Source organism: Leifsonia sp. 2TAF2 (assembly GCF_052115085.1).
Classification (GTDB): Bacteria; Actinomycetota; Actinomycetes; order Actinomycetales; family Microbacteriaceae; genus Leifsonia.
Genome location: NZ_JBFRFY010000001.1, coordinates 1,235,405 through 1,293,075, shown reverse-complemented (window position 1 = coordinate 1,293,075; position 57,671 = coordinate 1,235,405). Strand labels below are relative to the sequence as shown.

Annotated in this window: 46 protein-coding genes and 2 riboswitches (1 of these 48 cut by a window edge); of the genes, 24 read left to right on the top strand and 22 right to left on the bottom strand. The window is 69.8% G+C overall.

Going from position 1 to position 57,671, the window contains the following annotated elements:
* The 3 genes in view from AB4Z18_RS06185 to AB4Z18_RS06175 are tightly spaced (each overlapping or abutting the next) and all read right to left on the bottom strand, a layout consistent with a single transcriptional unit that may run on beyond the window.
* Positions 1–200 carry the beginning of an acyl-CoA dehydrogenase family protein gene (locus tag AB4Z18_RS06185; RefSeq protein WP_441781813.1) on the bottom strand. 1,033 nt of this gene lie to the left of the window's left edge, so the window shows 200 of its 1,233 coding nt (coding positions 1–200); the start codon lies at positions 198–200; its stop codon lies off the left edge, out of view.
* Positions 197–2,383, bottom strand: a complete 2,187-nt coding sequence (locus AB4Z18_RS06180) for an ATP-binding protein (RefSeq protein ID WP_441781812.1) — start codon at positions 2,381–2,383, stop codon at positions 197–199. The genes AB4Z18_RS06185 and AB4Z18_RS06180 overlap by 4 nt, the downstream gene beginning before the upstream one ends.
* Positions 2,380–3,987 (bottom strand): carboxyl transferase domain-containing protein, encoded by a 1,608-nt coding sequence (locus AB4Z18_RS06175; RefSeq protein ID WP_441781811.1) that lies wholly within the window; start codon positions 3,985–3,987, stop codon positions 2,380–2,382. Before AB4Z18_RS06175 ends, AB4Z18_RS06180 begins: the two co-directional genes overlap by 4 nt.
* A 120-nt stretch (positions 3,988–4,107) precedes the next feature.
* Here AB4Z18_RS06175 and AB4Z18_RS06170 point away from each other — a divergent pair, with 120 nt between their 5' ends.
* On the top strand, positions 4,108–4,731 hold the full coding sequence (locus tag AB4Z18_RS06170; protein WP_441781810.1) for an SACE_7040 family transcriptional regulator: 624 nt from the start codon (positions 4,108–4,110) through the stop codon (positions 4,729–4,731).
* Between the two features lie 76 nt (positions 4,732–4,807).
* Positions 4,808–7,414, top strand: coding sequence for a penicillin acylase family protein (locus AB4Z18_RS06165; RefSeq protein WP_441781809.1), 2,607 nt, complete (start codon positions 4,808–4,810; stop codon positions 7,412–7,414).
* 18 nt (positions 7,415–7,432) lie between these two features.
* On the opposite strand, the gene AB4Z18_RS06160 is transcribed toward AB4Z18_RS06165, so the two are convergent.
* From AB4Z18_RS06160 to AB4Z18_RS06145, 4 genes are all read right to left on the bottom strand, one after another.
* Positions 7,433–8,689: a citrate synthase gene (locus tag AB4Z18_RS06160; protein WP_441782983.1), complete on the bottom strand. Its 1,257-nt coding sequence runs from the start codon at positions 8,687–8,689 to the stop codon at positions 7,433–7,435.
* A gap of 247 nt (positions 8,690–8,936) precedes the next feature.
* The gene (gene dapC, locus AB4Z18_RS06155; RefSeq protein ID WP_441781808.1) at positions 8,937–10,055 is read right to left on the bottom strand and encodes a succinyldiaminopimelate transaminase; all 1,119 of its coding nucleotides are present in this window, start codon (positions 10,053–10,055) and stop codon (positions 8,937–8,939) included.
* Positions 10,056–10,073: 18 nt separating this feature from the next.
* The gene (gene fdxA / locus AB4Z18_RS06150; protein ID WP_441781807.1) at positions 10,074–10,394 is read right to left on the bottom strand and encodes a ferredoxin; all 321 of its coding nucleotides are present in this window, start codon (positions 10,392–10,394) and stop codon (positions 10,074–10,076) included.
* Between the two features lie 34 nt (positions 10,395–10,428).
* Entirely contained in the window at positions 10,429–10,809 is a 381-nt protein-coding gene (locus AB4Z18_RS06145; RefSeq protein ID WP_441781806.1) for a hypothetical protein, read from the bottom strand.
* A gap of 100 nt (positions 10,810–10,909) precedes the next feature.
* On the opposite strand from AB4Z18_RS06145, the gene efeU reads away from it, so the two are divergent.
* The 3 genes from efeU to efeB are packed head-to-tail and all read left to right on the top strand — an operon-like array spanning position 10,910 to position 14,435.
* Complete coding sequence (gene efeU / locus AB4Z18_RS06140; protein ID WP_441781805.1) at positions 10,910–11,782, top strand: iron uptake transporter permease EfeU; 873 nt, start codon at positions 10,910–10,912, stop codon at positions 11,780–11,782.
* 38 nt (positions 11,783–11,820) lie between these two features.
* Complete coding sequence (gene efeO, locus AB4Z18_RS06135) at positions 11,821–13,038, top strand: iron uptake system protein EfeO (protein WP_441781804.1); 1,218 nt, start codon at positions 11,821–11,823, stop codon at positions 13,036–13,038.
* 14 nt (positions 13,039–13,052) lie between these two features.
* Positions 13,053–14,435, top strand: a complete 1,383-nt coding sequence (gene efeB, locus AB4Z18_RS06130) for an iron uptake transporter deferrochelatase/peroxidase subunit (protein WP_441781803.1) — start codon at positions 13,053–13,055, stop codon at positions 14,433–14,435.
* 52 nt (positions 14,436–14,487) lie between these two features.
* On the opposite strand, the gene AB4Z18_RS06125 is transcribed toward efeB, so the two are convergent.
* From AB4Z18_RS06125 to AB4Z18_RS06115, 3 genes are all read right to left on the bottom strand, one after another.
* Complete coding sequence (locus AB4Z18_RS06125; RefSeq protein WP_441781802.1) at positions 14,488–14,955, bottom strand: hypothetical protein; 468 nt, start codon at positions 14,953–14,955, stop codon at positions 14,488–14,490.
* Between the two features lie 158 nt (positions 14,956–15,113).
* Positions 15,114–17,039, bottom strand: coding sequence for a translational GTPase TypA (gene typA, locus AB4Z18_RS06120; protein ID WP_441781801.1), 1,926 nt, complete (start codon positions 17,037–17,039; stop codon positions 15,114–15,116).
* Positions 17,040–17,134: 95 nt separating this feature from the next.
* The gene (locus tag AB4Z18_RS06115; protein ID WP_441781800.1) at positions 17,135–18,994 is read right to left on the bottom strand and encodes an ABC transporter ATP-binding protein; all 1,860 of its coding nucleotides are present in this window, start codon (positions 18,992–18,994) and stop codon (positions 17,135–17,137) included.
* A 68-nt stretch (positions 18,995–19,062) separates the two neighbouring features.
* On the opposite strand from AB4Z18_RS06115, the gene AB4Z18_RS06110 reads away from it, so the two are divergent.
* Positions 19,063–19,689 (top strand): PH domain-containing protein, encoded by a 627-nt coding sequence (locus AB4Z18_RS06110; protein ID WP_441781799.1) that lies wholly within the window; start codon positions 19,063–19,065, stop codon positions 19,687–19,689.
* 32 nt (positions 19,690–19,721) lie between these two features.
* Here AB4Z18_RS06110 and AB4Z18_RS06105 read toward each other — a convergent pair whose 3' ends face one another.
* From AB4Z18_RS06105 to AB4Z18_RS06095, 3 genes are all read right to left on the bottom strand, one after another.
* Positions 19,722–20,732, bottom strand: coding sequence for an ABC transporter permease (locus AB4Z18_RS06105; RefSeq protein ID WP_441781798.1), 1,011 nt, complete (start codon positions 20,730–20,732; stop codon positions 19,722–19,724).
* Entirely contained in the window at positions 20,732–22,264 is a 1,533-nt protein-coding gene (locus tag AB4Z18_RS06100) for an ABC transporter permease (RefSeq protein WP_441781797.1), read from the bottom strand. Before AB4Z18_RS06100 ends, AB4Z18_RS06105 begins: the two co-directional genes overlap by 1 nt.
* 196 nt (positions 22,265–22,460) lie before the next feature.
* Positions 22,461–24,251, bottom strand: a complete 1,791-nt coding sequence (locus AB4Z18_RS06095; RefSeq protein WP_441781796.1) for an ABC transporter family substrate-binding protein — start codon at positions 24,249–24,251, stop codon at positions 22,461–22,463.
* 231 nt (positions 24,252–24,482) lie between these two features.
* Here AB4Z18_RS06095 and AB4Z18_RS06090 point away from each other — a divergent pair, with 231 nt between their 5' ends.
* Positions 24,483–25,277, top strand: coding sequence for a CPBP family intramembrane glutamic endopeptidase (locus tag AB4Z18_RS06090; RefSeq protein WP_441781795.1), 795 nt, complete (start codon positions 24,483–24,485; stop codon positions 25,275–25,277).
* A gap of 115 nt (positions 25,278–25,392) precedes the next feature.
* Here AB4Z18_RS06090 and gcvP read toward each other — a convergent pair whose 3' ends face one another.
* Genes gcvP through gcvT form a run of 3 tightly spaced genes read right to left on the bottom strand, consistent with a single transcriptional unit; the run spans position 25,393 to position 29,925 of the window.
* Entirely contained in the window at positions 25,393–28,308 is a 2,916-nt protein-coding gene (gene gcvP / locus AB4Z18_RS06085) for an aminomethyl-transferring glycine dehydrogenase (protein WP_441781794.1), read from the bottom strand.
* A 16-nt stretch (positions 28,309–28,324) separates the two neighbouring features.
* Positions 28,325–28,699 carry a glycine cleavage system protein GcvH gene (gene gcvH, locus AB4Z18_RS06080; protein ID WP_441781793.1) on the bottom strand — a complete coding sequence of 125 codons (375 nt, stop codon included), beginning with the start codon at positions 28,697–28,699 and terminating at the stop codon, positions 28,325–28,327.
* A 2-nt stretch (positions 28,700–28,701) separates the two neighbouring features.
* Positions 28,702–29,925 carry a glycine cleavage system aminomethyltransferase GcvT gene (gene gcvT, locus AB4Z18_RS06075; RefSeq protein ID WP_441781792.1) on the bottom strand — a complete coding sequence of 408 codons (1,224 nt, stop codon included), beginning with the start codon at positions 29,923–29,925 and terminating at the stop codon, positions 28,702–28,704.
* Positions 29,926–29,990: 65 nt separating this feature from the next.
* Positions 29,991–30,091, bottom strand: a riboswitch (glycine riboswitch).
* A 1-nt stretch (position 30,092) separates the two neighbouring features.
* Positions 30,093–30,190: riboswitch (glycine riboswitch) on the bottom strand.
* Between the two features lie 234 nt (positions 30,191–30,424).
* Between gcvT and AB4Z18_RS06070 the strand changes: the two genes are divergently transcribed.
* The 12 genes from AB4Z18_RS06070 to AB4Z18_RS06015 all read left to right on the top strand — a co-directional run bounded on the left by AB4Z18_RS06070 (position 30,425) and on the right by AB4Z18_RS06015 (position 42,468).
* Positions 30,425–31,162, top strand: coding sequence for an NUDIX hydrolase (locus tag AB4Z18_RS06070; protein ID WP_441781791.1), 738 nt, complete (start codon positions 30,425–30,427; stop codon positions 31,160–31,162).
* On the top strand, positions 31,159–32,469 hold the full coding sequence (gene nadA / locus AB4Z18_RS06065) for a quinolinate synthase NadA (protein ID WP_441781790.1): 1,311 nt from the start codon (positions 31,159–31,161) through the stop codon (positions 32,467–32,469). The genes AB4Z18_RS06070 and nadA overlap by 4 nt, the downstream gene beginning before the upstream one ends.
* A gap of 1 nt (position 32,470) precedes the next feature.
* The gene (nadB, locus tag AB4Z18_RS06060) at positions 32,471–34,039 is read left to right on the top strand and encodes an L-aspartate oxidase (protein WP_441781789.1); all 1,569 of its coding nucleotides are present in this window, start codon (positions 32,471–32,473) and stop codon (positions 34,037–34,039) included.
* On the top strand, positions 34,033–34,887 hold the full coding sequence (gene nadC, locus AB4Z18_RS06055) for a carboxylating nicotinate-nucleotide diphosphorylase (RefSeq protein WP_441781788.1): 855 nt from the start codon (positions 34,033–34,035) through the stop codon (positions 34,885–34,887). The genes nadB and nadC overlap by 7 nt, the downstream gene beginning before the upstream one ends.
* Complete coding sequence (locus tag AB4Z18_RS06050) at positions 34,884–36,026, top strand: cysteine desulfurase family protein (RefSeq protein ID WP_441781787.1); 1,143 nt, start codon at positions 34,884–34,886, stop codon at positions 36,024–36,026. Before nadC ends, AB4Z18_RS06050 begins: the two co-directional genes overlap by 4 nt.
* A gap of 169 nt (positions 36,027–36,195) precedes the next feature.
* Positions 36,196–36,864: a hypothetical protein gene (locus AB4Z18_RS06045; protein WP_441781786.1), complete on the top strand. Its 669-nt coding sequence runs from the start codon at positions 36,196–36,198 to the stop codon at positions 36,862–36,864.
* Between the two features lie 81 nt (positions 36,865–36,945).
* Complete coding sequence (locus tag AB4Z18_RS06040) at positions 36,946–37,734, top strand: DUF2382 domain-containing protein (RefSeq protein ID WP_441781785.1); 789 nt, start codon at positions 36,946–36,948, stop codon at positions 37,732–37,734.
* Between the two features lie 375 nt (positions 37,735–38,109).
* Positions 38,110–39,591 carry an MDR family MFS transporter gene (locus AB4Z18_RS06035; protein ID WP_441782982.1) on the top strand — a complete coding sequence of 494 codons (1,482 nt, stop codon included), beginning with the start codon at positions 38,110–38,112 and terminating at the stop codon, positions 39,589–39,591.
* Between the two features lie 70 nt (positions 39,592–39,661).
* Positions 39,662–40,093, top strand: coding sequence for an iron chaperone (locus tag AB4Z18_RS06030; RefSeq protein ID WP_441781784.1), 432 nt, complete (start codon positions 39,662–39,664; stop codon positions 40,091–40,093).
* Complete coding sequence (locus AB4Z18_RS06025; protein WP_441781783.1) at positions 40,090–41,124, top strand: ADP-ribosylglycohydrolase family protein; 1,035 nt, start codon at positions 40,090–40,092, stop codon at positions 41,122–41,124. Before AB4Z18_RS06030 ends, AB4Z18_RS06025 begins: the two co-directional genes overlap by 4 nt.
* Complete coding sequence (locus AB4Z18_RS06020; RefSeq protein WP_441781782.1) at positions 41,117–42,046, top strand: PfkB family carbohydrate kinase; 930 nt, start codon at positions 41,117–41,119, stop codon at positions 42,044–42,046. Before AB4Z18_RS06025 ends, AB4Z18_RS06020 begins: the two co-directional genes overlap by 8 nt.
* 62 nt (positions 42,047–42,108) lie before the next feature.
* A complete protein-coding gene (locus tag AB4Z18_RS06015; protein ID WP_441781781.1) occupies positions 42,109–42,468 on the top strand; it encodes a DUF488 domain-containing protein in 360 nt (119 codons plus the stop codon).
* Between the two features lie 91 nt (positions 42,469–42,559).
* Here the strand turns inward: AB4Z18_RS06015 and AB4Z18_RS06010 are convergent, their stop codons facing one another.
* From AB4Z18_RS06010 to AB4Z18_RS05990, 5 genes are all read right to left on the bottom strand, one after another.
* Positions 42,560–44,488, bottom strand: coding sequence for a cellulase family glycosylhydrolase (locus AB4Z18_RS06010; protein WP_441781780.1), 1,929 nt, complete (start codon positions 44,486–44,488; stop codon positions 42,560–42,562).
* Positions 44,489–44,549: 61 nt separating this feature from the next.
* The gene (locus AB4Z18_RS06005; protein ID WP_441781779.1) at positions 44,550–45,389 is read right to left on the bottom strand and encodes a carbohydrate ABC transporter permease; all 840 of its coding nucleotides are present in this window, start codon (positions 45,387–45,389) and stop codon (positions 44,550–44,552) included.
* Positions 45,382–46,365, bottom strand: a complete 984-nt coding sequence (locus AB4Z18_RS06000) for a carbohydrate ABC transporter permease (RefSeq protein ID WP_441781778.1) — start codon at positions 46,363–46,365, stop codon at positions 45,382–45,384. The genes AB4Z18_RS06005 and AB4Z18_RS06000 overlap by 8 nt, the downstream gene beginning before the upstream one ends.
* 92 nt (positions 46,366–46,457) lie before the next feature.
* Positions 46,458–47,762, bottom strand: a complete 1,305-nt coding sequence (locus AB4Z18_RS05995) for an ABC transporter substrate-binding protein (RefSeq protein WP_441781777.1) — start codon at positions 47,760–47,762, stop codon at positions 46,458–46,460.
* Between the two features lie 279 nt (positions 47,763–48,041).
* Positions 48,042–49,073: a LacI family DNA-binding transcriptional regulator gene (locus tag AB4Z18_RS05990; protein WP_441781776.1), complete on the bottom strand. Its 1,032-nt coding sequence runs from the start codon at positions 49,071–49,073 to the stop codon at positions 48,042–48,044.
* 155 nt (positions 49,074–49,228) lie between these two features.
* On the opposite strand from AB4Z18_RS05990, the gene AB4Z18_RS05985 reads away from it, so the two are divergent.
* Positions 49,229–50,644: an NAD(P)/FAD-dependent oxidoreductase gene (locus tag AB4Z18_RS05985; RefSeq protein WP_441781775.1), complete on the top strand. Its 1,416-nt coding sequence runs from the start codon at positions 49,229–49,231 to the stop codon at positions 50,642–50,644.
* Between the two features lie 93 nt (positions 50,645–50,737).
* Here the strand turns inward: AB4Z18_RS05985 and AB4Z18_RS05980 are convergent, their stop codons facing one another.
* Positions 50,738–52,345, bottom strand: a complete 1,608-nt coding sequence (locus AB4Z18_RS05980; RefSeq protein WP_441781774.1) for a PucR family transcriptional regulator — start codon at positions 52,343–52,345, stop codon at positions 50,738–50,740.
* Positions 52,346–52,496: 151 nt separating this feature from the next.
* Here AB4Z18_RS05980 and AB4Z18_RS05975 point away from each other — a divergent pair, with 151 nt between their 5' ends.
* Genes AB4Z18_RS05975 through AB4Z18_RS05960 form a run of 4 tightly spaced genes read left to right on the top strand, consistent with a single transcriptional unit; the run spans position 52,497 to position 57,652 of the window.
* Positions 52,497–53,993 carry a CoA-acylating methylmalonate-semialdehyde dehydrogenase gene (locus AB4Z18_RS05975; RefSeq protein ID WP_441781773.1) on the top strand — a complete coding sequence of 499 codons (1,497 nt, stop codon included), beginning with the start codon at positions 52,497–52,499 and terminating at the stop codon, positions 53,991–53,993.
* Positions 53,994–54,038: 45 nt separating this feature from the next.
* Positions 54,039–55,454, top strand: coding sequence for an aspartate aminotransferase family protein (locus tag AB4Z18_RS05970; RefSeq protein ID WP_441781772.1), 1,416 nt, complete (start codon positions 54,039–54,041; stop codon positions 55,452–55,454).
* A gap of 25 nt (positions 55,455–55,479) precedes the next feature.
* Positions 55,480–56,670: an NYN domain-containing protein gene (locus tag AB4Z18_RS05965; RefSeq protein ID WP_441781771.1), complete on the top strand. Its 1,191-nt coding sequence runs from the start codon at positions 55,480–55,482 to the stop codon at positions 56,668–56,670.
* Between the two features lie 46 nt (positions 56,671–56,716).
* On the top strand, positions 56,717–57,652 hold the full coding sequence (locus AB4Z18_RS05960) for an NADP-dependent oxidoreductase (RefSeq protein ID WP_441781770.1): 936 nt from the start codon (positions 56,717–56,719) through the stop codon (positions 57,650–57,652).
* The last annotated feature ends 19 nt before the right edge of the window (positions 57,653–57,671 follow it).

The following is a 57,671-nucleotide window of genomic DNA, read 5'->3' as shown; positions in this document are numbered from 1 at the left end:
ATCTCGGCGATGATGTCGTACGGGAGGCTGCGCTTGGTGTCGTACTCGTAGGCGGCGGGCGCGACGACGGTGTCGGCGAAGTCGCGCACCTCGTCGCGCAGGCGGCGCTGCTCGTCGGTGAGCTGGAAGCCAGCGATGTCGGTGTCGGCGGCGGCAGCGCGTCCGCCGGTCGTGCCGGGTCGGGTCATCTGCATGGTCATGCGGGTCCTGTCTCTTGTGGTGACTTTTCTCTTGCGGCGGCCGGTTGTGCCGGCGTCGCGTCCGCCTGCAGGGGCGGCACTTCGGTGGTGGAGGGGATAGATGCGTCCTCGTCCGCGTCGACACGGGCGACGAGCTGGTCGAGCCGGACGAGGTCGCCCGGTGCGACGTGCACGGACACCGTTCCGGCGACGGGCGCCACGAGCCGGTGCTCCATCTTCATCGCCTCGACGACGACGACGGTGTCGCCCGCCTCGACGCGGGCTCCTGCCTCGACGGGCACGGCGACGACGGTCCCCGGCATGGGCGAGCGGAGCTCGGGATGGGCGGCGAGTGTCCCGCGGTCGACGGCCGCGAGCCGTTCGGCGAGCCGGGTGGCGCGGTCGCGCAGGCGGAGCGGTCGCGACCGGCCGTTGCGGGCGAGCCAGACGGTCGAGCCCTCACGGGCGACGTCGTAGCGGATCGTCTCGCCGTCGAGGTCGAGCAGGGCGACCGCGGGCTCGCCGGCGGCGTCCGGCTCGCGCAGACTAAGGGAAGCGTGACGCGCCTCGGCGCCCTCAATTGCGGGCTCCCGAACGACGCGGACGACCGCATCCTCAGTACTCCCGTCGACCGTTACGGTCACACCGTCGACGTCGTAGCGCACCGGACGCGCCCGGTCGAGCCGCCATCCCGTCGGCGCCGCCCACAGCGCACCGACGGCGGGCGTCTCGGCCCACCGGTCGTGGTGCGCCAGCAGCGCCGCCGCGACCAGCTCCTGCTCCGTGACGGGCACGGGCTCGAGGTCCGAGAAGCGCCGGTCGATGAGGGTCGTGTCCATTCGCCCGGCGATCACGTCGTCGTCGGAGACGAGGCCCACGAGCCAGGCGATGTTGGAGACGGCACCGAGGATGCTCGTGCCGCTGAGGGCGCCGCGCAGACGTGCGAGCGCCTCCTGCCGGTCCTCGCCCCAGGCGATCACTTTCGCGAGCATCGGGTCGTAGTCGGTGACGATCGGGATGCCCGCCGCGATGCCGTTGTCGACCCGTACGCCCTCGCCGCGCGGCTCTCGCAGCGCGAGGACGTGCCCAGCGGCCGGAAGGAACCCGCGCTCCGGGTCCTCGGCGTAGACGCGCGCTTCGACGGCGTGGCCTTGCAACGTCAGGTCGGTCTGCGCGAAGGGGAGCCGCTCCCCCGCGGCGATGCGCAGCTGCTGCTCGACGAGGTCGACGCCGCGCACGCCACGCACCGCGGTGACCAGCTCCGTGACAGGATGCTCCACCTGCAGCCGCGTGTTCATCTCCATGAAGAAGAACTCGTCCGGCGCGTCCGCCGACACCAGGAACTCCACTGTCCCGGCCCCGACGTAGCCCACGCTGGCAGCGACGCGGCAGGCCGCTTCGCCGATGCGCTCGCGCGTCACGGCATCCAGCAGCGGCGACGGCGCCTCCTCGACCACCTTCTGGTGGCGGCGCTGCAGCGAGCACTCCCGCTCCCCCAGGTGGACGATGCCGCCGTGGCGGTCGGCCAGCACCTGCACTTCGATGTGGCGAGGGGATGTGACCAGGCGCTCCAGGAACAGCGTGTCGTCTCCGAAGGCCGCGGCGGCCACGCGCCGGGCGGCGCGCAGCGCCTCCGGCAGGTCCGCGGCCACGTGCACCGACTGCATCCCCTTGCCGCCGCCGCCCGCCGAGGGCTTCACCAGCACCGGGAAGCCGATGCGCTCGGCGGCCGCGACGAGGTCGTCGTCGCTCAGCCCCGGCTCGGCGATGCCCGGGATGGTGGGGACGTCGTGCTCGGCGACCGCGTGCTTCGCGGTGATCTTGTCGCCCATCACCTCGAGCGCGTGCACGCCCGGGCCGACGAAGACGATGCCGGCCCGTTCGCACGCCTCGGCGAGCGCCGGATTCTCGGACAGGAACCCGTAGCCCGGGTGCACGGCCTCCGCGCCGGTGCGGCGGGCCACATCCAGAATCGCGTCGACGTTCAGATAGCTCTCGCGCGCGGAGGCGGGGCCGAGCCGGACCGCGACGTCGGCGAGCGCGACGTGCGGCGCGTCCCGGTCGGCGTCACTGTAGACGGCCACCGAGCGGATGCCGAGGCGCTGCAGCGTGCGGATGACGCGGCAGGCGATCTCGCCGCGGTTGGCGACGAGCACGGTGCGGAAGGGGGCTGGGGTAACGGGGGCCGAGGTCACGGCGATCACATCCGGAAGAGGCCGAAGGCCGTGTCGGGGAGCGGAGAACGGGAGACGACGTCGAGCGCGAGCCCGAGCACCGTGCGGGTGTCCGCGGGGTCGATCACGCCGTCGTCCCACAGCCGCGCTGTGGAGTAGTACGGGTTGCCCTGTTCTTCGTACTGCGCCGTGATCGGCGCCCGGAACGCGTCCTCGTCGGAGGCGGACCACTCCTCGCCGCGCGCCTCCAGCTGGTCACGCTTGACGGTCGCGAGCACACTGGATGCCTGCTGGCCGCCCATCACCGAGATGCGGGCGGCGGGCCACATCCACAGGAACCGCGGTGAGTACGCACGGCCGCACATCGAGTAATTGCCCGCGCCGAACGAGCCGCCGATCACGACCGTGAGCTTGGGCACCCGGGTCGTCGCGACGGCGGTGACCATCTTGGCGCCGTTCTTGGCGATACCGCCCGCTTCGTAGTCGCGCCCGACCATGAAGCCGGAGATGTTCTGCAGGAAGAGCAGCGGGATGCCGCGCTGGTCGCACAGCTCGATGAAGTGCGCGCCCTTCAGCGCCGACTCGCTGAACAGCACGCCGTTGTTGGCGACGATGCCGACGGGGTGCCCGTGGATGTGGGCGAAACCGGTCACCAGCGTCGTCCCGTACTCGGGCTTGAACTCGTGGAAACCGCTGCCGTCGACGATCCGAGCGATGACCTCGTGCACGTCGTACGGCGCCTGCACGTCCACGGGGACGACCCCGTACAGCTCTTCAGGGTCGGCTACCGGTGCCACCGTCTCGGCGACGGTCCAGGCGGGCTCGGCGGGCGCAGGGAGCGTCGCGACGATGTCGCGGACGATGGCGAGCGCGTGCTCGTCGTCCTCCGCCAAGTGGTCGACGACGCCGGAGGTGCGGGCGTGGAGGTCGCCGCCTCCGAGCTCCTCCGCGGTGACGATCTCGCCGATCGCGGCCTTCACGAGAGGCGGTCCGCCGAGGAAGATCGTGCCCTGGTTGCGCACGATCACGGTCTCGTCGCTCATCGCGGGCACGTACGCGCCGCCCGCGGTGCACGAGCCGAGCACGGCGGCGATCTGCGGAATCTTCGCGGCCGACAGCCGGGCCTGGTTGTAGAAGATGCGGCCGAAGTGGTCGCGATCCGGGAACACCTCGTCCTGCATCGGCAGGAAGGCGCCGCCCGAGTCGACCAGGTAGATGCACGGGAGGCGGTTCTCGAGCGCCACCTCCTGCGCGCGGAGGTGCTTCTTCACCGTCATCGGGTAGTACGTGCCGCCTTTGACGGTCGCGTCGTTGCAGACCACCATGACGTGGCGCCCCGCGACCATCCCGATGCCGGCGATGACCCCGGCGGCCGGGCTCTCGTCGTCGTACATCCCGGTCGCTGCCAGCGGGGCGAGTTCGAGGAACGGGCTGCCCTCGTCGAGCAGCGCGTCGATGCGGTCGCGCGGGAGGAGCTTGCCGCGCGCGACATGCCGCTCGCGAGCACGCTCCGGACCGCCCGCGGCCGCCACGGCGAGCCGTCGCCGCAGGTCGGCGACGAGCTCGCGCTGGGCGGCGTCGTTCTGCTCGAACCGGGCGTCCGTGGCGGACGCCTCGCTGGTCAGGGTCGGCATGCTGCTCCGTGTGTCGTCGTCGACATTCGGTTAGTGGTCACTAACTCGATTTTTAGGTTAGTGTTCACTAACCGAAAAGTCCAGCACCGCCGGAAACCGGCCGACACCCCATCGAGGACGATGACTCAGCTCGACCCAGCCGCTCCGCTCGAGCGCCCGACGCAGCGCAGTCAGGCGAAAGCCGACCGTCGCGCCGCCCTGCTCGAAGCGGCCGCCGGGCTGTTCGCCGAGCGCGGCTTCAACGGTGTCTCGATCGAAGACCTGGGAGCTGCGGTCGGCGTCAGCGGGCCGGCGGTCTACCGGCACTTCGCCTCCAAGCAGGCCGTGCTCGAAGCGCTCCTCGTCGGGGTCAGCGAGCGCCTCCTCGCCGGCGGCGAGTCCGTGGAGCGGACGGCGGTTGACGCCGACGCGGCCCTGCAGTCCCTGATCGGCTTCCACATCGACTTCGCACTCGGCGAGCCGGATACCATCCGCGTCCAGGACCGCGACCTCGACTCCCTCACCGACAGCGCCCGCCGCCAGGTGCGCCGGCTGCAGCGGCGCTACGTGGAGGTGTGGATGCGCGAGCTCGGAGCACTGCATCCCCGGCTCGCCGACGACGAACTCCGCGTGCGGGTGCAGGGAACGTTCGGCCTCCTGAACTCCACGCCGTACACCGCCCGCGTCGGCACGCACCAGGTCGCGTCCGACGCGGTGCGTCCGGTGCTCGAGCGGATGGCCTGGGCCGCGCTCACCGCGCCCTGAACAGCACCCGCACCGTCGTCGGGCCCATGGGATAGTGTCCAGAAGACGGCGTACCCCGACCCGGCGAAGGAGTGACGTGGGCGACGACACCCCCCGACTCAGACGGCACCATCGGGTCCTGCGGGTGATCGGCGGAGTGGTCGCCGTTCTTCTCGTGCTCGTCGTCGTCGCGGGCGGCATCGGCGTCTGGACCGTCACGCGCTCCTTTCCGCAGACCTCCGGCTCGGTCGACGTCCCCGGCCTCACGCAGCCGGTCACGGTGTACCGCGACGACGCGGGCGTCCCCCAGCTGTACGCCTCCACCGCCGACGACCTGTTCCGGGCGCAGGGATACGTGCACGCGCAGGACCGCTTCTGGGAGATGGACTTCCGCCGTCATGTCACGTCCGGCCGGCTCTCCGAAATGTTCGGCGCGAGCCAGGTTCCGACGGACACCTTCATCCGCACCCTCGGCTGGCGCCGCGTCGCCGAGCAGGAGGTGAAGCTGCTCGATCCGACGTCCCTGCGGTACTACCAGGACTACGCCGACGGCGTGAACGCGTACCTGAAACAGCACTCCGGCGCCGAGCTGTCGCTCGAATATGCGGTGCTCGGGCTGCAGAATCCGTCGTACAAGCCGCAGCCGTGGACCCCCGCCGACTCGGTCGCCTGGCTGAAGGCGATGGCGTGGGACCTCCGGTCCAACCTCGAAGAGGAGGTCGATCGCGCGCTGCTGGCCACCAAGCTGAAGCCGGAGCAGGTGGCCGAGCTGCACCCCGGCTACTCGTACACGACCCACCCGACGATCACCGACCTCGGTGGTGGGAGCCCGCGGACGGTGACGCCGGATGCGCAGCCGGGCGCGGTCGCGTCCTCGGGCAGCGGGGAGGACAGCGCCTCGGCCGCCGTCGACCCCGCGCAGTATGCCTCCGGGCTCGAGCAACTCGCCGCCAGCGTCGAAGCACTCCCCCAGCTGATGGGGCCCGCGGGCGACGGCATCGGCTCCAACTCGTGGGTCGTCGGCGGAGCGCACACCGCGAGCGGCAAACCGTTGCTGGCGAACGACCCGCACCTCGGCGCCGCCCTGCCCTCTGTCTGGTACCAAATGGGACTGCACTGCACGACCGTCGGCCCGAAGTGTCCGTTCGACGTCGCCGGGTTCAGCTTCTCCGGCTTCCCGGGCATCGTCATCGGGCACAACGACCGCATCTCCTGGGGTTTCACCAACCTCGGGCCCGACGTCGCCGACCTGTTCGTCGAGAAGGTCACCGGCAACACCTACGAGTACGACGGCAAGCAGGTGCCGCTTCAGAAGCGCACCGAGCGTATCCACGTCGCCGGCGGTGCGGATGTGACCATCACCGTCCGCTCGACGCTGCACGGCCCCATCGTGACGGACATCGGCGACGCCTACGCGAGGATCGCGAAAGACCAGGCCGGGAAGCTCGGCATCCCCGCGCAGAAGTTCCAGATCTCGCTCGCGTGGACGGCCCTGACACCGGGCACGACCGCGAACGCCATCTTCGCCTTCGACGCCGCACGCGACTGGACCGCCTTCCGCGCGGCCGCCCAGCAGTTCCAGGTGCCGTCGCAGAACCTCGTCTACGCCGACGTGGATGGGCACATCGGCTATCAGGCGCCCGGCCTCATCCCGACGCGGACCGGAGGCGACGGCACGATCCCGATGCCCGGCTGGAGCAGTCAGTACGCCTGGACCGGGACCATCCCCTTCGACCAGCTTCCGTCGGTGTTCGACCCGCCCGCCGGCTATATCGTCACGGCCAACAATGCGGCGGTCGGGCCCGGGTTCCCGCAGCTCATCACCGCGGACTGGGACCTCGGCTACCGCGCGAACCAGATCGAGGCGCGGCTCAGCGGTCTGTTCGGCGCCGGGAAGAAGGTGACCGCGAAGGACATGTCGGCCATCCAATCGGACACCTACGACGCCAACGCCGCCGCCCTCGTCCCGGTGCTGCAGGCGGTGGCCGACAAGCCGGACGCGTCCGCCGACCTGCAGCGGGCCGCTCGGCTCCTCGAGAACTGGGACTACCGCGACGACGCCGACAGCGCCGCCGCTGCGTACTTCGCCGTGTTCTGGAAGGAGCTCCTGCACGACATGTTCGGCCGCAAGCTCCCCGTCGCGACGGCGCCGACGGGCGGCGACCGCTGGTTCTCCGTCGTGGGCTCACTGCTCTCGCAGCCCGACTCCTCGTGGTGGGCGGACTCGGACCTGGGCACCTCGGACCGCGACTCGATGCTCGCCTACGCGGCCGACCGGGCCTGGGGTAGCGCGCGGAAACTGCTCGGCGACGATACCTCGTCGTGGCGCTGGGACCGCATCCACACGCTGACGCTGAAGAACGCCAGCCTCGGGGAGTCGGGTGTCGCGCCGATCGAGTGGCTGTTCAACCGGGGACCCTGGCACGTCGGCGGGGGCTCCGCCGTCGTAGATGCCACCGGATGGGACGCCTCGGTCGGCTACGCGGTCTCGCGCCTGCCGTCGATGCGGATGGTCGTCGACCTCAGCCGCTTCGATGCGAGCACCTGGGTGAACCTCACCGGCGCGTCCGGCCACGCGTTCGACGCTCACTACACCGACCAGACGGACCTCTGGGCCACCGGGAAGACCCGCCCGTGGCCCTTCACCGCCGCGGCCGTGCGCCACGCCGCGATCCAGACGCTCACCCTGCGCCCGCCCCGCTGACGTCGTCAGCGACGCGGGTCAGCGACCGAGGTCGCGCTCCGGCGAGCCCACATACAGCTGCTGCGGGCGCCCGATCTTGGTCTGCGGGTCGAGGTTCATCTCGCGCCAGTGGGCGATCCATCCCGGGAGCCGGCCGATCGCGAAGAGCACCGTGAACATCCGCGTCGGGAAGCCCATGGCCTTGTAGATCACGCCCGTGTAGAAGTCGACGTTCGGGTAGAGCTTGCGGTCGACGAAGTACTGGTCCGCGAGCGCGACCTCCTCCAGCTCCTTGGCGATGTCGAGCAGCGGATCGTGAACGCCGAGTGCCTCGAGCACCTCGTCGGCCGACTGCTTCACGAGCTTGGCGCGCGGGTCGAAGTTCTTGTAGACCCGGTGGCCGAAGCCCATGAGCTTGACGCCCGACTCCTTGTTCTTCACCCGCTCCACGAACTTCTGGACGCTCTCGCCCGAGTCGCGGATGCCGGCGAGCATCTGGAGCACCGCTTCGTTCGCGCCGCCGTGCAGCGGGCCGTAGAGCGCGTTGATGCCGGCCGAGACGGAGGCGAACAGGTTCGCCTGGGTCGAACCGACGAGGCGAACCGTGGAGGTGGAGGCGTTCTGCTCGTGGTCCTCGTGGAGGATCAGCAGACGCTCCAGCGCCCGCGAGAGCACCGGATTCACCTCGTACGGCTCGGCGAGCGTGCCGAAGTTGAGGCGCAGGAAGTTGTCCACGAAGCTCAGCGAGTTGTCCGGGTAGAGGAACGCCTGGCCGAGGCTCTTCTTGTGCGCGTAGGCCGCGATGACGGGGAGCTTGGCGAGCAGCCGGATGGTGGAGAGCTCCACCTGCTCCGGGTCGCTGACGCTGAGCGAGTCCTGGTAGAACGTCGACAGCGCGGAGACGGCGCTCGACAGCACCGACATCGGGTGCGCGTCGTGCGGGAGCGCGTCGAAGAAGCGTCGCAGATCCTCGTGGAGGAGCGTGTGACGGCGGATGCGCTCGTCGAACTCCGAGAGTTCGGACGGAGACGGCAGCTCGCCGTGGATCAGCAGCCAGGCGACCTCGAGGAAGGTGGAGTTCTCGGCCAGCTGCTCGATCGGGTACCCGCGGTAGCGCAGGATGCCCTGCTCGCCGTCGATGTAGGTGATCGACGAGCGCGTGGCCGCGGTGTTGACGAAGCCGTAGTCGAGGCTGGTGAGCCCGGTCTGCTTGGTCAGCGAGGAGAAGTCGATGCTCGACGCGCCGTCGACGCTCGGGCGGATCGGGAACTCGGCGACGCCGCCCGGGTAGCTCAGCGAGGCCGTCGCGAGCTCGGCCTCCGCCGATCCCGCCTCGGCAGAACCGTCCGCCTCGTTCGGGGCCTTCTCGGTGCCAGTGCTTTCGGTGCCGAGTCCGCTCACAACGCCTCCTGGTGGGGATAGTCGGGGTCTTGCGCGCCGGTTGTGGCAGCGCTGCACAGTGCCGTGCGCTCACGGGCCTGCCGATACAGCCTAACGAACGTCGGCGACAACTGTGGCATCGGTCAAAGCGAGCGCGATGACGTTAGAGGGACTCTCCAAAGGCGCGCAGCCGCTCGGCCGCAGCGGCGACCCGCTCGTCGGTCGCCGTGAGCGAAAGCCGGACGTGCTGCGGGAAGAACTCCCCGTAGAAGTGGCCGGGACCGGCCAGGATCCCGAGATCGGCGAGGCGTCCGATGCTCTCCCAGGCGTCGCGTCCCTCCGTCGCCCACAGGTACAGCCCGCCCTCGCTCCGGTCGATCCGGAACCCGGCTGCCTCAAGCGCCGGCTTCAGCAGCTCGCGCCGGGCGCGGTACCGCGCCTTCTGCGCCTCCACGTGCTCCTCGTCGCCCAGCGCGGCCACCATCGCCGCCTGCAGCGGCGCCGGGAGCATGAGGCCCGCGTGCTTGCGGACGTTCACCAGCCGGTCGATGATCGACCGGCACCCGGCGACGAACGCCGCACGGTAGCCGGCAAGGTTCGACTGCTTGCTGAGCGAGTACACGGCGAGGACATTCTCGCGGTTCTGCCCGATCACCCGGGGGTCGAGGATGCTCGGGACGCGGTGGGCATCCCAGGGCGCCTCCCAGCCGAGTTCGGCGTAGCACTCGTCGCTCGCGATGTACGCGCCGAGCTCCCTGGCCCGCGCGACGGCGGCCCGCAGTTCGGCGACCGAGAGGATGCGGCCATCCGGATTTCCTGGAGAGTTCAGCCAGACCAGGCGCGTGCCCTCGGGCCACTCGGCCGGGTCGTCGCTCGCTAGAGCGGTCGCGCCTGCGATCGAGGCGCCGATGGCGTAGGTCGGGTATGCCGCGCGCGGGTGGACGACGATGTCGCCCTCCCCGAGGCCCAGCATGAAGGGAAGCAGCGCCACCAGCTCCTTCGAGCCGATGGTCGGCAGCACGTTGTCGACGGTCAGCCCGCGCACGCCGCGACGACGCTCGAACCAATCGACGATCGCCTCGCGAAGGGCGGGCGTCCCGACGGTCTGCGGGTAGGCGTGCGCATCCGTCGCCTCGGCGAGCGCCTCACGGATGAGGTCCGGCGTCGGGTCGACCGGCGATCCGATCGACAGGTCCACCAGGCCGCCAGGGTGAGACCGCGCGCGCTCGGCGTACGGCACCATCTGGTCCCAGGGGTAGTCCGGGAGCTGCTGCAGCGCCACCTCAGTGGGCCGTCACGCTCAGTGGGCCTGCGGGGGCAGGGCGGCGATCAGCGGGTGATCCTTCTGGATCACACCGACCTTCGCGGCACCGCCCGGCGATCCGATGTCGTCGAAGAACTCCACATTGGCGCGGTAGTAGTCCTTCCACTCCTCGGGCAGGTCGTCCTCGTAGTAGATCGCCTCGACCGGGCAGACCGGCTCGCAGGCGCCGCAGTCGACGCACTCGTCGGGGTGGATGTACAGCGACCGTTCGCCCTCGTAGATGCAGTCGACGGGGCACTCGTCGATACAGGCCCTGTCCTTCACATCGACGCACGGGAGAGCGATGACATAGGTCACAGTGGTTCGGATCCCTTCACGAGGAGCTGTGCTTCTAGCTTAGGCCGTTCGCTGCGGGACGGCGGACGCGGACGTCCGGCCACGCGACGACGACAGCGGCGATCAGGATCGGCCCGATCAGCCACACCTGCCCCGCAAGATTGTTCGGGATGAGCACAGAGCCTCCCCCGCTCTCCTGCGTGAACAGCAGGATGACGACGATCGCGCCGAGCGCAGCGAGGAGGGCCGGCAAGCGGCTGTGGCCGAGGAGCCGGAGCCCGACCAGCAGGGACGTGAACGCCAGCAGCGACCCGATGAGCCCGAGCGGGATGGGGATGCCCCAGGTCACCGAGATCTGGTGGGCGATCGTTCCGATCGCTCCGAACACCGCTCCGGCCAGCACGAGGAGGATGGCGCTGACGATCCGGCTGAACATCCTCGCATCCTAGCTGGACACTCTCAGAAGGGTGATCTACAGTCGAGTGGGTAAGGTTAGCCTTACCAACCACATCCCTCGATCGACGACAAGGTCCCCCGTGCTCGCGAACTACCTGATCGGCCTCCGCGAAGGCCTCGAGATGGCGCTCATCGTCACCATCCTGGTCGCCTACGTCGTGAAGCTCGGCCGGACCGAAGTGCTCTCGAAGCTGTGGATCGGCGTCGGGATCGCCCTCATCGTCCCGCTCGCCATCGGCGCGGTCCTCACCTGGGGACCGATGGGGATGAGCTTCCAGGCGCAAGAGATCCTCGGTGGTTCGCTGTCCATCGTCGCCGTCGGTTTCGTCACGTGGATGGTGTTCTGGATGGGCAAGACCGCCCGGTCCATGAAGTCCACCCTGCACGGCCGGCTCGACTCGGCGCTCGTCGGCGCCGGCTGGGGCGTGGTGCTCCTCGCCATGCTGAGCGTCGGCCGCGAAGGCATCGAGACCTCCCTCTTCGTCTGGGCGACCGTCGCGAGCACCGGAGACAGCTGGGAGCCCGCCGTAGGTGCGCTCCTCGGGCTCGCCACCGCCGCAGTGCTCGGGTTCCTGCTCTACCGCGGCATGGTGAAGATCAACCTCGGCGCGTTCTTCACCTGGACCGGCGCGTTCCTCATCCTCGTCGCCGCCGGTGTCCTCGCGTACGGAATCGGCGACCTGCAGGAGGCCGGGCTGATCCCCGGCGGCGGCGTCCACGCCTACGACATCAGCGGCGCCATCCCCTCCTCCAGCTGGTACGGCACCCTGGCGGCCGGCATCGTCAACTTCAACCCGTCGCCGACCTGGCTCCAGGTCGGGGCGTGGGTCGCCTACCTCGCCGTCGTCGGCTACTTCTACGTGCGCCAGCACCGGGCGTCCGCCCGGCCGGCCCCGAGTGCGCCAGCACCCACGTCCGCGCCGGCGTCGCAGCACGCGCCCATCGCCTCCTGAACCTCACGCAGCACCCGAACAGAAAGCGCAGTACACCCATGCCTCGACTCCGCCCGGTGGCCGCCCGCGCCGCACGCCCGGTCCGCCGCCGCCTGGTCGCCGTGGCCGGTTCCCTTGCCGGGACCGCTGCCCTCGCTGCCGCTCTGACCGGCTGCGTGCCGAACCAGGCCACGGCCTCCGACGAGGCGATCGCGGTCACGCTGACCGACAGCAAGTGCACAGTCGCGACCAGCACGGCGAAGGCCGGCCCGATCACCTTCCAGGTGACGAACAGCGGGACCGACGTCAACGAGTTCGAGCTCCTCGCGACCGACAAGCTGCGCATCGTCGGTGAGAAGGAGAACATCGGCCCCGGCACCACGGTCAACTACGTGGTGCAGCTCGCCGAGGGCGACTACTTCTCGGCGTGCCGGAAGGGGATGGTCGGCCAGCCCACCCACGTCGCCGCCTTCACGGTGACCCCCGGGTCGGGCAAGACGGTCACGCAGAGCGAGAGCAAGCAGGTCGCGCAGGCCGTCAGCAACTACGTCGGGTACGTGAAGGACCAGTCGGGTGCGCTCCTGACCGCCACCAAGACGTTCGCGGCCGCCTACGCCGGAGGTGACGACGCCGCGGCTCGCGCGCAGTACGCCTCCGCCCGATCCTTCTACGAGCGGATCGAACCGACGGCCGAGCAGTTCGGCGACCTTGACCCGGCCCTCGACCTCCGCGAGGCCGACCTGGCGGAAGGCCAGGAGTGGACCGGCTGGCACCGCATCGAGAAGGACCTCTGGGCGCCCGCCGGCTACACCCCCGCCGACGCGGCCACCCGCACGCAGCTCGCCGACAAGCTCGTCGCCGACACCCAGCGCCTGTACGACCTCGTGCACGCCAAGGACTTCACCCTCACCATCGACCAGATCTCCAACGGCGCCATCGGCCTGATGGAGGAGGTGGCTGGTTCCAAGATCACGGGTGAGGAGGAGGCCTTCTCGCACACGGACCTGCAGGACTTCCAGGCGAACCTTGAGGGCGCCAAGGTCGCGTACGGCGTCGTCCGCGACACCGCCTCGCAGAAGGGCAGCAGCGGCAAGGATGTCGTCGCCAAGCTCGATGCCGAATTCAAGACGGTCGCCACCACGCTGGCTCACTACAAGTCCGGCGACGGCTTCGTCAGCTACACCGAGCTCACCACCGACCAGGTCAAGCAGCTGTCCGATCAGGTGAACGCGCTCAGTGAGCCGCTCAGCCGGCTGACCTCGATCATCGTCAAGTAAGGGCGAACCCGAGAGTGAGCCGCAGGCAGCGTCCCGACGCCGAACGCCCGGAGAACGAGGAGGTCGCCGGGCGCTCCGGCGTCTCTGAGGGTTCTGAGGGCTCTAGGGTCTCTGGCGGCTCTGGGAGCACCGAGCGCCCCGGGCTATCGCGGCGCGGGATGCTCGGCCTTGCCGGAGCGACCGTCGGAGCCGGTCTGGTCGGGGCCGCTGCGGGCGTCGGTGTCGACCGTGCCGTGCTCGGTGCGACCGCTTCGACCGCATCCACCTACCCGTTCTACGGCGCGCACCAGGCCGGCATCACGACGCCGGCCCAGGACCGCCTCCACTTCGCCACGTTCGACACGTCCCCGGGCCTCGACCGGGACGGCCTCATCGAGTTGCTGCAGGACTGGACGAAGGCCGCGGCCCGGATGACGCAGGGGCGTCCGGCGGGCAAGTACGGCCCTGCCTCCGGCCCGACCGACGCTCCCCCGGACGACACCGGCGAGGCCCTCGACCTCCCGCCCGGCGGGCTGACGCTCACCTTCGGCTTCGGCGCCACGCTGTTCCGGTCGGCGACGGGCGAGGACCGGTTCGGGATCGCGTCCCACCGCCCGGCCGCGCTGGTCGACCTCCCGCGGTTCCCCGGCGACGCGCTGCTTGCGCCCATCACCGGCGGCGACCTGTGCGTGCAGGCGTGCAGCGACGACCCCCAGGTGGCCGTGCATGCCATCCGGAACCTGTCGCGCATCGCCTTCGGCCGCGCCGCCATCCGCTGGTCGCAGCTCGGCTTCGGCCGAACCTCCTCCACCTCGCGCGCGCAGGTCACCCCGCGCAACCTTTTCGGCTTCAAGGACGGCACGGCCAATATCAAGTCGGAGGACCAGTCGGTCGTCGACGATTACGTGTGGGCGGCACACGGAGACGGCGCCGCGTGGATGGACGGCGGCTCATACCTGGTCGCCCGCAAGATCCGCATGGTGATCGAGACGTGGGACCGGCAGCAGCTCGGCGAGCAGGAGCGCATCATCGGTCGGGACAAGGGCGAAGGGGCGCCACTGTCCGGCGGCACCGAGTTCACCGAGCCCAACTTCCTCGCACTGGCAAAAGACGGCGGCACCAAGATCGACCCGGACTCGCACGTCCGGCTCGCGCATCCCACCGCCAACGCCGGAGCGCAGCTGCTGCGCCGCGGCTACAACTTCGTGGACGGCAACGACGAGCTGGGGCGACTCAACGCCGGGCTGTTCTTCATCGCTTTCCAGCGCGACCCGCGGAAGCAGTTCATCCCGATCCAGCAGCGGCTGGCGGCGAACGATCTGATGAACGAGTACGTCCGCCACGTCGGCTCGGGCGTGTTCGCGGTGCCGCCCGGGGCGAGGGAAGGCTCGTACGTGGGGGCGGGACTGTTCGCGTAGGGTCCTGTACTCAGGAGCCTGTATTCAGGAGCCTGTTTTCAGGAGCCTGTATTCAGGAGCTTGGCGTCGGCGTCGCGCTGGGGGCCATCCCCTTCGATACCGAGTAGTTGGCGACCCAGCCGTTGCTGCCCGCGTCGGTGACGACCACGAGCACTCCGTACGTGCCGTTGGTGAACGTGCCCGTGCCACCGCCCTTCGGGCCTTGGGCACCGAACTCGCCGCTGAAGCCCGCGTCGGTCAACTGCTTCTCGATCGCGGTGTACGCGTCAGCGCCATCGACCTTGACCGTGACGTTCCACACCTTGTCGTCCCCTGAGCCGAGGCCCGCGCCGAGCACGACGTCGCCGCTCGCGAGAGGGACCTCTTTGGGGAAGTCCGACGGCACCGAGGTGCCGCCGATGTCGACGTTGCCGCCGGACACGTCCTTCACGACGCCCTGGAAGCTGCAAGCGGTCAGCGCGGGTGCCGCGCCGAGCAGCAACACGGCGACGAGCGGGACGGCGAGGATGCGGCGGTTCATGTCCCCATTCTCGTGGACCGACCCGAGCGGGAGGGTGCACGATGTCGTGCGCATCGAAGGAGAATCGGGCCGAAATCTCCTACACATGGCAGTACGGAAGGAGATTCGGACGGGAAACGTCCGAATCTCCTTCCGTACGAGGGAAGCAGCCCCGCGGGTCAGACCGCCGCGGCGTCCTGACGCTTCAGGCGGGCGGCGGCACGACCGCGCGCGGTCGCATCCAGCTCGACCTTGCGGATGCGCACGGCCTCAGGCGTGACCTCGACGCATTCGTCGTCGCGCGCGAACTCCAGCGACTCCTCGAGAGTGAGCTGACGCGACGGCGTCATCGACTCGAAGTTGTCGGCGGTCGACTGACGCATATTGGTCAGCTTCTTCTCCTTGGTGATGTTCACGTCCATGTCGTCGGCGCGCGAGTTCTCGCCGATGACCATGCCCTCGTACACCTCCTCGGTGGGGTTCACGAAGAACGTCATGCGCTCCTGCAGGGCGATGATGGCGAACGGGGTGACGACGCCGGCGCGGTCGGCGACGATCGAGCCGTTGCTGCGGGTCACGATGTGGCCGGCCCACTCGTCGTAGCCGTGCGAGATCGCGTTCGCGATGCCGGTACCGCGCGTGGTGGTGAGGAACTCGGTGCGGAAGCCGATCAGGCCGCGCGACGGGACGATGAACTCCATGCGGACCCAGCCGGTGCCGTGGTTCGCCATGTTCTCCATGCGGCCCTTGCGGGCGGCGAGCAGCTGGGTGATCGCGCCGAGGTACTCCTCGGGGGCGTCGATCGTCAGGTGCTCGTACGGCTCGTGGGTCTTGCCGTCGATCTTCTTGGTGACCACCTGAGGCTTGCCGACGGTGAGCTCGTAGCCCTCGCGGCGCATCTGCTCGACGAGGATGGCCAGCGCCAGCTCGCCGCGGCCCTGCACCTCCCACGCGTCCGGGCGGCCGATGTCGAGCACGCGCAGCGACACGTTACCGACCAGCTCGCGGTCGAGGCGGTCCTTGACCATGCGCGCGGTGAGCTTGTGGCCCTTCACCTTGCCGACGAGCGGCGACGTGTTGGTACCGATCGTCATGGAGATGGCGGGCTCGTCGACGTGGATCGCGGGCAGCGGACGCACGTCCTCCGGGTCGGCGAGGGTGTCGCCGATCATGATGTCGGCGAAGCCGGCGACGGCGACGATGTCACCGGGACCACCGGACTCGGCCGGGTAACGGTCGAGCGCCTTCGTCATCAGCAGTTCGGTGACGCGCACGTTGTGCACGTCGCCGTCGTGACGCACCCAGGCGACCGTCTGGCCCTTGCGGAGGGTGCCGTTGAAGATGCGGAGGAGCGCCAGACGCCCGAGGAAGGGCGAGGCGTCGAGGTTGGTGACGTGCGCCTGCAGGGGCGCCTCCGGGTCGTAGCTCGGCGCCGGGATGTGCTCGAGGATGGCCTCGAACAGCGGCTCGAGGTCGTCGTTGTCGGGCAGCTCGCCGTTGGCCGGCTTGTTGCGGCTCGCAGCTCCGGCGCGACCCGAGGCGTAGACCACGGGCACGTCGAGGATGGCGTCGAGGTCGAGATCCGGAACGTCGTCGGAGAGGTCGCTCGCGAGACCGAGCAGGAGGTCCTGGCTCTCGCCGACGACCTCGTCGATGCGCGCGTCGCCACGGTCGGTCTTGTTGACCGCGAGGATCACGGGGAGCTTCGCCTCGAGCGCCTTGCGCAGCACGAAGCGGGTCTGCGGCAGGGGGCCCTCGGACGCATCCACCAGCAGGACGACGCCGTCGACCATCGAGAGGCCGCGCTCGACCTCGCCGCCGAAGTCGGCGTGGCCCGGGGTGTCGATCACGTTGATCGTGATCGGACCGTTCGGGGCATGCTTGCCCTTGTACGAGATCGCCGTGTTCTTGGCGAGGATCGTGATGCCCTTCTCACGCTCCAGCTCGTTGGAGTCCATGGCGCGGTCTTCGACGTGGGCGTGGGCATCGAACGAGTTCGTCTGCTTCAGCATGGCATCGACCAGCGTGGTCTTGCCGTGGTCGACGTGGGCGACGATCGCGACATTGCGCAGATCGTCGCGGCGGGCGACGGCGTTCTCGGACATGCGTGAAGACTCGACTCTCGTCAGAAGGAAGAAGGGGAACGGTCCATTCTATCCTGGATCCGCTCCCCTTCTCCTGTGTCCGCTGTCAGCGAGCGCTACAGCCCCTGTGCGACAGGCGGCTCGGGGGTCTGCGGCTCAGGGACGACGGTCGGCGGCGCGGACTCGTCCGAGCCCGCCGCGAGCAGCTCCAGGCGCAGTGCGCGACGCGCGCGCTGCTGCTCCGGATCAGGGAGCGGCACCGCGGCGAGGAGGCGCTGGGTGTAGGCCTCCTTCGGGTAGCGGAGGATCTCGTCGCGGGTTCCCACCTCGACCAGCCGGCCGTGGTGCATCACCGCGATGCGGTCGGCGAGCACGTCGATGACGGCGAGGTCGTGGGTGATGAACAGGCAGGCGAAGTTCATCTCCTTCTGCAGCGTCTGCATCAGCTGCAGCACGCGGGCCTGGACCGACACATCCAGTGCGCTCGTCGGCTCGTCGGCGATGAGCACCTGCGGCTTCAGCGACAGCGCACGGGCGATTCCGACGCGCTGCTTCTGACCGCCCGAGAGCTCGTGCGGGAACCGGCTGCGGTAGGCGCGCGGCAGCTCGACGCTGTCGAGCAGGCGGTCGACCTCCTTCGACAACTCCGCACCCTTGAGGTTCTTCGCGAGGCGAAGCGGCTCGGCGATGGAGTCGGAGATCTGGAGGCGCGGGTTCAGCGACGACGACGGGTCCTGGAAGACGATGCCGACGTTGCGGTGCAGCTGGCGGATCTCGTCCCGGCTCGGCTTGCTGATGTCCTGACCGGCGACGACCAGCTTGCCCGAGTGGATGGGCAGCAGCGCGATGGCGGCGCGGCCGAGCGTGGTCTTGCCGGAGCCCGACTCGCCCACGAGTCCGACGACCTCGCCCTCGTGGATCTTCAGGTCGATGTCGCTGGCGGCGCGGAAGGCGGGCACGCGGCCGTGCTTCGGGTACTCGATGGCGACGTTCTGGAAGTCGACGACCACCTGCCGCTTGTCCATCTCGGATCTCTCGTGCTCGGCCTGGGCCGCGCGCTCGTTGGCGCGGATGCGCTCGGTGAAGGACTCATCCGGGTGCTCGGTGCCCGCGGCGAGGGCGGCCGTGGTGTCGATCTCCTCGTCCTCGCGCTGGCCGAGGTGCGGCACGGCGTCGAGCAGGGCGATCGTGTACGGGTGCTGCGGGTTGGCGAACACGTCCGCCACCGTGCCCGCCTCGACGATGTCGCCCTTACGCATGACGACGATGTTGTCGGCGAGGTCCGCGACGACACCCATGTCGTGCGTGATCAGCAGGATGGCGCTGTCCAGCCGGTCGCGGAGGCTGCGCAGCAGCTCCAGGATCTCGGCCTGCACGGTCACGTCGAGCGCCGTGGTCGGCTCGTCGGCGATCAGGAGCTTCGGGTCGCACGAGATGGACTGCGCGATCATGGCGCGCTGCCGCTGGCCACCGGAGAGCTGGTGCGGGTAGGAGTTGAACGCCTTCTTCGGGTCCGGCAGCTCCACCATGGCGAGCAGCTCGAGCGCGCGCTCCTTGGCCTCGTGGGGCGACATCCCGAAGTGGATGCGCAGGGTCTCCACGATCTGGAAGCCCACCGTGTACACCGGGTTCAGAGCCGTCATCGGCTCCTGGAAGATCACGGCGACCTGGCGGCCCCGCACCCGGCGCATCTGCGGCTGGCTGAGGCCGGTCAGCTCGCGGCCGTCCAGCTTGATCGAGCCGCGCACGCGGGAGTTCTGCGGCAGGAGGTCGAGGATCGCCATCGAGCTCGCACTCTTGCCGGAGCCGGATTCGCCGACGATGGCGAGGACCTCGCCCGCCTTGATCTGGTAGTCGAGCTTCTTGGCGGCCGGCACCCACTCGCCGTCCACACCGAAGTCGACGGAGAGGCCGTTCACCTCGAGGACGGGGCCGCCGGTCGCAGGCGTCGTCCGAGCCGGGTTGGTCTCGGTCATGATTCGTGGTTCCTTTCGGGGGCGCGCTCTGCGTCGGAGGAGAACGAGCGGAATGAGAGCATGGACCCATGCCCTACGTCTCCCCCGCCGAGCGCGAGGTTTTCGTGTCCCGGTTCAACCGGGTCCTTGCCGTGCTGATCTGGGCGGCTGCTGTCGCCCTGACCGTCGGCCTGCTGGTGAGCGTCCACGACGCCCGACTGCTGTACATCGTGCCGGGCGCGCTGTTCGCCTTCGTCGCCTGGGCGATGCTGTGGCGACCGCAGCTGACGGTCGCCGACGACGGCATCACCGTCGTCAACGTGACCCGCACCATCCACATCCCGTGGGAGGCGCTGATCGCCGTCGACACCAAGTTCGCGCTGACGCTGTACACGCCCGGCCACCGTTTCCCGGTGTGGGCTGCGCCCGCCCCGGGCACCGGCAGCACGCTCCGCGCCACTCGCAATGAGACGCGGGGACGCCTCGGCCGGCCGCGCGTCGAGGACAGCGTGCGCCGCCCCGGCGACCTGCTCGGCACCGAGTCCGGTGCGGCGGCCGAGGTGGTCCGCCGCCGCTGGACGATGCTGCAGGACTCGGGCGCGATCGACGCCGGCCGAGCCGACGAGACGCCGGTCGCCGTGCGCTGGCACATCGCGGCGCTGGTGGCGCTGGTGGTGCTGCTCGCGGCCACCGTCGCCGCGCTGCTCCTGGCCTGACAGGCCCGGGAGCAGCGCGGCGGAGGCGGTCATCACAGCACGTCCTCCGCGAGGGCCGCTCCGGTCCGCGGGCTGCGGTCGTCGCCTTCGCCGTCCTCCGGCTCCTGCTCGCGCATCTTGCGCAGGTTGAACCGGCGGTGGCGCGGGTCGAACGCGTCACGCAGGCCGTCACCGACGAAGTTGACGAGCAGCGCCAGGGTGACGATGAACGCGCCGGGCCACCAGAACAGCCATGGCCGGGTCTGGAACGCCGACTGGTTGGAGCTGATCAGGAGGCCGAGCGAGACGTCCGGCGGCCGGATGCCGTAGCCGAGGTACGACAACGCCGTCTCGAGCAGGATGGCGGAGGCCATGATCAGGGTCGAGGCCACGATCACGACGCCGATCGCGTTCGGCAGGATGTGCTTGAAGATGATTCGGCTGTCCGAGGCGCCGGCGACCCGCGCCGCCTCCACGAACTCCCGCTCGCGCAGCGACAGGAACTCGCCGCGGACCAGTCGGGCGATGCCCATCCACGAGAAGAACCCGAGCATCAGGGCCAGGAAGAAGGCGCCGAGCCCGCCGAACGCGTGCCCGACGACCGAGCCGATCACCAGCGCCGGGATGACGATGAACACGTCGGTGATGCGCATCAGGATGGCGTCGACGACACCGCGGAAGTATCCCGCCACCGCCCCGACGACGACACCCACGACGCTCGCGATCAGGCCGAGGACGACCATGACGAGGATCGAGTTCTGGATGCCGCGCATGGTCAGCGCGAAGTAGTCCTTACCGATGCGGTCCTGACCGAACGGGTGCTCCCAGCTCGGCGAGCCCTGCTGCACCTGCGGGTTCAGCTCGGTGTAGTTGTACTTCCACCATCCGGGGATGGGCCCGAGGCCGATGGCCGAGATCGAGAAGATCAGGATGAAGATGAACAGGATGGCGCTGGCGACAGCGACCTTGTTCGACCGGAACCGCTTCCAGACCAGCTTGCCCTGACTGACCGGAGGCGCACTCGGCGCCTGCAGCTCGTCGGCGATAGGTGTGTTGTCGGACATTATCGGACCCTCACTCTCGGGTCGAGTGCGGCGTACGCGAGGTCTGCCAGGAAGTTGAACAGGATCGCCATGGCCGCGATCACCAGGAAGTAGGCCATGACCGGGTTGAGGTCACCACGGCTGAGACCCAGGTTGAACAGCGAGCCCATACCGGGGATCGCGAACACCCTTTCCGTGATGACCGCACCACCCAGCAGCGCGCCGACGTCGAAGGCGACGAGGGTCGTGATCGGGATCAGCATGTTGCGGAAGGCGTGGCGCACCACGACCGTCCGCTCCGGCAGGCCCTTGGCGCGCGCGGTACGGATGAAGTCCTGGTTCAGCACCTCCAGCATCCCGGCCCGCGAGTAGCGGGTGTACGACGCGAAGGAGATCAGGAGCAGCGCGATCGTCGGCAGCACCAGGTGCGTGAACGTGTCGAGCCCGGTGACCCACATGTCGCCCTCGAGCCCAGGGGTCGAGGAGCCGACGGTCGCGATCGGGCGGCCGTTGGTGTCCTGGAAGTACTGCGGCCAGGCCTGCATGAAGCGGTCGACGATGATCAGGAAGCCGGAGACGACCGTGACGATCACGGCGACGCGCATGTTCTGGCCGCGGTCGTAGCCGCCCACGAACCAGCCGATCGCCAGCGTCACGACGATGGCGACGATCGCCAGGATGACGATGGTCGCGACCGTGGAGACGTCGAACAGCGGCTGCAGGGCGAAGTAGCAGACGAGGCTGACCGCTCCGGCGATGGCCGCCGAGATGAGCGCACGCCGGTTCTGCAGCCCCGAGATGAGCGCGGTCGCGCCGATCACGGTGGCGGCGATGAGGAGGATCATCACGATCGGGCCGAGGCCCGGCACGAGGAACCAGTTCGTCGCCGACATCAGCAGCAGCACACCGGCGGTCGCCACGGTGGAGACCACGAAGGTGATCAGACGCCGCCGTCGGTCACCGCCGATCAGCGACTGCCAGATGAGGCCGGCGACCACGCCGATGATGATGGCGACCCACCACGGAATCGTCGGATGCGCGAGGAAATTGTTGAACCCGATGGCGACGAACTCCTTCAGGAGCACGGCCACGAGGAACGCCGGAAGCGAGTACAGGAAGAAGCTGAAGAACGTGACGACGTTGTCGAGTCCGCTGTACTGGCGAAGGGCGGTGACGATACCGATGGTCACACCGAGGAGGATCGCGAGGATCAGGGCGAAGGTGACCAGCTGGACCGTCGACCCGAGGGCCTGCGGCAGGATGTCGGTCACCTGCGCGTTGGACGCCGTGGCGCCGAGGTTGCACGCGTTGGCGAACGGGATGAGGCACTTGGCCGCACCGCCCAGCCACAGCAGCCAGCGCAGCGGCGGCGGCACGTCGAGCTGGAGCAGCTGGATGCGCGCGTTGATGAGCTGCGTCTTATTCGGGGAGTTGTTGCTTCGCAGATCCTGGAGCGGGTCGACACTGTAGGCCACCAGCATGTACATCAGGAACGAAGCGGCGATGATGATGAGCACTGAGACCAGGAGGCGCCTCAGGATGAAACTCGCCATAGGTTCAAAACCTTCACTGACTGGACGCGCCGAACGGGGGTGCGGCGGGAGGGGGTTCGCCGCCAGGCGCGTATCTCACGGGGTGGACGGATCGCATCCACCGACTACATGATACGGGGCGTCGGTCAAGAAACCGACGCCCCCGCCGCAGGGAGAGTGCCCGGGGTTCACCCGGGCACTCTCACTTGCGGAGTTGTTACTTCGAAGAGGAGGACTTGACGTTCCACTCCCAGAAGTTCCAGAACGGGCCGGACTGCCCGCCGTTGTACTTGATGCCGTCAACCCGCGAGGTGGTCGCGAAGACACCCGGGAGCTGGAACAGCGGGAGACCGTAAGCGTCGCTGAAGGTCTTCTTGTCGATCTGGTACTCGATCTTCGTCAGCTCATCCTTGTCCAGGGTGGTCTGCGACTTGAGGGCCAGGTCGTTGGTGCCCGTGTAGCGGTTGTAGTTACCGCCACCCTGCGAGGCGAACACCTGCGGCAGCTGCGTGGTGCCTGCACCAGGGCTGATCCAGCCGAAGAGCGAGGCGTCGTAGTCGCCACCCGGGAGCAGCTTGCTCCAGTCGGGCGAGCCGGCGTCGACGACCTTGATGCCGGCCTTGGCGGCCGAGGTCGCGATCGACTGGAACTCGTCGACACGGTTCGGGTTGTTCGTGTTGTACAGGATGCGGACGGTCGGCGTGGCACCGGCGAGCAGCGCCTTGGCGCCGTCGATGTCGACCTTGCTGTACTTGTCAGAGCCGTTCTGCTTGACGCTGCCGTCGTACTGCTCCTGGTTCGGCAGGAAGATCTGCGAGTCCAGGACCTTGGCCTTCGAGTCGACCGGGGTGACGATCGAGTCGAGGATCTGCTGACGCGGGATCGTCTTCAGGAACGCCTCGCGAACCTTGGCGTCGGCGAAGACCGGCGATCCGAAGTTCAGGTCGAGGTGGTCGTACGACGCCTGCGCACCCGTCAGGATCTTCGCGCTGGTCTGCTTGAGCGCGGTGATCGTGTCGGCGGACGCCTGCGGGTTGATGATGTCGACCTCACCGTTCTGGAGAGCGGTGACCTGGGCGTTCGCGTCCGGGATGATGCGGAAGACGATCTTGTCCACGTTCGGCTTGAGGCCGCCGGCGTAGTACTTGTTCTTCGTCATCGTCAGCGACTGGCCCGGGGTCCACGAGGAGACGACGAATGGACCGGAGGAGACCAGCAGGTCCTTGTCGGTCGGGAACGCGGTCACGTCGTAGCCGGTGTTGACGAAGTCCGCCGCCTTCTTCAGGGTCGGGTCGACAGGAGCCGGGTTCGCCGGGTCGCCCTTCGGCAGGCCCTTCAGCAGCTTGGTCAGGTCGGCGGCCGAAGAGAGGCCCGCCTTCTTGGCCACGATGTGCGCGGGCTGCGCGATCGGGTTGACGAGCTCCCAGTCCACGTACGGGGTGGCGTACTTGAGGGTGATCGTGCGGTTGTCGTTGCTGACCGTCGGGAAGTCGGTCGCATCCACACCGGCGGTCGAGCCCGCGATCGTGAAGTACTGGGTGCCGCTGGAGACGTTGCCCTCGGCGTCGAACTTCGCGGAGTCGTAGTGGCCGGAGGCGATGGCCCACGCGAGGATCATGTCGTCAGCGGTGACGGGCTGGCCGTCGCTCCACTTGTCGTCCTTGTTCAGCGTGTACTTGACCGTCAGCGGGTCGTCCGAGGTCTTCTCGAACGTGCCGAACTTGTCGTCGTGGACGATCTTGTAGTTGTTGTCGATGTACTGGAACCCGGTTCCGTACGATCCGTTCAGGTACCCGACCTGGCCGTTGGTGTCCAGGTTGCCCTGCGGCGTCTGCGAGTTGAACGAGGTGAAGTCGTTGACGACCGCCACCGTCACGGTGCCGCCCTTGGCAGCGGACGAGGTGTTGGTGCTGCCGGACGTGGTGCAGGCTGACAGGGCGAGTGCGGCGACGCCTGCGACGGCGACAGCACTGAGCCCGTACCTGACCTTTCTTCCGTTGATGTGCAATGTTCCTCCTGTGCGAAGTGTGCGACGGTGCAAGCGTGCGAGAGCGCCTGTCCCGCGCGGGATAAGAATGACCCTAGGTATCGCCGCCAGTGATTGCAAAACAGGGGCGCAAAACGTTACAGAGTGGTAACTCAGTCGGTGGATTCGTGCACGAAGCGCACAAAAACGATGGAATTGTTCGCGCAATGCAACGTTTCCGTGGTTTCCCGCGAGGGCTGGCAGGATGCCCCTATGAGCAACGCGCTGACCTGGGCCGCCGAGTCTCCCGTCGACCGCGGATCACGTCCGAGGCTGTGGTGGGAGATCGCCATCGTGCTCGGGCTGTCGCTCGGGCAATCGGCCGTCTACTCCATCGTCAGCATCGTCGACCGGGCCACCCAGAGCACGCCGCTCGCCGATCAGAAGACGGAGGTGAATCCCGCCCAGTCGAGCCGGGAGGTCTTCGACTTCCTCTATCAGGTGCTGGGGAATCTGTTCCCACTGTTCGCGGTCGCGCTGGTCGTCTATCTGCTGTGGCAGCCGCAGCGGAGCGGCTTCCGCCGCATCGGCCTCGACCTGACCCGGCCGGGGCGCGACCTCGCCGGCGGCGGGCTGCTGTTCCTCGTCATCGGGGTGCCCGGCATCCTCTTCTATGCGGTGACGCGGCTGCTGGGCATCACCGTGACGGTCGAGGCATCGACCCTCGACGCGCACTGGTGGACGGTGCCGGTGCTCATCCTCGCGGCGCTGCGTGCGGCGCTGCAGGAGGAAGTAATCGTCGTCGGTTACCTGTTCACCCGCCTGCGGCAGCTGGGCTGGGGGAAGTGGACGATCATCCTGGCGGCGGCGGTGCTGCGCGGCAGCTACCACCTCTACCAGGGCTTCGGACCGTTCGTCGGCAACGCCGTGATGGGCGTCGTCTTCGGCTGGTGCTACACGCGCTGGGGCCGGGTGATGCCGCTCGTGATCGCGCACACGATCATCGACATCGTCTCGTTCGTCGGCTATCCCCTCGCCGTCGCGTGGTGGCCGTCCGTCTTCGCCTAGCCCCCTCTATTCCACTCCCCCAACCGCCGCCAACAGCTCCTGAGTTTTTCGATCGACACGCCGTCGATCGTGCGAAAAACTCAGGAGCTGTTGGATTGGGGTGGCGGGAATCGGGTCAGGCGAACGCCTCGGGGGGCGGGCAGGCGCAGAAGAGGTTGCGGTCGCCGTAGGCCTGGTCGATGCGGCGGACCGGCGGCCAGTACTTGGTGCGGACGAGGGCCGGCACCGGGTAGACGGCCTGCTCACGGGAGTACGGGTGGCTCCAGTCGGAGGAGACCACCGACTCGGCGGTGTGCGGGGCGTTGCGCAGCGGGTTGTCGTCCGAGGGCCAGTCCCCCGCCGCCACGGCGTCCGCCTCGGCGCGGATCGCGACCATCGCGGCCACGAAACGGTCGAGTTCGGCGAGGTCTTCGCTCTCGGTCGGCTCCACCATGAGGGTTCCGGCGACCGGGAACGACATGGTCGGCGCGTGGAAGCCGTAGTCGATGAGCCGCTTGGCGACGTCGTCGACGGTCACCCCGGTGCGCTCGGTGAGCGGGCGGACGTCGAGGATGCACTCGTGCGCCACCAGGCCGTCCTCGCCCGCGTAGAGCACCGGGAAGTGCTCGCGGAGCCGGGCTGCGACGTAGTTGGCCGCGAGTACGGCGGCTCCGGTCGCATCCTTGAGCCCCTCCGCGCCCATCATCCGGACGTACGCCCAGCTGATCGGGAGGATGCTCGGGCTGCCGTAGGGCGCAGCGGAGACCGGGGCGCCGCCGTGCTCGATGCGACCGCCGCCCGCGAGCGGGTGGGTCGCATCCTGAGCCAGCGGATGCCCGGGAAGGAAGGGCGCGAGGTGCGCCTTGGCTGCGACCGGGCCGACACCCGGGCCGCCTCCGCCGTGCGGGATGCAGAACGTCTTGTGCAGGTTGAGGTGGCTGACGTCGCCGCCGAAGTCGCCGAACCGTGCGTAGCCCAGCAGGGCGTTGAGGTTGGCGCCGTCGACGTAGACCTGTCCGCCCGCGTCGTGCACGGCCTGGGTGATCTCGACGACGTCGTGCTCGTAGACGCCGTGCGTCGACGGGTACGTGATCATGAGGGCGGCGAGGCTGTCGGCGTGCTCGGCGATCTTGGCGCGCAGGTCGTCGAGGTCGACGTTGCCCAGTTCGTCGGTCGCGACGACGACGACGCTCATGCCGGCGAGCACCGCCGAGGCGGCGTTCGTGCCGTGAGCGGACTGCGGGATGAGGCACACCGTGCGCTGCAGGTCGCCGCGCGAGCGGTGGTAGCCGCGGATCGCGAGGAGGCCGGCGAGCTCGCCCTGGCTGCCCGCGTTGGGCTGCAGGGAGACGGTGTCGTAGCCGGTGACGTCCGCCAGCCAGCTCTCCAGCTGGTCGATCAGCTCGAGCGATCCGGCCACATCGGCGGCCGGGGCGAAGGGATGCAGTGCCGCGAACTCGGGCCAGGTCACGGCCTCCATCTCGGTCGCCGCGTTCAGCTTCATGGTGCACGAGCCGAGCGGGATCATGCCGCGATCGAGCGCGTAGTCGCGGTCCTGCAGCAGGCGCAGGTAGCGCATCATCGCGGTCTCGGAGTGGTGGGTGTTGAACACGGGATGCGTGAGGTATCCCGACTCCCGGGCGAGCGCGGAGTCGAAGGACGACTCCCCCGCCAGGTCGACGGCGAGCTCGGCATCGACCGTGCCGCCGAGCACCTCGATGAGATCCGTGAGCGGGAACGTGCGGTCGCGGAGGTCGGCCGCCGACTCCTCGTCGAGGCTCAGCGAGACGAGTCCCGCATCCGTCGCGTGGAGCAGCAGACCGCGGTCGTGCGCCCGGGCGACGACGGTCGAGGCGTCATCCACCTCGACCTGGAGGGTGTCGAAGTACGACCGTGAGACGACCTCGACACCGGATGCGCGCAGCGCCTCGGCGACCCCCGCGGTCGACAGGTGCACCTGGCGCCCGATCGCCCGCAGGCCTGCGGGCCCGTGGTAGACCGCGTACATCGCGGCCATCACGGCGAGGAGCACCTGGGCGGTGCAGATGTTCGAGGTCGCCTTCTCGCGGCGGATGTGCTGCTCGCGCGTCTGCAGGGTCAGGCGGTAGGCGGGCTTGCCGACCGCATCCTGCGACACACCGACCAGGCGGCCGGGGAGCTGTCGTTCGAGTCCCTTGCGGACCGCCATGTAGCCGGCGTGCGGGCCGCCGAAGCCCATCGGAACGCCGAAGCGCTGGGTGGTGCCGACGGCGACATCCGCTCCGAGCTCCCCGGGGGCGCGGAGCTGCGTCAGGGCGAGGAGGTCAGCGGCGGCGACGATGACCGCGCCGGCGTCCTTGGCGGTGCGGATGACGGCACTCGGGTCCCACACCCGGCCGGAGGCGCCGGGGTACTGGACGAAGAGGCCGAACGCGTCGCTGAGCTCGGGCGCGTCGGCGGGCAGGCTCGCCAGATCGAGCACGGCGAGCTGGATGCCGACCGCTTCTGCCCGGTTGCGCAGCAGGGCGAGCGTCTGCGGGAACGTGTCGGCGTCGACCACGAACGTGGACGACTTCGCCTTGGATGCGCGACGCGCCAGCAGCATCCCCTCGACCACCGCGGTGCCCTCGTCGAGCATCGACGCGTTCGCCGTGTCGAGCCCGGTCAGGTCGGACACCATGGTCTGGAAGTTGATCAACGCCTCCAGCCGGCCCTGCGAGATCTCCGGCTGGTACGGCGTGTATGCGGTGTACCAGCCCGGGTTCTCGAGCACGTTCCGCTTGATGACGGCGGGCGTGATGGTGCCGTAATAGCCGAGGCCGATGAGGCTGCGGTTCACGGTGTTGCGGGCGGCGATCGCGCGCAGTTCGCGGATCGCGGCGCGCTCGCCGATCGGCTCGGGAAGGGCAGGCGTGCGGTTACCATCCACGCGGATGGAGTCCGGGACGGCGGCGGCCACGAGCTCCTCGACGGAGGTCCACTCGCGGGAGGATGCTGCGCCGATCGCGGACAGCATGGTGCTCTGCGCGTCAGTATCGGTGCCGATGTGACGCGTAGGGAAGAGGTCGGTCATGGGAGGTGTCGGAACCTTACTCGCCGGTCAGCGCGGCGTACTCGTCGTAGCTCAGCAGGTCGTCGGGGAGCTGGGTGAACTTCACCTTCACCAGCCAGCCCTCGCCGAAGGGGTCGGAGTTCACGAGCTCCGGCGCATCCACCACCGCAGCGTTCGCCTCGGCGACCGTGCCGTCGACCGGAGCGAACAGCTCGCCGACCGACTTGGTCGACTCGATCTCGCCCACGACCCGGCCGGCGGTGACATCGCTGCCCTCCTCCGGCAGCTCGACGAAGACGACATCGCCCAGCTTCTCGGCCGCGTAGGACGTGATGCCGACGGTCGCGACATCGCCCTCGACCAGGAGCCACTCGTGCTCTGCGGTGTACTTCAGGTCTCGTTCTGCGGCCATGGCTAGCGCTTCTTTCTGCTGTAGAAGGGGAGGGCGGTGACGGTGAAGGGGAGGCGCGTGCCGCGCACATCCACCTGGAGCGAGGTGTTCTCCCGAGCGAAGCGGGGGGCGACGTACGCCATGGCGATGGGCATCCCGAGGGTCGGCGACAGCGCCCCGGAGGTGACGACGCCGACCTCGGCGTCCTCCCCCGTCGCGTCGTCGTGGGCGAACACGGGATAGCCGGCGCGGGCGGCGCGCTTGCCCTCGCCGGTGAGTCCGACGAGCACGCGGGCGTCCGGGTGCGGCCCTTCCTCGCTGGCGAAGCGGCCGACGAAGTCGGTGTCCTTAGCGAGGTTGACGACGCGACCGAGACCCGCCTGCGCCGGCATCGTGTCCGGGCCGAGCTCGTGGCCGTAGAGCGGCATCCCCGCCTCAAGGCGCAGGGTGTCGCGGCTGGCGAGGCCTGCCGGGACGAGGCCCTGCTCGGTGCCGGCCTCGGTCAGCGCATCCCACAGGGCACGGGCGTTGTCGGGCGCCACGTACAGCTCGAAGCCGTCCTCGCCCGTGTAGCCGGTACGGGCGATGAGCACGGGATGCGTCTCGAACTCGGCCGGGAGCGACCAGTAGTACTTGAGGGCGGAGAGGCGCTCGCCGAAGTCTGCGCCGCCGAGGGCGCCGTCGTCGGCTGAGAGCCCGGGGGTGGCGAGGAGGATGGACAGCGCGGCCGGGCCCTGCACCGCGATCAGGGCGATGTCGTCGGACTCGTCGAACACCTCGACGTCGAACGGCGCCGTGCGGTCGCGCAGCTCTTCGGCGACGGCGTCGCGGTTGGACGCGTTGGCGACCACCATGTAGCGGTCGTCGCCCGTGCGGTAGACGACGAGGTCGTCCACGATGCCGCCGGAGCGGGAGAGCAGGAGGCTGTACTTCGCCTGATCGGTGGCGAGCGCCGAGAGCTTGCCCGCGAGGGCGTAGTCGAGCGCCTGCCCGGCCTCCGGGCCGATGAGGACGATCTCGCCCATGTGCGACAGGTCGAACAACCCAGCGGCGGTGCGGACGGCGTGGTGCTCGGCCAGGTCGGAGGAGTAGCGGACGGGCATCTGCCAGCCGGCGAAGTCCGTGAACGATGCGCCCGCGGCGGTGTGGACGTCGTGGAGCGGGGAGAGACGTTCGCCGGGCGTCGATCCGTCCGGCGGGGTCTGTTCTGAACTGCTCTGTTCTGAACTGCTCTGTTGCGAGGTCATGAGTTCTCCGATTCGCCGGCCATCCGGCCGGGGGCTGCGGGGGCGTCGCCGCTCCCGGGAAGAACTCCCCCTCTGTCATCCGGCCTGAGAGTTTCACCGCATCCCGTGGGATGGCGGCTTTCACCGTGGGCGAGAACGGCGGGCGCCGTCCTGCTTTTCAGAGTGGCCAGTCCGATGCGGTACGCGTACCTGAGAGATTGTCGGGGAGGATTGCTCCTTCGGTGCCGGCCCGCTCACGCGTGCACGGCTCTCCCGCATCGACCTCGTTGGCCCAGTATTCAGTTGGATGTCCGGCCAGCATATCCGGTTCGGTCGCGCGGCGCTCCCTCCCGCGGCGATCGCGCGCCGACGCTCCATCGAGTGGTCGCAACACGCCGTGTCGACGGCCTGCGAGACGGCGTGTTGCGACCACTGGATGCTCCGCTTGGCGTTCTGGTCGATGTGACACTAAGATGGGTGACAGTTAGAGTCAGATTGACTATTAGGCGAGGAGCGGGCCATGACCGCACGACACGAACGCGCGAGCGCGATCCTCGCCGTGTCGACGGTCATCTTCGCCCTCCGCAACGATGACGAGGCCACGGGCGTGCCGCAGGTCTGGCTGCCGCTGGTCCGCCGCATCCGGGAGCCGTTCGAGGGCCGGTGGGCGCTTCCCGGCGGGCCGCTCCGGGTCGGCGAGGACCTCGCCTACGCCGCCGCCCGCAGCCTCAACGACACCACGGGGCTGACCCCCAGCTACCTGGAGCAGCTCTACGCCTTCGGCGACGCCGACCGCTCCCCCGGCGCCGACCGCGTCGTCTCCGTCGTGTACTGGGCCCTGGTCCGCAGCGAGGAGGCCGAGCGCGCCAGCGTCGGAGAGAACGTCCGCTGGTTCCCGGCCGACGACCTCCCCGAGCTCGCCTTCGACCACACGGTCATCGTGCAGTACGCCCTGTGGAGGCTGCGCACGAAGATGGAGTACTCGCGCATCGCCCACGCCTTCCTCGGCGAGCGCTTCACGCTGGCCCAGCTGCGCGCGGTGCACGAGGCCGTGCTCGGCAAGGCCCTCGATCCGGCCAACTTCCGCCGCACGATCGAAGGCTCCGGCGCCGTCGTCGCGACCGACGAGTACCTCACCGGCACACCCCACCGGCCGCCGCGGCTATACCGCTACAACGACCAGATCGACCTCGCCGACGCGGGGCCGCTCCCCCGCCAGCAGCATCCGTTCGAAGGAAAAGAAGGAAGCGAATCATGACCATCGCCGACGTGCCCATCGCCTCGGTCGACACCACCATCGGGCTCATCGCCGCAGGGACGCTCGACGGCGAGACCTGCACGCCCGACCTGGTGCAGGCGCCCTGGGAGTTCGACAGCCTGCTCCCCTCCTACGGGCCGGGCGCATCCATGGCCGACCCCATCCCGGCTGACGCGCCCCGCCAGGGCGAGCTGCCGGAGGAGTACCGCACCGCATCCGCCGTCGAACTCGGCGACCGCATCCGCGCCGCCAAGGCGACCCTGGGCGACCGCGTCGCCGTCATGGGCCACTTCTACCAGCGCGACGAGGTCGTGCAGTACGCCGACTTCATCGGCGACTCGTTCCAGCTCGCGAACGCGGCGAAGGCCCGGCCCGAGGCGGAGGCGATCGTCTTCTGCGGCGTGCACTTCATGGCCGAGACGGCCGACATCGTCTCCCGCCCCGACCAGCGCGTCATCCTGCCGAACCTCGCGGCCGGCTGCTCGATGGCCGACATGGCCGACCTCGACTCGGTGCAGGAGTGCTGGGAACAGCTGGAGGAGCTGTACGGCACCGAGCCCGACGCGGACGGCCGCGTGCCCGTCATCCCCGTCACCTACATGAACTCGTCGGCGGCGCTGAAGGCGTTCTGCGGCGAGCACGGCGGCATCGTGTGCACGTCCTCGAACGCCGCCACCGTGCTGCAGTGGGCGTTCGAGCGGGGACAGCGCGTCCTCTTCTTCCCCGACCAGCACCTCGGCCGCAACACCGCGAAGGCGATGGGCGTGCCGATCGAGCGGATGCCGCTCTGGAACCCGCGCAAGGCGTGGGGAGGGACCGACGCATCCACTCTGCAGGACGCCCAGGTGATCCTCTGGCACGGCTTCTGCTCGGTGCACAAGCGCTTCACCGTCGGCCAGATCGAGCACGCCCGCGCCGAGTTCCCGGGCGTGCGCGTGATCGTGCACCCCGAGTGCCCGATGGATGTGGTGGATGCGGCCGACGAGTACGGCTCGACCGACTACATCGTGAAGGCGATCGAGGCGGCGCCCGCCGGCTCCACCTTCGCGATCGGCACCGAGATCAACCTGGTGCAGCGGCTGGCGGCGCAGTATGCGCAGCACACGATCTTCTGCCTCGACTCGGTGGTGTGCCCCTGCTCGACCATGTACCGCATCCACCCCGGCTATCTCGCCTGGGTGCTGGAGGGGCTGGTCCGCGGCGAGGTCGTCAACCAGGTAACGGTGCCCGCGTCGGTCGCAGTGCCGGCCCGGGTAGCGCTCGAGCGGATGCTCGCCGCGCGTCCCGACACGACGATGGCGGCGTGACATGAGCCGCGTCGTCGTCGTCGGAAGCGGGATCGCGGGGCTCACCGCGGCGCTTCGCGCGCGGGCGGTCGGGCACGACGTCACGGTCGTGACCAAGGCGGCGCTTACCACCGGGAGCACCCGGTACGCGCAGGGCGGGATCGCCGCCGCGCTGTTCCCGGACGACAGCGTCGACGCGCACATCGCCGACACGCTGCGTGCAGGGGCAGGGCTGAACGTGCGGGAGGCGGTGGAGGCGCTCTGCGCCGACGGCCCGGACCGGGTGCGCGAGCTGATCGCGCGCGGCGCTGCCTTCGACCGCGACGGCGACACACTCGCCCGAGGGCTCGAGGCAGCACATTCGTCCGCCCGGGTGCTGCATGCCGGAGGGGATGCGACGGGCGCCGAGCTGGAGCGTGCGCTGGCTGAGGCGCTGGCGGCTGCGCGCATCCCGGTCATCGAGGACGCGTTCCTCAGCGATGTGGTGGTCCGCGACGGGCGTGCCGCCGGAGTGCGCCTGCTGGTCGACGGCTCGCCGCTGACCGTGGACGCGGACGCGGTGGTGCTCGCGACCGGCGGCTGGGGCCAGCTGTACGCGCACACGACCAACCCGGAGGTCGCGACCGGCGACGGGGTGGCCGCCGCGTGGCGCGCCGGGGCCGCCCTCGCCGACCTCGAGTTCACGCAATTCCATCCGACCGCGCTGCACGCCGGCGACGGCGGGTCCTTCCTGATCTCGGAGGCGGTCCGCGGCGAAGGCGCGGTCCTGCGCAACGCGGCGGGCGAGCGCTTCATGCTCGACGTGCATCCGGATGCCGAGCTCGCACCCCGCGATGTGGTCGCCCGCGGCATCGCGGTCGAGATGGCGGCGCAGGGCGGTCGTCCGGTGCTGCTGGATGCCACGGCGCTCGGCGCGGCGTTCCTCGCGCGACGGTTCCCCACGATCGACGCAGCCTCGCGCGCCGCCGGCTACGACTGGGGGCGGGAGCCCATACCCGTGACACCCGCCGCCCACTACGCGATGGGCGGGGTCGTCACCGACACCGCTGGCCGGACCACCGTGCCTGGACTCTTCGCCGTCGGCGAGGTCGCCTGCACGGGCGCGCACGGCGGCAACCGGCTGGCCTCCAATTCGCTCCTGGAGGGCCTGGTCTTCGCTCACAGGGCAGCCGAGGCGATCGACGAGCCGTGGGTGGATGCGCCCGCCTGGGTTCGGGAGGGTGCGGCTGTCGACGACGCGCGTCTCGCGGCCGCACATCCCGCGACCCTCGCCTTCGACCGCGTCCGCCTGCGCAGCCTGCTGTGGGAGGCCGCCGGCGTACACCGCGACGGCGCCCGCCTCGCCCAGGCCGCGGCCGAACTCGCGGCGACCGCCGAGCCGGAAGCCGGTGAGGACGCCAACCTTCTCACTCTCGGCCGGCTCGTCGTCGCCGCAGCACTCACCCGCAAGGAGTCGCGCGGGGCGCATTTCCGGTCCGACTTCCCGCTGACCGGCACGGGGGCGCCGGTCCACACCGTCCTCCTCCCCCACGCCGTTCTCTCGGCTGATCCCACTCAGCCGGCCCGTACAGAGGTGCCCGCCACATGTTGACCCGCCAGCTCATCCACACCGCCGTCCAGGCCGCCCTCGTCGAGGACGCGCCCTGGGGCGATGTGACCAGCCAACTGCTCATCCCCGAGGAGGCGAGAGCGACCGCGCGGTTGGTCGCGCGCGAGCCCGGCACGTTCGCGGGCGGCGAGGTGTTCGCCGCGGCGATGACCCTCACCGACCCGGCGATCGACGTGACACTGCACCTCCCCGACGGCGGCCGGTTCGAGGCCGGCGACGCGCTCGCCACGGTCGAGGGACCGGCGCGGTCGGTGCTCCAGGCGGAGCGGGTCGCCCTCAACTTCACGCAGCGGATGAGCGGCATCGCCACCCTCACGTCGGCCTTCGTCGCGGAGGTCGCCCACACCTCCGCCCGCATCGTGGACACGCGCAAGACCACGCCCGGGCTGCGCGCGTTCGAGCGGCACGCCGTCCGCGCGGGCGGCGGCCACAACCACCGCTACTCCCTCTCGGACGCGGTCATGGCGAAGGACAACCACCTGGCGGTCCTCACCGCGCAAACCGGCCTCTCGGTGACGGATGCGCTGCTGCAGGTGCGCGAGCAGCTGTCGCACACCACCCACCTGGAGGTCGAGGTGGACCGGATGGACCAGATCGAGCCGGTCCTCGCCGCCGGGGTGGACACCATCATGCTCGACAACTTCACGCTCGAACAGCTGCGTGAGGGCGTCGCGCTGGTCGCGGGCCGGGCGATCGTGGAGGCGAGCGGCAACGTCAGCCTCGGGACCGTGCGCGACATCGCCGAGACCGGGGTGGATGTCATCTCCTCCGGAGCGCTCACCCACAGCGTCCGCTCGCTCGACCTGGGACTGGACGTGGTGGTCGAGTGATCTACCTGGACGCCGCCGCCACCTCCCCGGTCCGCCGGGAGGTGCTGGAGGCGATGTGGCCGTACCTGACGGGCGACTTCGGCAACCCGTCCAGTCACCACGCCGTCGGCGAGTCGGCCGCGCGCGGTCTGGCCGACGCGCGTGCGGCGGTCGCCGCCTGGCTCGGCTGCCGGGCGTCAGAGGTCACGTTCACCTCCGGCGGCACGGAGGCGGACAACCTGGCCGTCAAAGGGATCGCGCTGGCGAATCCCCGCGACCGGCACATCGTGACGACCCGCATCGAGCACGAAGCCGTGCTGGAGTCGGTCGACTATCTGGTGCGCGTGCACGGGTTCTCGGTGACGTACGTGCCTGTGGGCCGTGACGGGCTGGTGTCGCCCGACGACTTCGCCGCGTCCCTGCGGCCAGACACCACGCTCGCAAGCGTGATGCTGGCCAACAACGAGGTCGGCACGGTGCAGCCGATCGCGACCCTCGCCGCGCTCGCGCACGAGCACGGCATCCCCTTTCATACGGATGCGGTGCAGGCGGCCGGCTGGCTGCCGCTCGACGTCGGAGCCCTCGGAGTGGATGCGCTGAGCATCTCGGGCCACAAGCTCGGAGCCCCGAAGGGCGTCGGCGCGCTGTTCGTGCGCGGGCGCATCCCGCTGGAGCCGGTCATCCACGGCGGGGGTCAGGAGCGGGGGCGGCGCTCCGGAACGGAGAACGTGGCCGGAGCAGTCGCGCTGGCGACGGCTGTGCGACTGACGGCCGAAGGGCTGGATGCGCGCGCGGCGGCAGCGGCGGAGGCTCGGGACGCGTTCATCGCGGCGGTGCTGGAGGAGGCGCCCGGCGCATCCCTCACCGGGCACCCGACCTCACGGCTCCCCGGGTCGGCCTCGTTCGTGTTCGCTGGAACGAACGGCGAGGCGGTGCTCCTCGAACTCGAGCGGCGCGGGGTCGTGTCCTCCAGCGGCTCCGCCTGTGCTGCCGGAAGTGAGGACGCATCGCACGTGCTGCTCGCACTCGGGTACCCGGAGGACGTCGCGCGCACCGCGGTTCGGTTCTCCTGGGGGCCGGAAATGCCCGCTGATCAGCTGGCGAGAGTCGCCCCGGCGGTCGGCGATGCGGTGCGGACGGTGGCGCAACTCGGGCGGTGAGGGAGAGTCCTGTTTTCAGGACCGCTCACGACGCAGCGGCGCCGAGTGCGGCAAGCATCCTCTCGCCCGTCTAGGAAATCAACCGCCTGTGCCCGCCTCTCGGCGCCGCATAGCGTCCCTCTCAACTGACCGCACCCCGCTGCACGCGGGACACAGGGAAGAGGACGCCATGACCGACCCGACACCAGCGCCGGAGCGACGCCAGCCCGGCGAAGCCGTCTACGACCACGACGCCAACGGAGCCGCCGTTCCCGTCGACCACACCCACACCCTCCGCAACGACGTGATCGAGCGCGAGAAGAGCGAGTTCGGCGGCATGAAGTTCGGCTCCGCCTTCTTCGGCTGGTTGACCGCCACCGGCACCGCGGTCCTGCTGACTGCGGTCGTCGCGGCGGCCGGCGCCGCTGTTGGGCTCGGCGCAGCGGGCGGCAGTGCCGACAACGCCGTCGACCAGGCCAACGCCAACGCCTCCACCGTCGGGATCGTCGGCGCCATCGCGCTCGCCGTCATCCTGTTCGTCGCGTACTACTGCGGCGGTTACGTCGCCGGCCGCATGGCGCGGTTCGACGGAGCCAAGCAGGGCATCGCCGTCTGGCTGTGGGCCGTGATCATCGCGGTGGTGGTGGCGGTGCTGAGCCTCGTCCTCGGCAGCCAGTACAACATCCTGGGCAACCTGAACAGCTTCCCGCGCATCCCTCTCAATGAAGGGACGGTGACCGTCACCGGCATCATCACGGCGATCATCGTCGCGATCGTCAGCCTCGGCGGCGCCATCCTGGGCGGGATCGCGGGGATGCGCTACCACCGTCGTGTCGACCGGGTGGGGCTCGGTCGCTGAGACACGGCGAGTCCCGTGACGGGGCCGCACGAGCGGGGCACCTGCTCGCCACGGCGAGCGCAACCACACGAGGAGAACATGATGATCAGCGAGAACAACATCGCAGGACTGGTCGGAGCGAAAGTCATCGATCGCGACGGCGACAAGATCGGGAGCGTCGGCCAGATCTACGTGGATCCGTCCACGGGCCGCCCGAACTGGGCGTCGGTGAAGACCGGACTGTTCGGCACGTCGGAGAGCTTCGTGCCGCTCGACGACGCCGTCGAGGACGGGGACGGCCTGCGGGTGCCGTTCGAGAAGTCGGTGGTGAAGGATGCGCCGCGCATCGAAGACGACGCCGAGCTGAGCCCGCAGGAGGAGGACCAGCTGTACTCGTACTACCGCGGGGGCGGGACGAGCGCGGGGACGGGTGCGGGGACGGGCACGGGCGCCGGAACAGCGCAGACAGCGGACACGTCCGGCGCGGGATACGACACGTCCGGCCCGACGACGGACGACGCGATGACCCGGTCGGAGGAGCGACTGGACGTCGGCACCGAACGCGTCGAGACGGGACGCGCACGGCTGCGCAAGTACGTCGTCACCGAGAACCAGCAGGTGGAAGTGCCGGTCACCCGCGAGGAGGTGCGGGTGGAGCGCGAGCCGATCACCGACGGCAACGTCGGCCAGGCGATGGACGGCCCAGAGCTCAGCGAGGAGGAGCACGAGGTGGTCCTGCACGAGGAGCGCCCCGTGGTCGACAAGGAGACGGTGCCCGTCGAGCGGGTGCGTCTCGACTCCGAGACGGTGACCGGCACCGAGACGGTGAACGAGGATGTGCGCAAGGAGCGCATCGACGTCGAGGGCGATGGGCGCGGGTCCGCGGTGTGACCTGTGCACCAGCGAATCGGGGGGCGCTCGTGACGGGTGCCCCCCGATTCGGCCCCCGACGTCGGCCTGTTTTCAGGACGCGTCCCGCGGGTCCTGTTTTCAGGACCCGTCCCGCGGTCCTGTTTTCAGGACGCGTCCCGCGGTCCTGTTTTCAGGAGGATGGGCTCCGCAGGTACACCCATGCCCTGAAAAGAGGACATGGGTGCAGGGCAGAGCACGAATCTCCTGAGAACAGGACTCCTTCGAGCGACGCCTGAACCCGCGTTTTATTCCCCACTTCTGCGGAGAGCGAACTTCTCCACAGTTCACACGGACGACACCCACGATGTCGGTGCCTCTCGATAGGTTGGACCGGTGACTGAGAAGACCTCACCTGTGCCGTCGATCGACGCCGGAGAAGCCCTGCGGCAATCCGCCGCTGAGCAGCGCATCGCGCCGCGCAACCAGCGTGTGATCTGGCTGCTCCTGGCCGCAACGTTCGTCGTGATCCTCAACGAGACGATCATGGCCGTCGCCATCCCGAAGCTGATGGACGACCTCCACATCGACGCCCTCGCGGCGCAGTGGCTGTCGACGGCCTTCATGCTGACCATGGCCGTCGTCATCCCGATCACCGGCATCCTGCTGCAGCGGTTCACCACGCGGCAGATGTTCATCGCCGCAATGTCGCTCTTCTCGCTCGGCACGCTGTCCGCGGCCCTCGCACCCGGGTTCCTCGTGCTCGTCGGGGCGCGCGTGATCCAGGCGTCGGGCACGGCCATCATGATCCCGCTGCTGATGACCACCCTCATGACGCTCGTGCCACCGGCGATGCGCGGGCGCACCATGGGCAACGTCTCGATCGTCATCTCGGTCGCGCCAGCCGTCGGTCCGGCGATCGGCGGGCTCATCCTCAACTTCCTGGACTGGCGCTGGATCTTCCTGATCGTCCTGCCCATCGCGCTCGCGATGCTGCTGATCGGGATGCGCTTCGTCGAGAACGTCACCGAGACCCAGAAGGTGAAGATCGACACGCTCTCCGTGATCCTGTCGGCGTTCGGATTCGGCGGGCTGGTCTACGGACTGACCCTCTCGGGTGAATCCGGCGGGGCGTCCGCGAGCCCGCTGATGCTGTGGGGCTCCCTTACGGTCGGCGTCATCGGCCTCGCCGCCTTCATCGTGCGCCAGCTGCTCCTGCAGCGGAAGGATCGGGCCCTGCTCGACCTGCGGACCTTCACATTCCCGATCTTCACGATCTCGATCGTGCTGATGGCGATCACGACCGCCTCGATGTTCGGCGTGATCATCGTGCTCCCGCTCTACCTCCAGCACGTGCTGCACCTCGACACGCTGGCGACCGGCCTCATCCTGCTGCCCGGCGGACTCATCATGGGGCTCGCTGCGCCGTTCGTGGGGCGGCTCTACGACCGGTACGGTCCGCGCGTGCTCGTCGTGCCCGGGTCCATCCTGGTCAGCCTCGTGCTGTGGTCGCTGAGCATGGTCACCGAGCACACCCCGGTCGGTCTCATCATCGCCGCGCACGTCGTGATGAGCCTCGGACTCGCGATGATGTTCACGCCGCTGTTCACCGCGGGCCTCGGGGCGGTGCCTCCGCACCTGTACTCGCACGGCAGCGCCATCCTGGGCACGATCCAGCAGGTCGGCGGCGCGGCGGGCACGGCGCTCCTCATCGCTGTGCTCACACTGCAGTCGACCGCGCTCGCGGCGGGTGGAGCCGGGATCGACGCCGCCCAGGCGGGAGGCATCCGCGCCGCGTTCGTCGCCGGGGCGATCATCTCCCTGTTCGCCGTGGTCGGGTCGTTCTTCATGCGCAAGCCCGCCGACTCCCCCGCCGAAGAGCCTGCCTTCGCGCACTAGGGCTTCGGCAGGAGGGAGTTCCACGGCCCGCTCCGTCACGGCAGACTGGTCAGCGACGGAAGGAGTCGCGATGGCGCGCGGAGTCGAGGCGGACACGGTCGAGGAGTACCTGGACCGGATCGGCGAACCGTTCGGGGCAGCCCTCCGGACCGTTCGCGACCGGATCGCCGCGATCGTTCCCGAATCCGAGCAGGTGATCAGCTACCGCGTCCCCACCTTTCGGGTGAACGGGAAGGCGCTCGTCGGCCTCTCGGTGACGTCACGCGAATGCAGCCTCCTGCTCATGAGCCCGCCCGCCGCCTCCGAGCTCGCCGGAACACTCCCGGAAGGGAGCATCACCGGCGCGACGATCCACTTCCCGCCGGAACAGCCGTTGAGCGAAGCGACCCTGCGCCTGATCCTCGACGTCCGCCTGCGAGAACTCGGTCTGCCGCTGACTCCTCAGACACCCCAGACACCGCAGACCCCTCACACACCGCCGATACCTCAGGCGCCGCTGTGAGGGACACCGCACGCACCCGGGCCCTCGCCGCTTTTCAGGGCCTGGCGCTGGGCGACGCCCTCGGGATGCCGACCCAGTCGATGTCGCGCCGGCTGATCGAGGCCGACCACGGGCGCATCCGGGGGCTGGTCGCAGCCGGCCCGCACCAGCAGATCGCCGCGGGGATGCCGGCCGGTTCCATCACGGACGACACCGAGCAGGCGGTGCTGGTCGCGCGACTTCTCATCGACGGCGGCGGAACCGTGCGGCCGGCCGTCCTCGCGTCCGAGCTGCTGACCTGGGAGCGAGCGATGGAGGCACGCGGCTCGCTCGACCTGCTCGGCCCGAGCACCCGCGCCGCCCTCCAACGGCTGCAGGACGGCATGCCGCCCGAGGAGGCCGGACGGTTCGGCGCGACGAACGGCGCGGCCATGCGCATCACGCCGGTCGGCATCGCGGTGCCCGTCGAACCACTCACCGGATTCGTCGACGCGGTCGTTGCGGTGAGCGCCCTGACCCACAACACCGGGATCGGCATCGCCGGCGCGGCCGCCGTGGGCGCGGCCGTCAGCGCCGGGATCGACGGCGCCGACGCGCCGGAGGCTCTGGACGTCGCCGTCGCAGCAGCCCGCGAGGGCGCCCTACGTGGACACTGGGTCGCCGGCGGCGACATCGCGGCGCGGCTGGAGTGGTCCATCCCGTTCCTCCTGGACCGCGCCCCCCGCGAACAGGACGACGCCCTCGCCGAAGTCATCGGCACCTCCGTCGCCGCGCAGGAGTCGGTGATCGCGGCCCTGGCACTGGTTGCGGTGACGGTCGCCGGGAGCGAGCCCGCTCATCCCGACCCGGACTCGGCCTGGGACACCCTGTGCCGCGCCGCCTCCCTCGGCGGCGACACCGACACGATCGCGGCAATGGCCGGCGCCGTGCTCGGCGCGACCGGAGCGGCCGCCTGGCCGCGCACGGCGCTCGACACCATCCGACGGGTCAACGCCCTGGACCTCGAACCCTTGGTCGACGGGCTGCTCGAACTGAGGAGACGACATGGCTGACGGACGCCTCATCTTCACCGGGACGGTCGTCGTCGACCTCCTCCTGACCGTGGATGCGCTGCCCGAGCACGGCGGCGACGTCCTGGCGTCGTCGGCGGGGATGGCGGCCGGCGGTGGCTTCAACGTGATGGCTGCGGCCGCCCGCGACGGCGCCGAGGTCGTCTTCGCCGGGCGCTCGGGCACCGGCCCGTTCGGGGAGGTCGTCGCCGAAGCGCTGTGGCGCGAAGGCATCTCGGTGGCGAACCCGCCGCTGGAGACCGTCGACAACGGGTACTGCGTGGTGCTGGTCGACGCCGGAGCCGAACGCACCTTCGTCACCGCGCCCGGCGCCGAGGGGATGCTGAGCCGCGCCGACCTGGACGCGGTCCAGCCGCATCCCGGTGACGTCGTCTACGCCTCCGGGTACAGCCTCGCGCACCCCGGCTCGGGCCCGGCTGTCACGGGGTGGCTGGCCGACCTGGCGCCGGAGACCCGGGTCGTGTTCGACCCGTCTCCCCTGGTCGGCTCGCTCGACCCGGAGCTGCTCGAGACCGTGCTGCGGCGGACCGACGTGCTCACGGCCAACGAGCGAGAGGCGCGGATCCTGCGCGCCCACGCGCATCCCGCCCCTGCCGCGGGCGCACTGCGCGGGATGCTGCGGGACGGCGGGGTCGCCGTGGTCAGGGACGGGGCCTCGGGGTGCTGGGTCGCGACCGGCGATCCCGCTCCGGCGCACATCCCCGCTTTTCCGGTCAAGGCCGTCGACACCACCGGCGCGGGCGACGCGTTCGGCGGCGTCCTTGCCGCGGCCCTCACACGTGGCGTCGTGCCGATGGATGCCGCCCGCCGGGCCGCTGCCGCCGCGGCCATCACCGTCACCCGGCCGGGACCGGCGACCGCACCGACGGCCGCCGAGACCGACGCACTGCTGGCCGCCGGCTGACCCGGGGTTCACACTGGTCCCAGGCCGCCCGCGACGGCGCGAACGAGCCGAGGAGGCATCCCGTGTTCATTGTGAAGCGCATCTACGACCCGGCCGCACCCGAGGACGGCTACCGCGTGCTCGTCGACCGGCTCTGGCCGCGCGGCATCAGCAAGGAACGCGCCGCCCTCGACCTGTGGCTCAAGGAAGTCGCGCCCTCGACCGAGCTCCGTCGCTGGTTCCACAACGACCCGGCAGTGGAGGGCGAGGTATTCGATGAATTCCGCATCCGCTACGACAAGGAGCTCGATGGCAACCCCGCCGTGGCGCAACTGCGAGCCATCGGCCACGAGCATCCCACCGTCACCCTCCTGGTCGGCGCACGCGACCCCGAACTCGACCACGGCACCGTCCTGAAGCAGTACCTCGCCACCCACCCCTGACCGGCCCCCACCGTCGGGTCCGCGATGAGTGCACGCGACACGCCGCCGCGGTGTGCAATCATCGCGGACTCGATGGCTGGACGGGCGGCGGTCAGTCCTGGGCGAGGAGGCGGACGGCCACGCCATAGGGGTTCAGCGCGACAGTGGGCGCCGGCTCGCCGTCGAGCGTGCGGAGCTCGCCCGCGACCGACGGCGTCACGGTCACCGACGTCTCGTGCTGCGAGACGAAGAAGACGAAGCGGCGGCCGTCCTCATGCACCAGCTCGTCGGTGAACACCCGCGGGTCGTCGAGGCGCACGTCGCGCTCGACGTCCGCCACCCCGGCCAGCGCGTCGTACAGCCGCCAGGTCTGCTCGGGGTTCACCCGCGCCTGTGCGGAGGCGAAGAACTCGAGCGGATACGTGCACAGCACCGCGCGCCCCGCGCCGTGATCGTTGACGACGAGGGCGGGTCGCCCGTGCGCATCCACCGCGACGACACGTCCCGAGGTCGGCCGCACCGGCAGATAGGTGCGCCCGTTCTCGTTGCCCGCGGCCGCGAAGGTCAGCTCGGTCCCGGCTTCGAGCGGCCCGAACGACTCCGTGAACCGCAAGACCACGGTGTCGTCGGTGACCGGCTCGGCCAGCCCGTACGCGCTGTCCATCCGAACCCCGAACAGCTCTTCGGTGTGCGCCCACCAGGGCCCGCGCTGTACGCCGCTCGTCCCGTGCGAGTACGACGCGTACACGGTCGCCCCGCCGCGAGCGAGCGAGACCAGCTGCTCCCACGAGGTCGCGCACAGCTGCTTGACCGACGGCAGCAGGTACAGGCCGTACCCGGTCGGCAGGCCGCCGTCCCGCTTCTCCCGCACGACGGCTACGGGGATGTGCGCCTCATGAGCCGCGACGTACGCCTGCTCACCGGTGACGACGATGTGGGCGCGCTCCTCCTCCTGAGTGAAGGGGTAGTCCTCGGCGAGGTGCGACGGCACGACGAGCGCCGCATCCACCGACGCCCGCCGCGCGGACGGCAGATCGATCGCCGCGAGATCGGCGGCGAATCGCGCCAGCTCGCGCAGCGGAGGCTTAGGCGCGCCATTCCGGTCGGTGATGCCGAAGTGCATCTCGAAGGGATGGTGCGAGTACGGCCGCTGATCGGCGAGGTCGTCGTAGTCGGTGTTGTTCCACGCGATCCACCCGGTCGCGCCGGCCAGCAGCGTCGAGTACAGCAGTTGCCGGTAGTAGGTGGCGGCGCCCGCATCCGACACGAAGTCGCTGGTGAGCCCGAACTCCTCCATGATCACCGGGAGGCCGTGCGTCGCCGACAGCTCGGCGATGAACGCGGCCTTCAGGTGCTGCCGGATCTGGTCGGTCTCCATCCGGTACACGTGCGGGCCGATGAAGTCGGTGAACTCCGCGATGTCGCGCACCGAGAAGCCGTTGTCGTGCCCGGTCGTCTCGATGCCCCACGCGCCGTCGCCCACGGCGACCGGCTGGGTTCCGCCGCCCGCACGCACCGCGTTCACGAGCAGCGACGCCCAGGCATCCACGATGGGACGCGGCGCCTCCCCGCCGTAGATCGGAACCTCGTTGGTGAGCAGCCAGCCGGCGACCGCGGGATGCGCGGCGAACCGCGCCGTCAGCTCCCGCACGTACCAGGCCTGCCGTCCAACGAACCAGACGTCGCGGTACAGGTCGCGGCCGTTGCGCCACGCCGGGTCCCAGTTCTCCCCCGACATGTGTCCGACCAGGAACGTCGGGACCGTCGTCATCCCGATCTCCTCGTGCGCGTCGAGGAAGTCGGCGAAGTTGGCCACGCACTGCTCGTCGAGCGAGTCCGGCGTCGGATGGAAGTCCGGCCAGTAGAAGAAGGAGCGCGTCATGTTCAGGCCGTGCTCGGCGAGCACGCGCAGCTCCTGGCGCACGATGGCGGCGTCGTAGCGGGTCCACATCAGCGGGCCGCCGGTGCGCGACCAGAAGTTGGCGCCGAGCCACACCACCGGGGCGTCGTCGACCTGCAAGACCGGGGAGGGGCGATCCATGATGCCTTTCACACGAGGGAACGAGAAGCGTTAAGAGGAGGCGAAGCGGACGCGGCAGGCGTCACTTCACGGCGCCGGCAGTGAGACCGGCGACGAAGTTGCGCTGCAGCAACAGGAACGCCACGACGATCGGGATCGACACCACCAGCGACGCCGCCATGATCTGGTTCCAGTAAACGTTCGTCTGCGTCGAGTACAGCTGCAACCCGACCGCGAGCGTCCGGTTCTCATCCGTCGTCATCACGGACGCGAACAGCACTTCTCCCCAACTGGTCATGAACGAATAGATCGCGACGGCGATCAGGCCCGGGCGAGCCGCCGGGAGCACGACGTGCCAGAGCGCGCCCATCGGGCCGGACCCATCCACCTTCGCCGCCTCGTCGAGGTCACGCGGGATGCCGTCGAAGTAGCCGGCGAGCATCCAGATCGAGAAGGGCAGCACGAACGTGAAGTACGTGATGATGAGCCCCCAGCGGGTGCCCACCAGCTGGATACCGGTGGCCTGGTTGATGTTGACGAAGATGAGGAACAGCGGGAGCAGGAACAGCACGCCCGGGAACATCTGCGTCGAGAGCACGGTCGTGGTGAACACGTTCCGGCCCTTGAACCGATAGCGCGACACCGCGTACGCGGCGAACACCGCGATGACCAGCGATATCAGCGTGGCGGCGCTCGACACGATGAGGCTGTTCACGAAGTACGAGGCCAACGGCACGGTCGACCACATGTCGATGAACGGCTGGAAGGTGATGTTCTGCGGCCACCAGGTGAAGGAGGCCTGCACTTCGGACAACGGCTTCATGGATGACGTGACCATGACCCACAGCGGGACGACGGTGAAGATGGTCAGCACCGCGATGACGACCCACCGGAAGACGTGGGAAGAGGTGGTCTCACGCATTGCGGTTCCTCCGGTTGACGGCGAGCAGATAGATTCCGGTGACGATCAGCAGGAAGATCAGCAGCAGCACGCTCATCGCGGCGCCGGAGCCGAAGTTCCAGGTCAGGAACGAGGCGTTGTAGATGTGGAACGAGATCAGATCTCCGGAGGCCGGCTGCGCGGTGCTGCCGAACAGCACATACGGCGTGTTGAAGTCGTTGAAGGTCCACAGGAACATCACCAGCAGCAGCACGGAGTTGACCGGCCGCAGCATCGGAAGGGTGATCGCGTGCCACTGGCGGAAGGGCTTGGCGCCGTCGACCGCTGAAGCCTCGTAGACCTCGGCCGGGATCGACTGGAGGCCGGCCATCAGCATCAGGAACGCGAACGGCCACAACCGCCAGATCGCGACGATGACGATCGCCCAGAAGGCGTTGTTGCCGATCAGCCAGAACGGCTTGTCCCCCGAGAACCCGAGGGTGTCGAAGAAGAAGTTGTTGATGGCGCCGGTGTCCTTCTGGAACATGAACTTCCAGGTGATGATGCCGGCGTAGAGCGGCAGCGCGTACGGCACGAGGAAGAGGGTGCGGAAGAACGCGCGGCCCCGGAACCGCCCCTGCAGCGCGACGGCCGCGGCCATCCCGAACACCCAGGACAGGCCCACCACCAGGATGGTGAAGGCTACGGTCACGAAGAACGAACTCAACAGAGCGGCACCGGTCGAGCCGCTGAAGTCGAGCGCCACCGCGTAGTTCTTGAGACCGACGAACGGGGCCTCGCCCCAGTTCGCGATGTAGAACTTGGTGAGCTGGAGGAAGCTGATCCAGATGCCGGTGAGCATCGGGACGACATGGATGAGCAGCTCGAAGACGATGGCCGGTGCCAGCAGGACGAACGGCAGCCACCATCCCTTCGGGCGGCGGCGCTTCGGCGCCGGAGGGGCTGCGGGGACCGGCACGGTCTGTGCGGGGCCGCGGACGTCTGTCGTCGTCGACATGAGTCTCCTTACAGGTGTGGCTGGTCACCGGGCGGGACGGGAAGGCCGATCAAGGTCTCCACGTCCCGCCCGGCGAGCGGGGCATCAGCGGATCAGCCGCCGAGCGACTGCTTGACCTGGTCCTGCGCGTTCTTCAGTGCCGTCTTGATGTCGGCGTCGGAGACGGTGTTGCCGGTGGCGATCTTGGCGAACATGTCGTTCATCGCCTTGCCGACCGTGTTCTCGAACTGGTCCTCGGCCGGCACCAGCGGCAGCGGCTTGGACATGTCGTTGTAGATCTTCTGGAACGTCGCGGCTTCTTCGGCGTTGTCCGTGAAGTTGGGCTTCGCGTCGTTCAGCACCGGGAGGGTCGAGTACGGCTTACCGAGCGTGGTCTGGGTGTCTTCGCTCGTCATGTACTTGACGAACTTGAGCGCCGCATCCTTCTGCTTGGTGTTCTTGAAGACCGAGAGGTTGATGCCGGCGACGTGGCTGGCCACCTTCTCACCGCCGTCCGGAGCCGGGAACGGCACGACACCGTACTGGTCGTTCTTCATGCCGTTGGCGACGATCGACGAGTCCGCGTTGTTCTGGCTGAGGATCATCGCGACCTTGCCGGTGGCGAAGTCGTTGACCGCCTGGACGCCGTTGTCGTACTGCGCGTTGGAGGTGTTGACGACCTTGTCGGTCTGCATCAGGTCGAGGTAGCGCTTGATGCCGTCGATGTTCGGCTGGGTGTCGAACGTCGGGTTGCCCTTGCTGTCGAACCACTCGCCGCCGTTCTGGGCCGAGTTGATGAACGCGAAGTGCACGTTCTCGGTGTAGCTGCCCGCTGCGAGCGAGAAGCCGTACTGGCTGCCGGTGGTGAGCTTCTTCGCTGCAGCGACCAGCTCCTCCCACGTCGTCGGGGGCTGCACGCCGGCGTCCGCGTACATCTTCTTGTTGTAGTACAGGCCGTACGCGAGGCCGTAGAGCGGGACGCTCGTGACGGGCTTGCCCTTCACGCCACCGGTCTCGAGGGCGGTCTTCACGAACTTGTCGCTGCCGCCGATCGCCTTCATGTTGGCGTCGTCGAACGGCAGGAATGCGCCGGTCGCCTGCAGGGAGGCGGCCCAGGTGTTGCCGATGTTGAGCACGTCGGGGCCCTGGCCGGAGGTGACGGCGGTCTGGATGCGCGTCTGCAGATCGTTCCAGCCGATGACCTCGAGCTTGACCTTGATACCGGTCTGCTTCGTGAAGTCGTTCAGGACCGGAGTGAGCACCTCTTTGTCGTTGGCGAGGCTCGTCCCCTGGTTGCTGGCCCAGTAGGTGATGGTCGCCCCGCTGGACGACCCTCCGGATCCCGAGCTGCTGCAGCCCGCGACCACGAGCGAGACCGCAGCGGCTATTGCCGCGACGGCGATGGCGCGTTTCCTCATTGTGACTCCTTCGTCTCTTGATGGGGGCGATCCCGGCTCTGGTGCGAGAGCCGAGCGCGGGAGCGCCACGCTGAGCCTAACTTAACCGGTTCAGGTGTCAATCCTTGACTTCGCCTCGTCCGAGGGTATACCGGCGGGTCTTGCTCCCCTCCCGCGCTGGGGCCCCTGGGGGCGTCGAGCCGTGAGTCGTTGCGCAAATGTGACGCGAGTGGTGACCAGATGTCACCGTTCGGCGGGGGCGCGAGGCGCGAGCGGCGAGGCGTGGGGCGCGGCCGCGCGTCAGCGCGACGCGTGCTGGGGCGCGGGGAGGCTCGTCCCACGCGGGACCAGGCGGCTCGGCCGCGCGCGGCGGTCGAACGCGGGCGTGCCCGCGAGCTGGTCGAGCAGCAGCCGGGTGGAGCGCCGCCCCTGCTCCTCCGGGTAGCGGTCGAGGGCCGTGATGGGCCGCGTCCCGAGCCGGCAGAGCAGGGAGTCGTCCCAGCTGACGATGGCCACATTCTCGCGCCCGGCGTGGTTCAGCGCCGTCTGTGCGCCCAGGGCGAGCAGGTCGTTGGAGGTGAGCACCGCCGTGATTCCCGGATCGTCGCGCACCAGTTCCGTCGCCACCCGCTCCCCCGCCTCCATCGAGTAGTCGGAGGTGGCGAACACGAACTCGAGGCCGAGCTCGCGCCCGGCGGCCGCGACCGAGTCGCGGCGGTCCTGCTCGTGCTCGAACTCGGCGGGACCCGCGATGTGGAGTGCGCGCCGGTGGCCGAGGGAGGCGAGGTGCCCGACCAGCATCCGCGCGTCGGCGGCGGCGTTGTAGAGCAGCACCTTCCCCGGTGCGACCGCCTCGCGGTTGCCGTGCAGCACGAAGGCGAGGCCGAGGTCCTCGAGCAGCTTGGGGCGCGGGTCGTCGAAGGTGATGTCGAACAGCATCACGCCGTCCACGCGGGCCTCCGCGCTCCAGCGGCGGTATGCGGCGACCTCCTGGCCGGCATCACCGCCGACCATCCGGAGCAGCAGCGACTGCCCGGTCTCGGACAGTTCGCTCTCCACGCCGGCGAGCAGGCTCATGTAGTACGGCTCGGCCCCGAGGAGACCCGGGTCGCGCCGCAGCACGATGCCGATCGTGTCCGAGCGTGCCCGGGAGAGCGCCCGCGCGGACGAGCTGGGATGCCATCCCAGCTCTTCGGCGAGCGCCAGCACGCGCAAGCGCGTCTCGTCACTCACGCCGGGCAGGCCGTTGAGCGCGTACGACACCGACGCCTTCGACAGTCCCAGCTGGTCGGCCAGGCCCGCGATGGTGACGCGTCCCGCTCCGTGGTTCACGGCCGCCTCCCTTTCCTGCTGCGCGGCCAACATTACTTGTTCGGCCGTTCGGCGCACCCTCGGACCCTCTCAGGGTGTTCGGGCCCGGACGGAATGGCCGGACCCCGGCGCCTTTCGCGACGAACGGCCGCGCAGCCTTCCGGCAGAATGTGGGCGTGAGCCCCTCCCGGACCAGCACGGTGTTCGAACGGCACCGCCCCGACCACGCGATCGTACGGCACGCGCTCGCGCCGAGCCGTCAGGCGGTGTTCTGGACGGAGGATGCCCCCGGCGACCACTACCCGCGCCTCCGTGGCGACGTCGGCTGCGACCTGGCGGTGGTCGGCGGCGGCTACACCGGCCTGTGGACGGCGCTGCTCGCGAAACGCGAGGACCCGTCCGCCCGCGTCGTCCTGCTGGAGGGCAAGCGGATCGGCTGGGCGGCATCGGGACGCAACGGCGGCTTCTGCGAGGCCAGCCTCACCCACGGCGAGGAGAACGGCCGCACCCGCTGGCCCGGCGAGTTCGACGAGCTCCAACGGCTCGGGATGGTCAATCTGGACGAGATCGAGTCCACCATCACGGAACTGGGTCTCGACGCCGGCTTCGAGCGCAACGGCGCCTTCGACGTCGCGACCGAACCGCACCAGGTCGAGTGGCTGTGGGAGGCCGCTGGCCCCGACGCGGAATTCCTTGACGGCGACGCGATGCGCGCCCTCGTCCACTCCCCCACCTACGAGGCCGGACTCCTGCGGCGGCGGGATTCGGCGCTCGTCCACCCGGCGAAGCTCGCCCGCTCCCTGGCCCGGGCGTGCGCGGACGCGGGGGTCGAGATCTTCGAGCACAGCCCGGTGGAGTCCATCGGCGACGGAACCGTGCTGGAGACGCCGACCGGAACCCTTCGCTCGAAGCGCACCGCGCTCGCCACGAACGTGTTCCCCAGCCTGCTGCGCCGCAACCGTCTGGCCACCGTGCCCGTCTACGACTACGTGCTGATGTCGGAGCCGCTCAGCGCATCCCAGCGGGCATCCCTCGGCTGGGAGGGGCGGCAGGGCATCGGCGACTCGGCCAATCAGTTCCACTACTACCGGCTCACCGCCGACGACCGCATCCTCTTCGGCGGCTACGACGCGGTGTACCACTACGGCGGTCGCGTCCGCGCCTCCTACGAGGACCGCCCGGAGACCTTCCAGAGGCTCGCCGCGCACTTCTTCACGACCTTCCCGCAACTGGAGGGTCTGACCTTCACGCACCGCTGGGCCGGCGCGATCGACACCTGCAGCCGGTTCTGCGCCTTCTTCGGTTCGGCGCGGGAGGGACGCGTCGCCTACGCCGCCGGCTACACCGGGCTTGGGGTGGCGGCCACCCACTTCGGCGCGAAGGTGATGCTGGACCTCCTGGCCGGGCGGACCACCGAGCGCACCGAGCTGGAGATGGTGCGGACGCGGCCGATCCCGTTCCCGCCGGAGCCGGCAGCATCCCTCGGCATCAATCTGACCCGCTGGTCGCTCGACGCGGCGGACCACAGCGCGGGCCACCGCAACGCCTTCCTCCGCACGCTGGATGCCGTCGGCCTCGGCTTCGACTCCTGACCCGGCCCGCCGAGTTGACGCAACACGCCGTCACGGCAGTGAGCGCGACGGCGTGTCGTGACAACTGGATGCACGCGGCGAGGGGCGCCGGGGTCAGCCGGACGTGCGGCCGCGCGCCAAGACGGCGGCATGGAGCGCCGCGACGGTCTCGCCGTCGTCCAGGTCCATCCCGAGCAGCTCCTCGATGAGGGCGATGCGCTGGTAGAACACCGACCGGGACAGGTGGCTCGCGGCCGCCGCGCGCGTCCGGTTGCCGGGGTGGGTGAGGTAGGCGCGCAGCACCTCGATCAGGTCGCCGTCGGTGGCGAGGTCGTGCTCGATGAGCGGACGCAGCATCTGCTCGGTGTGCTCCAGCATCCGCGGGTCGCTTCCGAGGGCGTTGACCAGCCGCAGCAGCGGACGATGCTGCACCCGCTGCACCACAGGCCGGCGGCCCAGGCGGGCGTCGGCGGGGGCCGCGGCTCCGGCCGCCAGCTCGACCGCCTCCTCCAGCGACGACAGCAGCCCGGTGATGCCGCGCGCGTCCGACCCGATCGCGACGACCGCCGCGGGGTCGTCGAGCCGGGCGGACGAGGCCGCCTCCGCGATCGCCTCGAACGCGGCGTCGCCCAGCCGTCGGCCCGGGCGAACGGAGGCCGCGACGACCAGCGTCCCCGCCTGTTCGGGATGCCGCCCGGCGACCGCGTCCGCACCTCCCGCGTGCGCCGCCTCCACGGCACGCGCGCCGGCCGACACCGGCAGGGTGCCCGATCGCAGCCGGATGGCGACCCCGACCAGGGGCCGACCGGCGATCGGGAAGCCCGCCGCCTCGAAGCGCGCGGTCACGCCGCCCTCCGCGGCGAACCGCCGGCCGAGCAGGGCCGCGAGCAGCGCATCGTGGCTTCGCCGCGTCCACTCGTCCTCGTCGCGGTCCGACAGCCGGCTGAGCGCGAGCGCGACTGCCGCCTGCTCGAGCACGTTCGACCGTCCGGCGGGATGCGGTTCTCCGGCAAGTCCGACGAGGTGCCCCCAGCGCATCCCGCGCGCCTCGACCGGCACGATCGTCCAGCCGTCGCCGCCCGCACGATGGGCCGCGCGCGAGCGCTGCTCCCAGTCCGCGAGCTCCGCTTCGCCGCCCGCCGCGAGCCCGCCGGCCGCGATCACCCGGTGGCTCGTGTCCTCCAGCACCACGGGCGATCCGAGCACCCGCGCCGCCTGCTCCACGATGAAGTCGGCAGGGCTCCCGCGCAGGCTCAGATCGGTGAATAGCGCGTGGATGTCGTCCCGAGCCCGAAGCGCAGCCATCTGCTCGGCGATGATCCGGGAGTGCACCGCCTCCGTGATCGCGACGAACCGCGCCTCCCGATGCAGCACAGCGAAGGGCAACCCTGCCGCTGCGAACTCCTCGACCAGCGCGGCCGGCGCCACCGGCATCGGCGGCCCGAGCTCCAGCACGAGCCCGGCGACGTCCGCCTCGATCAGCACGCGTCCGAGCCTCCGGAGGGCCGCCTCGTCGGCGGGCCAGCCGACTCCCGTCGCGAGCAGCAGTTCGCCGCCGGAGCCCAGCCGCGCCGCCTCCGCGGTCTCGGCGACGTGCACCCAGCGCACGGGCGCATCCAATCGCTCGCGGCCGGTCAGCACCTCGGGGAGTGCCACAGCCACCGGCTCCATCCGCAGCACTTCGCGCACGGATGGAAGCACCGACGGGAGCACCGTCGTCACCGTGACAGACGCCTCCGGACGAACTGTTCGACCCGCTGCCGGGTCCCGACGATCTGGCATCGCTGTTCCCGCCTCCGCTCTGTGATCATGGGGAGGCAAGCCTACTGACTTTGCCGGGCAATCCGTCCGGCGCACCTCGAGGAGGATCCCCGTGGCCCTGATCCGTCACTTCATCGCCGGCGTGGAGACCCCTGCCGAGCACACCGCCGAACTCCGCACGGGGCCGGTGTTCGACCCGGCCACCGGCGAGCGCCAGCACGAGGTCGCCCTCGCCGATGCGGCCGAGACCCAGCGCGCCATCGCCGCCGCACGGGCCGCCTTCCCGGCCTGGCGGGCGACCAGCCTCACCAAGCGCGCCGACGTCTTCTTCCGGCTCCGCCACTTGCTGACCGAGCGCACGGACGAGCTGGCCGCCATCGTCACCAGCCAGCACGGGAAGGTGCTGTCCGACGCCGCCGGCGAGATCGGCCGTGGCCTCGAGAACGTCGAGTTCGCCAGCGGACTGATCGACAAGCTGAAGGGCGAGTACAGCGAGCAGGTCTCGACCGGCGTCGACGTGCACAGCGTCAAGCAGCCGGTCGGCGTGGTCGGCTGCATCACGCCGTTCAACTTCCCCGTCATGGTGCCGCTGTGGATGGTCGCGAGCGCGATCGCTTGCGGCAACACGGTCGTGCTGAAGCCGAGCGAGAAGGATCCGGGCGCCTCCGTCTTCCTGGCGAAGCTGTTCCGCGAGGCCGGTCTCCCCGACGGCGTGCTGAATGTGGTGCACGGCGACAAGGAGGCGGTGGACACCATCCTGGATTCGCCCGACGTCGCGGCGGTCAGCTTCGTCGGCTCCACCCCGATCGCCCGCTCGATCTACCAGCGCGCCTCGGCCAACGGCAAGCGCGTCCAGGCGCTCGGCGGCGCGAAGAACCACATGGTGGTGCTGGCGGACGCCGACATCGACGCCGCCGCGGATGCGGCCGTGTCTGCCGCGTACGGGTCCGCCGGGGAGCGCTGTATGGCGGTCAGCGTGCTCGTCGCAGTCGGGGACGTGGGCGACCGGCTGGTGCCGGCCATCCAGTCCCGCCTCGCCGCGCTCCGTATCGGACCGGGGACCGACCCGCAGAGTGAGATGGGCCCGCTGATCACCAGCGAGCACCGCGACAAGGTCGCCTCCTACGTCACCGGTGCGGCGGCCGAGGGCGCGACGGTGGTCGAGGACGGCACGCAGCGACCGTTCGACGGCGACGGCTTCTTCGTCGGCGTCAGCCTGCTCGACCACGTGAAGCCGGGCATGAAGGCGTACGACGACGAGATCTTCGGGCCCGTGCTGTCGGTCGTCCGCGTCGATACGTTCGAGGAAGCGATCGAGCTGATCAACGCCAACCCGTACGGCAACGGCGTCGCCCTGTTCACCCGCGACGGCGGCGCCGCCCGCCGGTTCGAGTTCGAGGTCGAGGTCGGGATGGTCGGCATCAACGTGCCCATCCCCGTCCCCGTCGGTGCCTTCTCGTTCGGCGGCTGGAAGAACTCGCTGTTCGGCGACTCGCACATCTACGGACCCGAGTCGTTCCACTTCTACACGCGGAGCAAGGTCGTGACCACGCGCTGGCCCGACCCGGAGCACTCGCGCATCGAGCTCGCGTTCCCCGGCAACTCCTGACTCCGGCAACTCCTGACTCCGGCAACTCCTGAATAAAGGGCAGACATGACCGACACCATCCACACCTCTACGCGCACCGGGTACACCGACCGGCACGGCATCGAGCATCCGTTCGGGGATACCGCGGCCGAGGCCCAGGTGCGCCGGGACGACCGCGGCCACGTCTTCCACTCCTGGAGCGCCCAGGCGAAGATCGACCCGCTGCCCATCGCCGCGGGCGAAGGCTCGACGTTCTGGGACTACGACGGCAACGCGTACCTCGACTTCAGCTCGCAGCTGGTCAACCTGAACCTCGGCCACCAGCATCCCGACCTCGTCGCGGCCATCCAGCAGCAGGCCGGACGGCTCGCCACCGTGCAGCCGTCGATGGCGAACGACGTGCGCGGGGAGCTCGCCCGGCGCATCGCGGAGGTGGCTCCGGGCACGCTGAACCGGGTCTTCTTCACGAATGGAGGCGCGGACGCGAATGAGTACGCCGTCAGGCTCGCCCGCCTGGTCACCGGCCGGCGCAAGGTGCTGTCGATGTACCGCTCGTACCACGGCGGCACCGCGACCGCGATCGCGCTGACCGGCGACCCGCGCCGCTGGCCGAACGAGCCGAGCGACCCCTCCGTCGCGCACTTCTTCGGCCCGTACCCGTACCGCAGCGCCTTCCACTCGGCAACGCCGGAGGAGGAGACGCAGCGCGCGCTCGAGCACCTCGAGAACGTGATCGTGCTGGAGGGAGCCGGCACCATCGCCGCGATCATCGCCGAGACGGTGGTCGGCACCAACGGCGTGCTCGTCCCTCCACCGGGCTACCTCGCGGGCGTCCGCGAGCTCTGCGACCGGTACGGCATCGTGTACATCGCCGACGAGGTCATGGTCGGGTTCGGGCGCATCGGCGAGTGGTTCGCCGTGGATGCGTTCAGCGTGGTCCCCGACCTGATCACCTTCGCCAAGGGCGTCAACTCGGGCTACGTGCCGCTCGGCGGTGTGGTCATCTCCGACGCGATCGCCGACCACTTCGACGACGTCGCGTTCCCGGGCGGGCTCACCTACTCCGGGCATCCCCTGGCTTGCGCCGCCGGCGTCGCCACCTTCGACGTGTTCGAGCGGGATGGAATCCTGGAGCGGGTGCGCGACCTCGGCTCGCGCGTCGTCGAGCCGGAGCTGCGATCCTGGCTGTCGCGGCACCCGTCGCTCGGCGAGGTCCGCGGACGCGGGCTGTTCTGGGCGCTGGAGCTGGTCCGCGATCCGTCCACGCGTGAGCCGCTGGTGCCGTTCAACGCGGCAGGTGCCGACGCCGCACCGATGGCCGAAGTGGCCGCGGCCTGCAAAGCGGCCGGAGTGTGGCCGTTCACCCACTTCAACCGCATCCACGTGGCGCCGCCGCTGGTGATCACCGAGGACGAGCTGCGGCGGGGCCTCGCCGCGATCGACGCGGCACTGGAGGTGGCCGACCGCTACGTCCGCGCCTGACAGGGCAGCGGGATATCGTGGCACCATGAGTGAACCTGGAGACGGCCGCGTCGCGGTCTACATAGACTTCGACAACATCATCATCTCGCGGTACGACCAGGTGCATGGCCGCGGCACGTACATGCGCGACCGGCCCAAGTCGAGTTCCAGCGCCCCGAAGGCCGGTTTCGCCGAGAAGCTGGCGGACGCGCGCGTCGACCTCGGCGCTGTGATCGATTTCGCCTCGTCGTTCGGCACCCTGGTGCTCACTCGGGCCTACGCCGACTGGTCGTCGGCAGTGAACGCCGAGTACCGCGGCCAGCTGGTCGGCCGGGCCGTCGACCTGGTCCAGCTCTTCCCGGCCGCCGCCTACGCGAAGAACGGCGCCGACATCCGGCTCGCCGTCGACGCGGTCGAAGACCTGTTCCGCCTGCCCGAGCTGACCCACGTCGTCATCGTCGCGGGCGACTCGGACTACGTGCCGCTGGCCCAGCGGGTGAAGCGGCTCGGCCGCTACGTGATCGGCATCGGCGTGGCCGGCTCCACCGCGAAGTCGCTCGCCGCAGCGTGCGACGAGTTCGTCAGCTACGACGACCTGCCCGGGATCGCCCGCGACGAGGCCGCCGACGCCGACGAGCTGCAGATCGGCGAGGTCGAAGGCAGCGAGGCGGCGGCGAGCACGGCCGGCGCGGGTGCGGCCGAGTCCACGCCGCCGGTCGCGGCCCCGACCCGCAGCCGCAGCCGGAAGGCCGCGAAGGAGCCGGCCGAGAGTGCCGCCGGAGCCGACACCGCAGCTGCCGCGACCACGGAGCAGGATTCCGCGTCGACGGAGACCACGCCCGCCGAGGAGACCGCCGAACCGGCCACACGCGCCAAGCGCGGCAGTCGCCGGCGATCGGCCCCCGTCGAGACCGACGAGGAGGGCAGCGAGGAGCAGGTCGAGGACCCGCAGCACGTCGCCACACGCCTCCTCGCCCGTGCGATGCAGCTCGGCCACGAGAAGGACGACTCGCCGTGGCTGCACAGCTCAACGGTGAAGGGCCAGATGAAGCGGATGGACCCCTCCTTCAGCGAGAAGGCCCTCGGCTACCGATCCTTCAGCGACTTCATCAAGTCGCGCAGCGACCTCGTCGAGCTCGACGACAGTTCGACGGCGCAGATGCTGCGCCTCGCGCCGACCCGTACGCGCCGCGCCCGGCACAGCGGCCGGGCCGCCGACCCGGTCTCCGCATCCTGAGCTGCGTCCTGAGCCGGAATTCAGACAGCGGGAGTTGACTGCGGATATGGCACGACAGTGGAGAGCAACTGAGTGGGGCGGACCGGAGACGTGGGAGTTCGCCGAGGTCGACGTCCCTCAACCCGGGACGGGCGAGGTGACCATCGCGGTCCGGGCTGCGGGAGTGAACCCCGCCGACTACAAGCACGTCTCGGCGCCGCGTGAGGGTCTGGAGCTTCCTGTTCCGATCGGGTACGAGGTGGCCGGGGTGATCTCGGCCCTGGGGCCGGACACCGAGATCGCCTCGGGTGGCGGAGCCGTCGGCGACGAGGTCGTGGCGTTCCGCATCCAGGGCGGGTATGCGACCGAGGTCACCGTCCCCGCGAAGGACGTCTTCGCCAAGCCCGCCCGCCTGGCCGACGAGGAGGCGGCGAACCTGCTGCTCGCCGGGAGCACGGCCGCGCAGATGCTGGAGGTGACCGACGTCCACGCGGGTGACACCATTCTCGTGCACGGTGCTTCCGGCGCGGTCGGTGTCAGCATCCTGCAACAGGCGGCCGAACTCGGCGTCCGGGTGGTCGGCACCGCCAGCGAGGCGAGCTTCGCGCGCGTGCGCCGCTTCGGCGGACTGCCGATCGCGTACGGTCCGGGCCTCGCCGAGCGGGCGACCGAGGCGGCCCAAGGACCGATCGCGGCGGCGCTCGACACTGTGGGCACCGAGGAGGCGATCGACGTCTCGCTGGAGCTCGTCCCCGACCGGCTGCGGATCGTCACGATCGTCGACGCGAAGCGGGCCGAGCAGGACGGATTTCTCGCCGTCTTCGGAGCGCAGCCAGAGAGCCAGGCGTATCGCGACTCCGTCCGCGGGCGCCTACTCGAACTCGCGGGCAGCGGTCGGCTGCAGGTGCCCATCGCGCGCACGTATCCGCTCGCCGATGCGCCGGAGGCGCTCGCCTACCTCAAGGAGGGACACCCCGGCGGCAAGATCGCGCTCCTCGCCTGAACCGGGCGGAGGCGCAGTT

What these genes read in the sequence shown, in the direction of transcription:
- gcvP (WP_441781794.1), bottom strand. Translation starts at nt 28,308, where the DNA reads ATGACCGACCTCTTCCCTACGCGTCACATCGGCACCGATACTGACGCG.
- AB4Z18_RS05970 (WP_441781772.1), top strand. Translation starts at nt 54,039, where the DNA reads ATGACCGACACCATCCACACCTCTACGCGCACCGGGTACACCGACCGG.
- AB4Z18_RS06030 (WP_441781784.1), top strand. Translation starts at nt 39,662, where the DNA reads ATGGCGCGCGGAGTCGAGGCGGACACGGTCGAGGAGTACCTGGACCGG.
- AB4Z18_RS05965 (WP_441781771.1), top strand. Translation starts at nt 55,480, where the DNA reads ATGAGTGAACCTGGAGACGGCCGCGTCGCGGTCTACATAGACTTCGAC.
- AB4Z18_RS06070 (WP_441781791.1), top strand. Translation starts at nt 30,425, where the DNA reads ATGACCGCACGACACGAACGCGCGAGCGCGATCCTCGCCGTGTCGACG.
- gcvH (WP_441781793.1), bottom strand. Translation starts at nt 28,699, where the DNA reads ATGGCCGCAGAACGAGACCTGAAGTACACCGCAGAGCACGAGTGGCTC.
- AB4Z18_RS06175 (WP_441781811.1), bottom strand. Translation starts at nt 3,987, where the DNA reads ATGCCGACCCTGACCAGCGAGGCGTCCGCCACGGACGCCCGGTTCGAG.
- AB4Z18_RS06100 (WP_441781797.1), bottom strand. Translation starts at nt 22,264, where the DNA reads ATGGCGAGTTTCATCCTGAGGCGCCTCCTGGTCTCAGTGCTCATCATC.
- efeO (WP_441781804.1), top strand. Translation starts at nt 11,821, where the DNA reads ATGCCTCGACTCCGCCCGGTGGCCGCCCGCGCCGCACGCCCGGTCCGC.
- AB4Z18_RS06090 (WP_441781795.1), top strand. Translation starts at nt 24,483, where the DNA reads ATGAGCAACGCGCTGACCTGGGCCGCCGAGTCTCCCGTCGACCGCGGA.
- AB4Z18_RS06115 (WP_441781800.1), bottom strand. Translation starts at nt 18,994, where the DNA reads ATGACCGAGACCAACCCGGCTCGGACGACGCCTGCGACCGGCGGCCCC.
- nadC (WP_441781788.1), top strand. Translation starts at nt 34,033, where the DNA reads ATGTTGACCCGCCAGCTCATCCACACCGCCGTCCAGGCCGCCCTCGTC.
- AB4Z18_RS06040 (WP_441781785.1), top strand. Translation starts at nt 36,946, where the DNA reads ATGATCAGCGAGAACAACATCGCAGGACTGGTCGGAGCGAAAGTCATC.
- AB4Z18_RS06170 (WP_441781810.1), top strand. Translation starts at nt 4,108, where the DNA reads ATGACTCAGCTCGACCCAGCCGCTCCGCTCGAGCGCCCGACGCAGCGC.
- AB4Z18_RS05995 (WP_441781777.1), bottom strand. Translation starts at nt 47,762, where the DNA reads ATGAGGAAACGCGCCATCGCCGTCGCGGCAATAGCCGCTGCGGTCTCG.
- gcvT (WP_441781792.1), bottom strand. Translation starts at nt 29,925, where the DNA reads ATGACCTCGCAACAGAGCAGTTCAGAACAGAGCAGTTCAGAACAGACC.
- AB4Z18_RS06045 (WP_441781786.1), top strand. Translation starts at nt 36,196, where the DNA reads ATGACCGACCCGACACCAGCGCCGGAGCGACGCCAGCCCGGCGAAGCC.
- AB4Z18_RS06010 (WP_441781780.1), bottom strand. Translation starts at nt 44,488, where the DNA reads ATGGATCGCCCCTCCCCGGTCTTGCAGGTCGACGACGCCCCGGTGGTG.
- AB4Z18_RS06125 (WP_441781802.1), bottom strand. Translation starts at nt 14,955, where the DNA reads ATGAACCGCCGCATCCTCGCCGTCCCGCTCGTCGCCGTGTTGCTGCTC.
- AB4Z18_RS06000 (WP_441781778.1), bottom strand. Translation starts at nt 46,365, where the DNA reads ATGTCGACGACGACAGACGTCCGCGGCCCCGCACAGACCGTGCCGGTC.
- typA (WP_441781801.1), bottom strand. Translation starts at nt 17,039, where the DNA reads ATGTCCGAGAACGCCGTCGCCCGCCGCGACGATCTGCGCAATGTCGCG.
- AB4Z18_RS06020 (WP_441781782.1), top strand. Translation starts at nt 41,117, where the DNA reads ATGGCTGACGGACGCCTCATCTTCACCGGGACGGTCGTCGTCGACCTC.
- nadB (WP_441781789.1), top strand. Translation starts at nt 32,471, where the DNA reads ATGAGCCGCGTCGTCGTCGTCGGAAGCGGGATCGCGGGGCTCACCGCG.
- nadA (WP_441781790.1), top strand. Translation starts at nt 31,159, where the DNA reads ATGACCATCGCCGACGTGCCCATCGCCTCGGTCGACACCACCATCGGG.
- AB4Z18_RS06145 (WP_441781806.1), bottom strand. Translation starts at nt 10,809, where the DNA reads ATGTTCAGCCGGATCGTCAGCGCCATCCTCCTCGTGCTGGCCGGAGCG.
- AB4Z18_RS05960 (WP_441781770.1), top strand. Translation starts at nt 56,717, where the DNA reads ATGGCACGACAGTGGAGAGCAACTGAGTGGGGCGGACCGGAGACGTGG.
- AB4Z18_RS06110 (WP_441781799.1), top strand. Translation starts at nt 19,063, where the DNA reads ATGCCCTACGTCTCCCCCGCCGAGCGCGAGGTTTTCGTGTCCCGGTTC.
- AB4Z18_RS06005 (WP_441781779.1), bottom strand. Translation starts at nt 45,389, where the DNA reads ATGCGTGAGACCACCTCTTCCCACGTCTTCCGGTGGGTCGTCATCGCG.
- AB4Z18_RS06105 (WP_441781798.1), bottom strand. Translation starts at nt 20,732, where the DNA reads ATGTCCGACAACACACCTATCGCCGACGAGCTGCAGGCGCCGAGTGCG.